Genomic DNA, 57671 nt, shown 5'->3' with positions numbered 1-57671 from the left:
GCGGCGCGTCCACAAACGGAACACACCCCGGCCATACAAAAGACTGGGGACCCGTACTGCTGCGGCTCGGCTTTCATCGTCTTGTTGTGGAAAATTCAGACACCTTCATTCCCATGAAAGGCGATGTGGTCGTCATCCAGCCTCATTCAGCTGAAAGCCCTTCTGGCCATATCGCCGCGTACGATGGAAAAATCTGGATCTCGGATTTCAAACAACGCGACTTTTGGTCAGGCGCAAACTATAGAAAGAAAAGGCCATCCCATGTTTTCTACCGTCCATAAGCAGCTTGTCACCGTAGCCTTGCTCATCAGCGCGAGCGGCAATCTGTCGGCGCAACCGCCACCGCGTATTCTTCGGGATCCGCTCATGGAATTACGGTATGAGCATGCAAAAATACGTTTCGAGCCGTTGTCCATGCAGGCAATCGCCGGGTGTTCCACTTTAGCGAACGACGAACATAGTAGCGGCGTACATTTTGTTTTCGCGAAAGCTGGCGATGCCTCTGGCTGGACCTATTACCTTCTCAATGGCTATGATGTTCGGAAAAAGCCCGGGCCTCCCGACTTGCTCGAGTATTTTACTGGCGGGCATGGATTGATCGTGCGAAGTCGAGGTCCCGAGTGCCTGGTTATCGATAACGACGCCAGAGAAACATTCAGGGATCCGGTATTCAATGAAGAATACCCCGAAGATGTGCACCAGCGCCTGGCAATCGACTTCGCAGACCGGCTGGCCACAGCCTTCGGTGGCAAGGAGCCGCTTCGGGTGCAGATCTTGAAGCAGCGCGTGGATCTCGACATGCTACCGGATGAACTGCGCCACGCGTTCAAAGACCTGCGCCTGCTGAAATAGAGGGGACGCTGCGATGTCATCCAACATGATCAAGCCACTTGTCTGCGCCGTCTTGCTCGGTATCGCGAGCGGACTGTCTTGCGCCCAACCGATGCCACGTCTTTTGCAAGATCCAGTCCTCGGCCTTCGGTATGAACCCGCCTCGATCCAGTTTGCGACCGTACCGCAGCAATTGCTGAACGATTGCCCGGTACTGACCGACGGAGGGCATCAACGACGCGCCTTCTTTATTTTCGCCAGCGCCAGCGACACGTCCGGCCGGCTTTATTACCTGCTCAACGGCTATGAAGTTCGGCACCGCCTCGGGGATGCCCGTTTTCCCCGATATGTCGTCGATGAATATGGGCCACTCATCATGATGCAAAACCGGGCGTGCGTCATGATCGAGCACGAAGGCGCCGACAGACTCCTGGGGCGAACTTTTACAAAAGAATATTCTCAGGACATTCAACGGCGACTGCTGACCGACTACGCGAAGCGGCTTGTTGCAGCCTATGGCAGCAAAAACAAACTGCGCGTGGAACTGTCGAATCAATACGTCGATCTGGACACGCTGCCGCAAGAGCTTCGCGCCGCGTTCAAAGACCTGCAGCTCATCAAATAAAAAAGCCGACTCACCCGAGTCGGCTTTTCATTCCTCGCACGTCCTAATCGCCCCTGGCAACGCCTTCCCGGCGCGGATCGGCGCCACCGAACCACATCGGCACGCCTTTTACCGATATGCGCTCGATGCCGTGCAGGCCCGACGTCTGCTCGCTCACGCGAACCGCATGCCCGCGCGCGCGCAGCACGTCGAGCGTGGCTTCGGGGAAGCGCCCTTTTTCCAGCTCGGTCGGCCCGTTGCGGCTGCCAAAGTTCGGCAGCGCGATCGCCTGCTGCACGTTCAGGCCCCAGTCAAGCGTGCCGACCAGCACCTTGGCCACATAATTGATGATGGCCGGGCCACCGGGCGAACCAATGGCGAGCACCAGCCTGCCACTGTCGCGCTCGAACACGATGGTCGGCGACATCGCGCTGCGCGGCCGTTTATTCGCTTCGACGCGGTTGGCCACCGGGCCATCGGCGTCGCGCGCGCTGAACGAAAAGTCGGTCAGCTGGTTATTCAGCATGAAGCCATCGACCATCTGGCGCGAACCGAATGCGTCTTCGATCGTCGTCGTGATGGCCAGGCCAGCGCCATTGCCGTCGACCACCGAGATGTGCGAGGTCGACGGCGTTTCGATGGCGTTGTCGGTGCCCCACGCAACGTCCATCCCCGGCGGCGTGCCGGCTTTCGCCTCGCCCATCGAGCGCGCGCCCACCAGCCTGGCGCGCGCGGTCAGGTAGCCCTTGTCGATCAGGCTCGGGATGCCGCGCCCCGGTAGTGGCACGAAGTCGGCGTCGGCCGCGTAGCGATTGCGGTCGGCGTAGGCTAGCCGCCCCACTTCCGAGAACACGTGCACGGCTTCGGCGCCCGGCACGCCGTCCTTCGGCGCGAGCGCTTTCATGTCGAAGGTCTCGAACATGCCCAGCATCTGCGCCACGGCAATCCCGCCCGACGACGGCGGCGGCATGCCGCATACGGTGTAAGCGCGATAGTCGCTGCAGACGGGCGTGCGCACCTTCGCCCGGTAGTCGGCGATGTCCCTGGCCGACAGCAGGCCGGGATTGGTTGGATGCGCGGCCACCTTGGCGGCGATGTCGCGCGCGAAGCGGCCCGTGTAGAACACGTCGGCGCCGCCGGCGGCGATCTCGCGCAGCGTAGCAGCCAGCGCCGGATTCTTCAGCACATGCCCCACCGGCCACGGCTTGCCCGACGCGTCATAGAAGTAGGCGGCGGCCACCGGGTCCTTGATCAGGAAGGTTTCGCCGGCCAGCATCTTGTTCATGCGCGGGCTGACCTTGAAGCCTTGTTCCGACAGGCGAATCGCCGGTGCGAACAGCGCTTTCCACGGCAGCTTGCCGTGCTGGCGGTGCGCCATCTCGAGCATGCGCAGCACGCCGGGCGCGCCGACCGAGCGGCCGCCGACCACGCCTTCGGTGCGTGAGAGCGGCGTGCCGTCGGGGCGTTCGAACAGGTGCTCGTCGGCCTTGCTCGGCGCGGTTTCGCGGCCGTCAAACGCCTGCGTTTGCTTGCCGTCGTAGTGGACCATGAAGGCGCCGCCGCCGATGCCGGACGATTGCGGCTCGACCAACGTCAGCACCAGTTGCGTGGCGATGGCCGCATCGATGGCGGCCCCGCCCTGGCGCAGGATCTGGTAGCCGGCCTCGACCGCCAACGGATTGGCGGCGGTGACCATGTACTTGCGGGCTTGCCAGCCGTTTTTCTCGGTGTAGCCGGTCGCCGCCTCGGGCGCGGCCTGCAGTGAATCCTGGGCCCACAGGGGCGTGGTCGTGGCGCCGGCCAATGCCAGGCCGAGTGCAAGCTTGCTGAGTGTGTTCAAACGGATCTCCATGAAAGCAAACGGGCGCATGGCCAATGCCATGCGCCCGACATCGAAGACATGCTACAGCATCTTCGAAATGCTTTCAGGACACGTTATTAAAAAGCCTATTTCGGCTGCATGCGGATCGCGCCATCGAGGCGGATCGTCTCGCCATTGAGCATCACGTTCTCGATGATCGCGCGCGCCAGGTGGGCAAATTCGGTTGGCAACCCCAGGCGTGGCGGGAACGGCACCATCTTGCCCAGCGAATCGCGCACTTCCTGCGGCATGTTCATCAGCATGGGCGTCTCGAAAATGCCCGGCGCGATGGTCATCACGCGAATGCCGTTGCGGGCCAGGTCGCGCGCCATTGGCAGGGTCAGGCCGGCCACCGCTGCCTTGGACGACGCGTAGGCCGCCTGCCCCATCTGGCCGTCGAAGGCGGCGACCGACGCCGTATTGATGATGATGCCGCGCTCGCCATGCTCGACCGCTTCGGTCTTGCCCATCGCCTCGGCGGCCAGGCGCGCCATATTGAAGGTGCCGACCAGGTTGATGTTCACGGCGCGCTGGAACACGTCCAGCGGGTGCGGGCCGTCCTTGCCGACAGTCTTCACGGCCGGCGCCACGCCGGCGCAATTGACCAGGCCGCGCAGCGCGCCCAGCGCGACTGCAGCATCGACGACGGCCTGGGCGTCGGCTTCCTGGGTGACGTCGCAGCGGACGAACTGGCCTTGCAATTCGGTGGCGAGCGCCTGGCCGGCCTCGACCTGGACGTCGGCGATGACGACGGTCGCGCCATGTTCGGCGAGCATGCGCGCGGTGGCCGCGCCAAGACCGGAGGCGCCACCGGTGACGATGAAGACGTTATCCTGGATGTGCATGGTTGTCCCTTGTGAAAATTCTTGTGCGCCTATTTTGCCCGTCTTTAACGTTTACGTAAACGTCAAGCAGGAAAAAGCGAATTGTCGGGACGACCGGCCTGGCTTACTTCAGAAACACTGCACCGTGGTGCCGCTGCGGTTGCACAGGCGACCGGCGCTGTTCACGCTCGCGCTGCCGACAGTGCCGGTGGTCGTGGCGCCGGTGGCATCAACGCAGGTCGCGCCGATGCACGGGCCCACCTGGCTGGTGGTGGGCACGACCGGCGTTGGCGCGCTCGTGGCAGGTGCGACGACGGTTGGCGCGTTCGGCGAGGCCAGGCGTGCGGCGCTGTCGATCTGCTGCTGGACCGAACGGCGGGCCGTCGGTTGCACGCCCTGCTCTTGCTGGGTCTTCGGCGACGGCGTCGGCTGCGGACGTACATTCTGCGGCGCCGGATGCGTGGCCGGATCGATATCCTTCAGACGCGATGGTTCCTGGCGGCCGGTGGCTTTTTCTTCCTGCGTCTTCGGCTGCATGTCGATCGGCGCTGCCGGCGTCGCGCTCTGCTGGCCGTCGAGGGATGGACGGTACGTCTCGCCGGTGGCCGGCTGCCCCTGGGTGGCACCCGTCGTCTGGGCACTGGCGCTGGCAGCGGCAAAAGCCAGCAGCATGGCGAGGATGGCGTTGTTCTTTTTCATGGAAGACCTCTCAGGGTTGTAGACGGATAACTTATTATCGTCTTGCCAACCCGCACACGGCGCACGGGAAACAATTGCTCACAATTGTACGGTGTAATGACGGTCGAGGTTTTTCTTGGGAAAGTGGCGATCAGCGCTGAAGACAATTTGCCGACAGCCCAAAAACGTCGTTCCCGCCTCCGCAGGAACGACGTGGTGGTACTTTTTAAGCTGTCTTATTCAGCCAGCGCCGCAAACGCGTTGTCACGCACCTGCTCGACCGGGCCGACGCCCGTGATGCGGCGGTACTTTGGCGCACCTGGCAGGCCCGACTCGGCCCACTTGCCGTAGTAACCCAGCAGCACCTTGGTCTGGTTGTGATACACCTCGAGGCGTTTCGACACGGTCTCGGCCTTGTCGTCGTCGCGCTGGATCAGCTGCTCGCCGGTGACGTCGTCGGTGTCGGCGACTTTTGGCGGGTTGAACTTGACGTGGTACACGCGGCCCGAGGCAGCGTGCGAGCGGCGGCCCGTCATGCGTTCGAGGATCAGTTCATCCGGGACGTCGATCTCGAGGACGTAATCGATGGTCACGCCGCTGTCCTTCATCGCTTCAGCCTGCGCGATGGTGCGCGGGAAGCCGTCGAACAGGTAGCCGTTCTGGCAATCTGCGTCCTTCAGGCGCTCCTTGACCAGGCCAATGATGATGTCGTCCGACACGAGTTGGCCGGCATCCATCACTTTTTTGGCGGCCAGGCCCAGTTCGGTGCCAGCCTTGATCGCGGCGCGCAGCATGTCGCCGGTCGAGATTTGCGGGATGCCGAACTTTTCTTTGATGAAATTGGCCTGGGTGCCCTTGCCCGCACCGGGTGCTCCTAACAGAATGAGACGCATGAGTTTCCTGAGTTTCTAGAAAATAGAGAAAAGTAAAATGACGAATACGGTGATCTTTTTGATATTGCGCTTACCTGGTAGAGACGGAAGTTACCACAAAAGTTGGCGTAAAAGCCAGCCGCAAGCCCTTGCAGCGAGGATATTTGATCCTGCGCAGAGAGCTCTTTGCGGCCCTTGTGGTTTACATCAAGACGTGTAATGCAAACGCACCCGCGCCAGATCCTCCGGGGTGTCGACGCCCGCTGGCGGTGCGCTGTCAGTGATGTGGACGGCGATGGGGTACCCGTGCCACAGCACGCGCAACTGCTCCAGCGCCTCGATCGATTCAAGCGGCGACACTGTCAATTTCGGATAAGCCTGCAAGAAAGCGTTGCTATATGCATACAGCCCGATGTGGCGCAGCGGCGCGTAGCCGCTGGGAAGCGACTCGAGCGTCTGGGCGAAGGCGTCGCGGTGCCATGGAATCGTGGCGCGCGAGAAATACAATGCGCGCCCGTGCCTGTCGAGCACGACCTTGACCACGTTCGGGTTGAACACCTCGGCGGCATCGAGGATCGGATGCGCGCAGGTGGCCATCGGCACGTCGGCGCCGATACGGGCGGCGCAGGCCGCCAACAGGCGCGGGTCGATCAGCGGTTCGTCGCCCTGCAGGTTGACGACGACGTCATCACCGGCCAGGCCCAGCACCTGCGCCACTTCGGCGATGCGATCGGTGCCGGACGGGTGATCGGCGCGCGTGAGCACGGCGCTCACGCCATGCTCGGCGCAGGCGGCGGCGATGTCGGCGTGGTCGGTGGCGACGATGATCCGGGCCGCGCCCGATTCACGGGCACGCTCGGCCACGCGCACCACCATCGGCTTGCCGCCCAGGTCGGCCAGCGGCTTGTTCGGCAGGCGGGTCGACGCCAGGCGCGCCGGGATGATGACGGTAAAGCTCATGCCGGGCGAATCAAGCAGGCTCGATCTTGCGGGCCTGGTCGGCCCACATGATCGGGATGCCGTCGCGGATCGGATACGCGAGGCGGTCGGCGCGGCAGGTCAGCTCCTGCGCCTTTTTGTCGAGTTCAAGCGGCCCTTTGCACAACGGGCAGACCAGGATATCAAGCAGGCGAGCGTCCACGACATTTCTCCACGATTTGTTCAGCCAGCGCAGGGTCGAGCTGCGCCGTCACCGGCACGACCCACAAACGCGGATCGTCCTTCAGATTATCAATTTGTCGACATTTTACTGCATCCTTCTCCGTGATCAGGATGATGTCGGTGTCGAGAAGCGCAAACGGGTCGTCCAGGAAGTCGTGATGGTCGGGCAAGGCCAGCTCGCCCGGCGCCAGGCCGGCCGCGCGCAGCATCGTGAAAAAGCGGCCCGGATTGCCGATGCCGGCGGCGGCGACAATGCGCTGGCCGCGCAGATCGGCCAATGGCACGCGCTCCCCGCCGCCGTGCAGCGGCTCGGCATACTGGCCCGACAGCAACATGCGGTAAGGATGACCACCGACCGACTGCGCCAGCGCCGGCGTAATCTCGGTGACATTGACCACCGTAAAATCGCGCCGGCGCGACGCCGGCTCGCGCAGCGGCCCGGCCGGCAGCAGCCAGCCATTGCCCACGCCCCGGCCGTCGAACAGCACAATCTCGATGTCGCGCGCCAACGCGTAATGCTGCAGGCCGTCGTCGGTGATGATCACGTCGACGTCCGGGTGCGCCGCCAGCAGCGCCCTGCCCGCCTCGGCGCGCTGGCGCCCGATGACGACCGCACACCCGGTATGCTGGGCAATCAAGAGCGGTTCGTCGCCCACGTCGCGCGGATCGGACTGCGGCGTGACCGCGCGCGGCGCGCCCGCCTGGCCGCCGTGGCCACGCGAAATGATGCCCGGCTGCATGCCGGCCGCGCGCAGTGCCTCGGCCAGCCAGATCGTCAGCGGCGTCTTGCCGGTGCCGCCAATAAAGATGTTACCGACCACGATGACCGGCACCGGCAGCCGTTCGGCGGCCTTGAAGCCGTACCGAAACAGCCAACGGCGCACGGCGGCCAGCGCGCCGAACAGCAGCGCCACCGGCAGCAGCAGGATCGCCAGCGGGCCGCGCCGCAGCCATGCGCGGGTCAGGGTCGATTCGAGGGAGGATGCCATGCGAGAGAATGCCGGCCCGCTCGTCGCAGGCCGGTGAGGTTACTTGGCGGCGCCGGTCTGGGCGGCGAAGGTCAGCTTGTCGTAGCCGGCCACGCGCGCCGCTTCCAGCACATTGATCACCATCTGGTGCATCGCGAACTGGTCGGCGTTGACGATCACGACCGGGCTGGCCACCACCTGGCCGTCCGGCGTGCGCGCCGCGTTCTTCATATCTTGCGCCAGGCCCGCCACGCTGGTGAAGGCCACCGGCGTGTTATTGACCGTGTAGTTGCCCTTGGCGTCAACCGTGACATTGAGCTCGAACGGCTTTTGCGCCTGCTTCTCGGCCTCGGCCGTCGGCAAGGTGATCTGCAGTTCGGTGAACTTGCTGTAGGTGGTCGAGACCATCAGGAAGATCAGGACCACGAGCAGCACGTCGATGAACGGGATCAGGTTGATCTCCGGATCCTCGCGCTTGCGGCCACGGCGAAAATCCATCATTTGCGGGCACCGTGGACGACGTCGACAAACTTCACGGCCTGCAGTTCCATGTCGACGATATAGGTGTCGACCAGGTTGCGGAAGTGGCGGTAGGCGACCAGTGCCGGCATGGCGATGGCCAGGCCGAAGCCGGTGTTGTACAGCGCCACCGAGATGCCGTGGGCCAGCTGGGCCGGATTATTCCCGCCGGTTGGCGACGACGCGCCGAAGATCTCGATCATGCCCACCACCGTGCCGAACAGGCCCATCAGCGGGGCGAGCGAGGCGATGGTGCCGAGCGTGGTCAGGAAGCGTTCGAGGTTCTGGGCCACGCCGCGGCCGGCTTCCTCGATCGACTCTTTCATCACGTCGCGCGGGGTGTCGACATTGCGCAGCGCCGCGGCCAGCACGGTGCCAAGCGGCGAATTCTGTTCCAGCTTGCTGATCACGTCCGGCGTGGCCTTGCCAGTGTGGTGCACGCGGATGACTTCATCGAGCAGATTGCGGGGGAGGATTTTCTCGCGGCGCAGCGTGATCAGGCGTTCGACGATGAGGGCGACGGCAACGATCGAGGCGAACAGCAGGAACCAGATAGGCCAACCTGCGGCTTGAAAGATGGCGAGCAAGAGATACTCCTGAGAGGAAAAAAGTCAATTCGGCAATGTAGCAAGTTGGCAGCGAAGCGGCAAGTAGAGTTCTGCACATCTTCTGTGGATAAAATTGTGCGCAAGGCGCTGGACGCGCCATAAGCATGTTGATTTCAAAGGGCTTTCTGCGCCTGCGCAAGAAAGTGGCAGTCTCATGACTTGGCTCAATCGGGCGATTCAGCAATGGTTCGTTTGGCAACGCCGCACTCACGGTATGTAGTTGCGAACACATTCTGTGGACAAAATTGTGCGCAAGGGTGATTGATAACGCATAAGCCGTTGATTTCAAACGACTTCAGCAGCAAGCCTGTTTTGGAGGCAGCACCTGGACGAGGTTGCCCGGCTGTTCTTCTGTGTACTTCCACACACTTATTGTGGACAAAAGTGTGAGCAAGACACCTTTTATGACATTAAGCCCTTGATTTAAATCAAAAATATATCAACGCTTAAAATTTGAGCACATGACTACTAATGCCAATAAAACGTGCCTTTTCGCGGGTGAATGCCACGTTTATTTGGCTTCCACGGCCGTTGTGCACAGAATATTCGCCCTATGCACACTTTGTGTGGATAAGAGTGTGAGGAAGCCTCAAGTTAGCGGCCTAAGTTTCTGATTCTAAAGGGAACTACCGGCGATGCGACAAATTCAGGCAGTGCGCTCGAACGCAACCTTGACGTCCCGAACGACAACAGTCACGATCAAAACGTCCGAGCGGCAACAAGAAAGCTGTGCACAGATTCTGTGGACAACTTTGTGATCAAGCCTGCCGCAATGCGCTTAAGTCATTGTTTCGTAACAATTCCACTGCGCCTGCCCAAGCGGCGCGCAGCATGATGGCAGGCGCCAGAGTTCCCCACAGATTGTGTGGATAAACTGCTCTCAAACGACATTACCAACCTCTCAAGCTCTTGATTTCAAACGAATTTCAATAGATTGCATTGAAAAGCAGCAATAATCGTCTTTTGTCTGCGGATTGCCATCATGGCGAAACCGGCGAGCGTGGGCGGCTATAATCGCTGCTCTCCGATTTTTCGCGACCGATCATGTTCCCGACCAGCGACGCCGATTCCGCCTACATGCCCCCTGCCGTTCTGAGCGTCACTGCCCTGAACCAGCAAGTGGCGCGCCTGCTCGAGCGGACTTTCCCGCTGACCTGGATCGGTGGCGAAATTTCCAATTTCACCCGCGCGGCGTCGGGCCACTGGTACTTCACGCTCAAGGACGACGCGGCCCAGGTGCGCGCCGTGATGTTCCGTGGTCGCGCGCAGGCGGCCGGCTTCATCCCGCGCGAAGGCGACAAGGTCGAGGTGCGCGCCCTGGTCACGCTGTATGGCGCGCGCGGCGACTACCAGATCAATGTCGAGGCGATCCGGCGCGCCGGCGTCGGCCAGTTGTACGAGGCGTTCTTGCGGCTCAAGGAAAAGCTGGCTGCGCAAGGCATGTTCGACGCCGACCGCAAGCGGCCGCTGCCGCTGTTCCCACGCAGCATCGGCATCGTCACCAGCCCCGGCGCCGCGGCGCTGCGCGACGTGCTGACCGCCCTGCGCCGGCGCGCGCCCCATGTGCACGTGGTGCTGTATCCGACACCGGTCCAGGGCCAGTTCGCCGCCGACAAGATCGCCGAAGCGATCATGACGGCCTCGCGCCGGGCCGAAGTCGACGTGCTGCTGGTGTGCCGTGGCGGCGGCTCGATCGAAGACCTGTGGAGTTTTAATGAAGAATGCGTGGCGCGCGCGATCGACGCCTGCGCGATTCCCGTGGTCTCGGGCGTGGGCCACGAAACCGACGTCACCATTGCCGACTTCGCCGCCGACGTGCGTGCCGCGACGCCCACCGCCGCCGCCGAACTGGCCGCCACGCCCCGCGCCGACTGGCTCGCCTCGCTGCACGGCGACGCGCTCGACCTGCAACGCGCGCTGGATCGCCGCCTGGCCGACGCGAGCCAGGGTCTCGATAACCTGAGCCGCCGCCTGCTGAGCCCATCGGCCCAGATCGGCCACCAGCGCCTCAAGCTGCTGGCGCTGGCCACGGCCATGACGCACGCTGTCAAGCTGCCGCTCAACCGCCAGGGCCTGGTGCTGGCGCAACTCCAGCAACGGTGGAGCCGGCACCGGCCCGACATGCGCGCACTGCGGGCGCATCTGGCATCGGATGGCCGACACCTGCACACCAGCCTGCGGAACAACCTCAAGGGGCGGCGCGACGCCCTGAACGGCCTGGCGGCGCAGCTGGAACTGCTCAACCCGCAGCGCACGCTCGAGCGCGGCTACGCCATCGTGCGCGATGGTAAAGGGCAGATCGTGCGCGACCCGGCCCAGATCCATGCGCGCGAGACATTGCTTATCCGCTTGGCCAATGGCAGCGCCGAGGTCGGCGTGGCGCAGGTACAGAGCGTGCTCGGGTAACGAACCCTGGCTGCTTGGAAAGAAGATGCGACGATGCAACATCGCCGCATCCAGTTTAGAATAGCGCCGCTATCAGAACCGCAACCTTTCCAACCCAACAAGGATTCATCATGGAACACACCCTGCCAGCACTGCCGTATGCCAAGGACGCCCTGCAACCGCACATCTCGGCCGAGACCCTGGAATACCACCACGGCAAGCACCACCAGACCTATGTGACCAACTTGAACAATATGATCAAGGGCACCGAGTTCGAAGAGATGCCACTGGAAGAGATCGTCAAGAAGTCGTCGGGCGGCGTGTTCAACAATTCGGCCCAGGTCTGGAACCACACCTTCTTCTGGCACTGCATGACCCCGAACGGCGGCGGCGCGCCAACCGGCAAGGCACTGGACGCGATTAACGCCAAATGGGGTTCTGTCGACAAGTTCAAGGAAGAGTTCAATAAATCGGCACTGGGCAACTTCGGTTCGGGCTGGACCTGGCTGGTGCAAAAGGCCGACGGCAGCGTCGACATCGTCAACACGTCGAACGCCGCCACGCCACTGACCACCACCGACACGCCGCTGCTGACGGCCGACGTCTGGGAACACGCTTACTACATCGACTACCGCAACGCGCGCGCGAAGTTCCTGGAAGCGTTCTGGAATGTCGCCAACTGGGACTTCGTGAACAAGAACATGGCCTGAATGGCCTGAATGTTTCGTCATAATTAAGTTCGGAACAACTTAATAAAGATCGGAACAAACAGGTAGCGCTCAAGACTGTGCACGAATAAAGATCGGAACAACGATCTGCCTAACGTGTACTTTTTCGGCCCGCTGTGTTACGCGGGCCGTTTTTGTTACGATTTCGACTTCTTGTACCGAGTCCGTGGAAATAAGGTCTCATTCCGCCGAAAAGCTGTTAAAGCCGACGGACGGAAGTAACGCACCGATACTTTCCCAATGGGCTCAACAGACGGTTGTCGACAACTAATAAATTCTGAGACAAGATAATTGAGTTGGAGACACTGTTTGAGGCAGTCCTATCGACCGGACCGAGACTGGCAACCTTTTTTTTGGCTGCGAGGCTACCCAGCTCTAGAGATTGCCGAACTCGGCGAGCCTGAGGGCCTATCAGTCTCGACGTACCGTCGAAAAGCAGGCTGCACGCTCGACAGGATTTTAAGGCACGTCGCTTTCTACTGCATCGAACAGGCTGCCCCCGCTGACATCGATCGTCGTCAGACAAGGCCGATAAACGGTAGGCCAAGACATTCCTCCAGAAGCCACGGCACTCGACGGTGCACGCGAGCGCGTTTTCGCCTATAACTGGTAAGACGAATCCCCATCTACTGCCGAGGATTTTGGAGTGGCGATGAAAGTGGTAAGCGTAAGTCGGCGCTTTCCAACGACCTCTTCAGCTTGGAAGCAAGCGATTTAGCCGGCCAACAGTTGCATCGTAGAGCGCATCGTCAACGGTCCCCCGATCAACCCGACCGGTGCCTATATCAATGCCTCTTGGAGGGCTCTTCGGACCAAGCAAACTCAGATCATAGCTAACTACTGGCGTCAGACCTCCAGCTGCCGCTGGTATCAAACGCTCAATTTTCGTTAGCTTCGCAAAATTCGCTAGTGCCCGCTCGTTAGTGGCCGGGTATGGAAGCATGAGCAATTGCCCATCCCAATCGAACATTTGATCTGCAAACCTCAGGAAATACAGGTCCCAGGCAGTCGACTTTATGTTTGCACGTGCGGTGTCCCAGGGCGTGTTTGGCTGTGTACCCAGTAACCGTCCCGCAAGGTCATTGAAATAATGGAGCGCGAGCAAGGCTTCGCGACCCATAAACATGCCAAGTTCATCTTTTAGAAAATCTTTGTACTCTGCCCACTGGTCCATACTGGAAATGTTCTTCCTGTCAAACCTGCGCAGCAAAACCATTTTGGCAAGAGCGACCTCAATGGCGCGAATCATGTTCTCTAGCGACTTTATCGGGAATGTCTCGGCAAAACGCTCAACTCTATTGCGGGCTGCTTCCCCTATTGATGTAGCTGATTCGAGAACTAAGTAGTGCGCTATAGCTTCAGGGTTCTCGACAATTTCGCCGGTCCTTAGCCACTGCTCTTCGTCCATGGACTGTAATTTGAGTAGTGCCTCCGTGCGTCTCGTAGCATTCTCGAAAAAGGCGTCGGACGCACCGCTTTTGGCAAAATGCTCTTGGTAGTAAAATTGCAGCGAGAAATCCCATTTATTCTCGGTGAGGAACCTAAAAAACTCTAGAAACCCTTCTGAGACATTGCCCCTGTTCGCGAGCTTAACTAGATCGTCCGCCAAATTCGAATCCAGCAGTGCGGATGCACCAATCTGAAACTTGCGTTTACCGGAGGAAAGGAATTCGTTGTCGATGACGGATGGTTGCTTTCCCGAGTACAGATCGATGAGCGTTACATCAGGTTTTTGTCCGAAATCACGGGTTTCGCCCAAACATTGGGATTTGTAGGGGGAATTGGTTATTTCCCATAAAAATCTACTCATTTCTGCTCCGTATTCTAATGTCGATTTTTTTGAGTGAGAATATAAGGCGGCGACGCCTCAGGCCACCCAGCCCTTTAATGGGCTCGAGGAAATTCGCGCTCCACGGATAAGGGCCTATACCGACTCATAGGACTGAAGCAGCTCTGCAATTTCGGCAGCAATCTCATCGATAGTGTGTGTCGCCGTGCTGCGTGCCACTTTGTCGGCCAGCGATGGGCTGAAATTCACCACTTGCTGCTTCGTAATGTTGTGCCAAATCGGCAACAGGACCTGCTCTCCAGACACCGTCCTTGTCACGATGCCGTCGAGCTCGTAATTTGTCCATCCCTTCTTTATGAAGGCCGGAGAGAGCACTACAAGACCGACGCGGCTGTTGGCTAAGCCCTTGTCGATTTTTTGCCGTAGGCTGTCGCCTATGCGCAGGGTCATTTCGTCAAACCAAACATTCAGCCCATGCCCAATCAGAGCATTGGCCAGCGGGCGCACGAAATCATCCTTGTCTTCCGACGCATGAGAGATAAAGACGTCATGCGTCTCCCCACCGGACTCTGCTGGGCTCGGGACCTCGTCACGTACCAAGCCGGGAACCTCCGTTAGCGGCCGGTCCTGAATCTCTGGCAACACGCCAGGCACGACACGCACCGAAGCTTTCGTACTACCACGCAGTCCTTGCATGTCAACAGCGACATACCAACGACCGGAATTGGGAATCTGCAGACGCAGCGGCGAACGTTTAGCAAGGCCACCGATGTACCTATGTTGGCGGCCCGCCTGATAGCTGGAAAAATCTGAGCTCGACATTAACCTCACGTTGGCGCCGTTAGTGAGCGTGACTTCGACAACTTCACCGCGCTTGCGACTACCTAGATCAAATTTCAGAAAGTTCATGCTTCCTCGGTATGTACAATATTTAGACAGAAAGATTGATTTAGCGACCGGTTCCTGGGCGGACCAAAGTGAAGTTGACCAAACGTCGCCGTCTCGCAAACGTAGCTTCGGGCAGCCCCACCCTATCCCGGACCTACCGCACGAGACACTAATTGCCGTTCACGCGGCGATGCACCTCATCCGTAGCCTTGTCGCAACAGCCCTGAGCGGTGCATTTCAGCGATGAGGGATCGCGCCCCTCGACAGTGATTTGCGGACCTGCCGTGCTCAGGGCGACACACTCTATTAACGCGCAACGTGGCGTTAGCCAGGGGGTGGGAATGGATCGTTGCCGTGGCTGTCCTTGCTTTGGATTTTGCCATCGCGCCCATGGATCACTAGCTCGACGCCCTGGTTTGATGCGATTTCTCGCGCTCGGTCTACGGCTGCTTGCTTTGTAGGCAGAATCGCCGTTGCGCGATCCGAATTTTCTCGACGAACTGCCCAGCCCCCCGTCGAGTTGGGAACGACATGTTGATTGCTCTTCTTTGCCATGAAAACTCCTTTAAGATCGAGGGACGGAAGCGCCCACATGAGTAGAGGCGACCGTTTCCATAAAGTCGGACAAAAAAATTTTGTCCGACTTTGGCCTGGGGTCAGCCCACATAGACGGGAGGAGGTGAACACATTGACTCAACAACCTGAACAGATAGACCTGGGGCCGCACGGCGATATCGTGACGCGGCTGGAACGAGCAATATGCGCTCTCACCGAACCGGACATCCTCCGTCTCTGCAAAAAAGCGCGTTTTCTGGTTGCCGGCATGTCAGACAATAATGTGATGGCGCTCTTCAACGAAGCGGTCGCTCGGACGCTTGAGGGAACACGGCAATGGCCTCTAGACTTGCCCTTCGAGGTCTACATCTTCGGTGCGATGAGGAGCATCGCACATGGACAACGGCATTCGACGCAAGCGCTTAATGAGTTTACCGAGTGCGATCTGTTGTCGACTGACGACGAGGGATCAGAAGGGTATTTTGCAAGTTTCCAAGGCGAAAGGGGGACGGACGAAACTCTTATTGAAAAGGCGGAACTCGCCGCCTTGGAGGCTAACCTGGACGAATTAAAGGGCCATTTTGCAGGCGATGACATTGTTGAATTGGTGCTTGCCGCTTTAGAGGACGGCATCCCAAGGCGTGTTCTTGTCGAGGAGTTCGGAATGTCTATTACCGAATATGAGTCCGCGAGAAAAAAATTGCGCCGCGGCGCAGATGTCATTTTTCGCGGAAGGAGGACCAAATGAAGCACGCCGTACCTAAGAACTCCCTCGCAAAAATCGGTCGGATAGCTAAAGCGTTCGAAGCCGACCTCGACGCGCTCACAGACGAGCAGATCATGGCGGAAGCGAGGGAGGATGGAATAGACACAGCCAAACTAGCGCGCGATTTTCGCTCAAGTGCGATGACATTGGTTGCGAGCGCAAAGCGACAGAGGCTGACTCAAGCTCGGCAGCGGTTAGCGGATTCCCAAAACAACCGCCGTGATCGTTCTGCCCTACGACCGTCTTTAGAGGTAATTAAGAAGCGCATTCAGGACATCTTAGCGATTAATCCAGGCTTAGCTGTCGCATTCCGCGATGGGAGATCTATCTCAGATAGTGATTGGCTCTCGCTCTGGGATGATTTTATTGAAACGGGAGCGATCAAGGACGACGATGAATTCAATTGAGCTTTCGGCGCTTAGTCCAGCCGAGTCGCTCCTATGGAGCTATGGGATCGCTGATCCTGCGGACATTGATCTTGACGCAATTGCTCTAGACATGGGAGCGACTGTTCATCGCCGCCCTCTATGCGGATGCGAGGCCCGGCTGGTTGTCAATGGTGCCAAGGCTGCGATTACCATCAACTCAAAGAGCATACTGGCTCGGCAGAGGTTCTCATTGGCGCATGAGCTTGGCCACTTAAGACTCGATCGAGGGCGTAGTGGATTCCTATGCACAAGCCGCGACATTGGCCCCCAAAGCGACGCTTCTCGAGACGGCGAGGCGATCGCCAATAGCTTCGCAAGTCAGCTCCTGTTACCGAGCTACCTTTTCATTCCTGCAGCAGACGGTAAACCGTTAACGGTCGATACCGCTCAGAAGCTAGGCGCGACCTTCAACGCCAGCATTACGGCGACATGCATCAAAATGGTCCGCACGTCCCCCGTTCCCGCCTGGGTAGTATGTCATGTGCGCAAGGGCTTGGCTTGGTTCTTCAAAAGTCCGAGTGCTCCCGAAAATTTGTTCCTCAATAGGGAGCTTCACTATGCTACGGATGCCTTTGAGCTCGTCTATGGCGAGGGCGAGGGAAAGAGTCGCATCAAGATTGATGTCGGCCAACATTGGTTCTCAGATCGTGAAGCGTCTCGATACCAAGTCCGTTCCCAGTCGTTTCGAGTCCAATATGGAACTGTTATCAGCGTTCTGAGCTTGGTGAAATAGCCACGCATGAGAAATTCGCTTCTTTGTGAATCGTCGAGCTTTAGAGCGCCTAACCAAACCCCTTTCTTGCTCTTAGAGCAACAAGCTCGTACACTGAGCCATTCCAACTGTCCGCTTTTGAGGCCAGAAGCGCACGTAATTCGCACGAACGTAACAAACATTTAGGCGATCGTTTGATATCTACCATATATGAGGTCCCGCAATTTTGTCCATGGCATTTCACAGATGTTCTTAAGGTAGATGACGAACACTGCCGACCTTGCGTACTAGTGGAGATTGCAGTAGCCAAATTAAGAAGTCACACTTAGCCCATAAAGGCGTCAACGTGACGTCCATTTTACGTTAGATAGCGAAGCCATGATAGACATTTCCGGCGCACGACTCCAGCCATTCCAAGCATTTCACTCTTTCCACGAGCGAATTAACATCCATATCAAGGTCGCGCACTCTGCGGCACTGCTCTTAGTGCGACATGCCGGCGAACCGATCCTGCAAAACCAGTTGGGAGAACTCATTACTGCCAGCCACCCCTCGTGGAATGCCCCGCCAGTCAGAAACTTGACAATCGACGTCCAGCGTGCGCAAGACTCCGCGATTTCGGCGTTTGCTCTGATGGCGATCTTTTCCGCGTTCGACGACTTCCTCATCGGAACAGAGGCAGAAGTTAGCAGGGGGCTAGGTAGCAATAGACCAAAAGACGAAGAGCTAGACGATGCTGATGGCACAGAAGAAGATGAAGAAAAGGTGGACCGAGTTTTTCGATTTTATGCTTCGATGAACTGGAGTTCTGCTGGGATCTCCAATCTCCAGCCGCTTCTTCGCTATTTCCGTCTGTGCAGAAACTGCATTGCACATCGAAACTCCCGAGCCTCCAAAGCGCTAGCAACGTTGTCGACTCATTCAGAATTATCGACAGCCTTGGCATCGCTCCAGGAGGGGCCGGATCGCGGCCTGATGACATTTGAGGTCAACGAGAACATTCACATCCCACCAACTTTAGCGATTATGAGCTCCCATATTCTCCGCCTCATTGCTACCGACATGAATGAGAGACTGGTCGCCATGCTTGGACTGGATGGAATTCTTAAATCAGTAGCCCATCAAGCCATTCGATTGAATGATGAGCTAGGTGGAAAACCCCGCAGTCGACCTGAGGCCATCGTGAACGCATTTCTGACAAAATGCAGAATCCGCCTTGGGTCGCGCGATGATTCGATTGCGGAGATGAAGCGTCTCGGAATTTGGGTGCCATATCGGAACGCAATCACTCGCGGAACAGCAGCGCCTAATAGGTCGGCTCAACGGACTTAAAATGGAAGCCGTTGACTTCCAACGTGAGAACCTTTTCCCATGAAGCTTTCATCCCCACAGACCTATCACCTTGAGCTAGCTGATGTAGGCCCGTATCGCCTCTTTATGGATGGAGTCACGTGCAAGTTCATAAAGCCCTACAGCTCAAGCCAGTGGCCCAAACTTTACACAGTGGCAGCTAACGGCAAACTCATCTATGTGGGTGTTGCCTCACAGGCAATGTCGTCCCGCCTTTCACTTGGATTGCGAGCAAAAGGCGAAGGCGGGTATCACGGTTATAAGTGGAAGCATCTAAGGCATAGGCTGACTCTATGTATTTGGACTGCGGAACACAAAGGGCAGCTCGCAACTCTTAGGGACCTAGAGACGGTCGAAGCGGAGGTGGCATTTCTCTGCAGGCAGCAATCTGGCCAGTGGCCGGAATTCCAGCATGAGATTCACTTCTATCCGTCACTTTCACGTCATAGAGAAGCAGCAATGGAAATATATTCCCACATCATCAATGAAGCTCATAATATTTCATCTCAGACGCCGCCTGCCAGCGTGACAGAACAATGACTTGAGTCGCTTGGATGGAGAGCGGATGGGCCGGGTAGCTCTATGGCCGGTTAGAAGCAGACGGGCGAAGGTGCTTGCCGGTACAGACTGTCGTAAACTGCAGCGGCGATTCAGCTTTATCAAATTAATCACCTCGGAATCCACAATCTAGAACCTCATAACGACAACTAACGAAGTGCGCACTATGTTGCCAATTTCAAAAACCGGCTCCGTTAGAATCCCCGCATTTTTGCCGCTAGCAAGATCGTAGCCTGGCTGCCAAAAACTACACCCTTTACAAAAACATCTACCCCATGTTTGCTATTAATAAGAAGACAGCTTCTGCAGACGGAGTGCTTAAGAACCATAGCCAGATTAGGAATTAAAATTAAATTTATTTAAAATGAGCAATAGCACAACTTATAAGCAAGAAGTAAAAGAAAAGAGTCGAATTGAAATTTGGTCAAATGCTGTTAAGAAATTGACCATTGAGCGGGAGCATCAACGTATTTTGAATCCTAACTATATTCGTAGGTTATGGGATTATGCCTTTGATGAGATTCTACCCGATAAGTTGGATCGGGATCCAGATGAAAGGTTCATCGAGAGCTGGACGGATTTTTCCAATAACTCTTACGAAAAAAAGCAACCGCAGCAGTTAAAGGTTGCATATTTTTGCGGACCTGAGCCAGAAAATGATCTCACAATCATGACTGACCTTGGAATTCTGGTTGAGAATGTGTGGGCGATCGAATCAGATAAGGAGATTTATCACTCTGCCTTGACGAAAGCAAAGAAGACGTATCCTACGTTGAAGATTTTTAACGGCTCAATTTCTGACCTCTTGAAAATTACCTCTTTTAAATTCGACATAATTTACCTAGATTTTACAGCTCCTCTCTTCAGCAAACAATCAAAGCCTCTCCTAACAATTAATTCTGTTTTCGAAAACAATTCGTTGAGTGATTTGGGGATTTTGGTTATAAATAGCTGCGTTCCAGACGCAACCGAAGAAAATATCGAATTCCTTGCATCTTACTTTAGAAGCCAACCTTTTTTGGAGTCAGACGTTCTCTTAGGTCCTGAAAAATCTGGCTTCTTCGCTGAAGGCGCCGATACTTATGGATTTATTGATCAAGAATCCTACGATTGTGCGGTTGCCGAGGGCGACTTTGAGTACGTAAAGGATCAGCCGATATACGAAAATGCCATTCGATCAAATTTTGGCGCTGCATATAGTGCGTTCTCAAGCCATTATCCGGTTATGATTGCCGGCTATATGCAGCCGATGTGGAGGATCGCCAATAATCCTTCATTAAAAAGAATGCTTCTTAAAATCGATGACCCTAAGATCAGGGCTTGCATTGAAAAAATGATGACGCTTCGCGATTATGAATCGGAAGAAAGTGACATGACCGAGGAGCTTGAAGACAAGTTCCAAGTATCCGGGGGAGAGGTGTTCGAGAATCACCAAGAATTCCCGATATGGAACTTCATGCTGCGCTTGAAAGAATCGAAAAATGCCGTTAGTAAATATTGGTACGAGCAGTTCTCAAGGAAGAATGGAGCGGCGTCTTTGCTTGAAAGTGTTCAGCTATATGACTTGTTAAGGAATGCACAATATTCGTACAAGGAAACGCTATCAGAGATGTTGTCCGACTCTATCGATCAAGTGATTTCCGCATTACCTGATCCGCACGGAGGAATATTTTGTGACGTGCCGATGGAGCATCTATGGATTGAACTTGCTATAAATCATATGGGGAACTCCTACCATGCAAATACAAATCAACATTGGCGTGCAAAGTACCAAGCAAAAAGTAGAGAAATGTATTTAGATATGTTCGTTTTCGATAATTGCCGATCCCTCTACAATTGGCTGCCGATGATCAACTTATATGGTCAGGATATGGCATCAATCGAGAGGCAGATTATTGTTAGAAGTTGTATGGATGCGATAACGAAGCAAAATCACTATTCAGCCTTTTTCAGCTATTACGGTGCAAATTTGATTGGTGTAAATAGCAAACGTTGGTCAGATTTTGGAGAACTAATTGCTCGTAAGGATCTAAACTTGAAGCCAGTCAGTTTGCTGGACGATGACCCAGGGTCATCTTTAGCTCCGTCATCCCTAGCTTAGGACGATTGGTAGCAACTGGACAGACGGGCGGTCATTGGAATCCCTGCTGTATGAACTGATCAAAGGCATGGAAGCCTTGCTCACGACGTCGACATCGAACGTTGGTTCTCAAATGATGAATCTGTTTCGGAACCGAAGCGGATTCAACACAGAACGCGGGCATGGCTCGGCTCCCGATGATTCTTCGTATAGCTGAATCTACAAAGAGCAAGCTACGAAGGTCCGTAATGGGGTCGGTAGCGGTCGTTCGCGAGGCTCGCATTAGGATGGTAAGTCCGTTATTAGCCGGACTGATGCCACGGCAAAATCACTGCTGTCTGACGACCTATGGACCCTTATCACAGCTCAGCTTCCTATACATGCCCCCTTCTCCAAAAGGCAGACGTCCACGCATCAATGACCGAGCGCCATCGGGGACATTGAAAATGCGAGCCCGCGCCTGCGGCCGTCGAGATTCAAACCGTAATGAGGAAAGCGGCCAGATAGGCGCAGGGCCGGACTGCTCGCCTTGGCTCCTGGTTTTTCTTGCATACCTTGTCAGCCACTGCATGTCTCTGGCAGAATTAGCGTCAGACGAGGTATCGTCTAGGCGCCCGGCCTAAGTTTTGAGCGGCTTGAACGGGACACATCTTCTTATCCAAACATAACGTCGCATGGTGCCTTTCGCGACGGACGCTAAACGCTCAACGTCCGCCGAGGAGAAATACACCATGACCACGTTCGCCCGCTGGAGCGGAATCGTCCACACAACGCTCGTCTGTGTTACCCCTTACTGGGCACTAGGCGCTCCATGCCTGGGTATCCCTTGGTGATGACACCATTATTGATGCCGCGCTCCCTCCGAGGCTGGTGAAGCACTACAGCGCACCGGCGCAATTCGAGGACATGATCTTCATTGGGCGCGCATCGACATTTGCGGAGCGTTACCACGTGCGGTATAGGCCACTAATCATCGGCACAGAATTCTTTGCGAAAACGAATCCGCCGGATCCAATAGAGCTGTTGAACTCTTGGCGCTCAGCGAAGCGCTGACCCGACCGGTCCCCGCGGCAAGCGAGGACGGGCAGGTACGATTGCCGCCCGGTCCTCGATTTACAAGCGTCGCCCTTTACGGAAGCAGTGTTGACGAAAGCGCAGACAGCTCAATATTCCATGTAGTCGGCCAGTTTGCTAATGGCGAAGAGCGGAGACGGAACCTTAACCCAGATATCCCCTCGAGCCTGAACAACACCCAGCCTTAACCGCTCAGCGAATTGAGCCAAGTGCCTGGGGTCGTCCTGTTCTTGAGCCTGAAGAATCACGAATTCGGTCCCCCTCGGGGTCTGATGTTGACCATATTCGGGCTCGAACTCAACTGTCGCAGTGCGGGATTTATCCGGCAAGAGCATCGAACGATAGCAGCTCGTGCCGCGTTTCTTTTGGCCAGGCGGGCCGTAGGACCAGTACGTAGGTGCCTGAGTCCCTCCGATCGAGAAGAGCCGCTTAACGGATGTCGCCACCTCAAGGGGGACGCCCGACGGCAGTAGCGGCCCATCCTTTCTGACATTGACCATCGTAGGAGCTTGTTCCCGCACGCGGATCAGTCTCAACTGACCCCACACCTGACGTGGTGCGTTATCCGCGTCAAGCGATTGCATGCCAAACTTTGCCCCCTTATCCCCGAGCTTCTTCCACATTGAGACGAGTCGCGTTGAGTCAATGAAAACCACAGCGTTAGGATCGATTTTCGCGGTATCGTCGAGCACTTCAGCCATGAAACGTTGAAAAAAGGTGGAAGCTTGCTGGCCCTTGGGAACTTCGAGCCGCGTGCGCCGCGCCACGTAGCGAAGGCCTTCCTCGAACGTGAGCCAAGGCGTATTCACTTCTTCGGCTTCCATGTGCGCTAGCCGGATCTCCGGCCGCCCAACGGCCACGTCATACCGCACCGCCGCAAGGACTGTTCCTTGGCGCCCACCCATCTCTACGCTGACCGATCCCATCGCCACCAAGTACTTCGGTGGATTACCGGCAGTTGGGAAGCAAGCTTCAACCGCAGCAGGTAGACCTAAGATGCAGCCGCTGTGCCCGTACACCAAGTCCAGGATTGCTGCCTGCAGGCGCATGAGATAGTTATCGAGCTTATGAGCCCGAGCCGGCAACAGGTACTGAACAGTGGCACCTACCTCCGCGGCGAGCGCCCGTCGGCACGCCGCCTTGTTCACGCTGTCGTCGGGGTAATTTTTTCCCTCGAACGGATACCAGTCGTCGGCCTGAACGAGCACCATCGTATTCTCGTCCAATCGGTTGTCGCGAGCGAACCGGCGCCAGATATCCATGCGTTCTCGCATTCGCTCGGCGTTCGACGTAGGCGTAGGCGAAAGCTGCCGGCGAGGTCCATGCACACCGGCCGGCACTTCTCCAACCATGAGCTTGACGGAGTCGCCCAACATCAGTTGTACGACTGCTTCAACCCACGGCTTCTCTAGTGGCGACTGCACCAGCACGCAGAGCGTCTGTCGTTTCTCTTTAGCAGCAATCCCACTTTCGCGGACCATCTCAGCCACCACACCTGCCAGATTGGGATAACGCTGGTCTAACGCCGGTCGGTCTTTTCCAAACCAGTCCGAAAGCGAACGCTTGGTGAGCTCGATTACGCGACGATCGAGCAAGGTGCCCTCGTCTTGATGATCAGGCAAGTCTCTACCCGAGCTTTCCAACAACCGCTTGAGAATTAGCGACGCGCGCAAGACACCAATACGCGCCGGCCCCTTTGGGGCGCCCTTGACCTCTTCGTGCCCAGTAAAAGGAACAAACCCGACGGGTGCCAGGACGTCAAGCACGCTTCGGTATGCGGCAAGTTGGTCGGCCACAGGTACTCCGGCGTGGAGCCGAGAAGATTTGTCGACGGCCAACCCATCACTATGCATGACCAGGGCGCGCGTTCCGTTGTGATGTGGATAAACCACGATGCGCTCGTCGCGGTATTCGGGCAGCAGGCCGATCGCGCGCTCGAGCTCCTCATACGCAGGGTCGGCAACCCAACCGTTCTCTCGATCAAAGTCGAGGTCGAAACGGAAGGCGGTATGCGGGCGATCTTCTGAAAAAACGTAGCCGCCGATCCGCTTGGCCTTCATTGGGTTTTTCTCGAGCGAACCCGCCCAGCGCCGCCGTGTGAAGCCAATATGGATCGCTGGTTCTTTCGCACCAGGAAGAGTCTGGAGAGACAGTTGGCAAACAAGGCTGAACTCGCCGCCCGCCGCCGCTACCGGGAAGGTCATGAGCTCGGCGCTGTTCGCAGGTGCGCCAACAACCCGAACGACGGAGCCTAGACCCGGAAAGATTTCCTTGCCAGCGAGGAGCGTGGCAAGTTCGCCTGGTGCCACTGCGTATGGAAGTTGCTCATTTGCGAGCGCCCCCCAGGGAAAGAGCTGGACCGTGGATCGTTCGCAGCTGAAAAGGCGCATCATCCGCGTCAGCTCACGCAGCCGCTCGATACTGGTGATGGGCACACCGAACTTTTGTACAAAGTGAGTCAACGGTCCATCGATCCAGCGCGCCGCAGTATCAGTCAAACGTTCAACGTCGACAGCCTCGCCACTGAGGTAGCCAAAGGGACGGCTGGACGCCGACTTAAATCCAAGCTGTTTGGTCCCGAGGTCGCGCGCAAGCGAAATCCAGCCATCATGCACCAGTTGCAACTGGGTCCAGAATGTGACGAAGGGGAGATGAACAAACGTGCCCTTGCCGCTCTCTTTCACATACTGGCTCGCCCGTTCCGCTATCTGGCGCAACACCTGCGTCGTCTCATCTGTCCACCCGACGCTGAACAACGTCTTGGTGTAGGTGAATGTTGTTCCTCCGAACTGCAGGGCCATCGGGGTGTGGTCAAACGTAACTGGCATTTAGTTATCCTCGTTGACGGGACTATCGGCAGCCCACAGCGGGCTGATGTCGACTAGATCGACTTCATCTTCCTGTTTTGTCGAGTCGAACGACGAGTGAAGTCCGACCACATTTCGGAATGGCTCCAGGAACGGGCCATACAGTTCCCGGAAAAGCAGTGCCTCCTGTGCGTCAGCGCTCTCGCATCCCTGTTCCAGAATCGAGCGCAGCTGGACCAACATGCTGGTGCTCTCGTCGTCAGTGCCTCCCGTGCTTGAGTTTTCCGCCCACGCGCGGTCAACAAATACGCACTGCACCGGACAACCATTGCGCATTGCACGCCCGATCGTCTGCAGGAGTGGAACCGCCACATTGGCGGTGAACGGGGTAAACAGGTCCTTCCGCAATGAGCGCGCGTATAAAGGGTGGCGCAAGAGGTGCCCGACATCACGGTACAACCCTCCTCGCGCACGGCGCAACTCATCCCCACAATCGGCGAGCCTGGTAACGCCATTCAGGTCACGGGAATCAAACTGCATCGTGGCACGCGCACCCATGCTGACGAGGAAACCGAGGTCGTCCGGCGACGGGTGCGGTCTGGTCAGGAAGTAAAGCGTACCCAGTGTAGCGTCCCGTTGACGCGATCCGCTCGAAAACACGATGTTCGTTCCACGCCCCAGGGCACCCATGGGAAAGATGAGTAAATCCCAGTTCGGGTCGTCACCTAAAGCTTCGACCATGCTTGCAGTGACGAACCCCCGAGTGGCCGCGTCATCCGGGATTTCCTTCACCACGGCCACAGTGCGATCGCGCCACAATGCGAACTTCTGATCAATAAAACGCTTGAGCGCCACACATTGCTCGTAGCTGTTGACGACAAATGCTGCCTTGCGGCGAATTCCGTCCCGCACGTCAAAGTGGGCGCAATCAACAGCAACTCGTGCATCTCCTAAGCCACCTTCCAACAGAGCTGATGTCATTTTCCGAAGATTGGAAAGGCGAATGGCTTCCGAGCGTACCCCGCTATAACGCAGGGGGGCATGATCAGAAGCATCGGGATCAGCGATGGGGCGAAAAGCATATTGCGAGGCTGAAGTGCCCTCGTACGGCTCGCGCCGCCGCAGCAGATAAGAGGGCGCGACGTCGATATGAAAAGCTGGGCTCGCCGGCATAAAACTGGTAGCGCTCGTGAGGAGAACAGCCGGCGCGTGCGAAGTCAGGTCATGGAAAGTGTTCCATTCATGCAGCCGGTACATAAATGCACGGGGAGCGCCCGAGAAGACCACGTATTGCAGTTGCACGCCGGGCTCATCGGTACGAACGGAATCAGCACTGTCTCCTAGGAAGAAGCGTACACCCGACAAGCTTCCAAGTAAGTTGTCGGGGCAGGCGGCAAGCAGGTCGTCCGAACAACGCTCGTCCGATCGGATGGCCTCGATGACACCCTCACGTGACAGTTCATTTAACCTGTAGGAAAGGCGCCTGTAGCAAAGCACAGTGAATGTGACTGCGATCAGCAGGCGCACCAGTAGTGTCAGGCGGCCAGGCTCGACGGCGCGCAGGTACGGTGAAAGCACGCTCTCGATCGCATCTTCCTGTTCACTTCTGTCGTTTTGCGATCCCGCGTTGATCCACATCGCCAGGTGGCTCTGCAGCAAGTCTGCATCACGAGCCAAGTCTTGCAGCGGGCAGCGAAGGGCTTCGGCGAGGCGACGCCACTGGTCGGTATTGCGCTCCTGCGCACGAGCCTGGTTGCGCCGCGCCTGGAATGCTGCGATGGCCGCGTCCTCCCAAATAAAGCTCAAGGCTTCCTTGGTGCGTATGAGATCGTCCTTGTACGCTGCCCCCGGGTTAAGGCCACTTTGTCGCTTCGGTGTCAGCCAATCCCCGATCAGGCGTAACGGGGTGAGCAGAAGGCCAGATAACGCTTGCCGAAGCGAGTCGTCCAGACGATGGATAGCAGAAACGAGCGTGACGTTGAGTTTTTCGAATTCGGCGCACTCGATTGCAAACTGCGCGAACGACTGATCGCGCAGTCGCGCATTTGCACCGGCCGCGATCATACGCAGCGAGGCATTTTGCAGGCTTTCATGGAACGAATATCGGTATCCCGAGAGCTTGAGCTGCGAGACGCCCATCATATCCAAGGCCTGTTGAGCGCTGTCGGCCTCATCAAAGATCACCACGTCAAATTCGCGTGCGATACGTTCGAAGTAGCGCTCGTCCATGTCCGTAGTGTGGGCCGGAACGACCGTATCAGCGGACCGGATGTGGCCAAGCCAGACGTCAGCTGCCGGAAGCATTCGAGCGGCACGGTTGCGCGAACACACAGACCAGGCTGGGCACAAGCGTGGGGTCGGTTTTCCCGTCGGCTTGTCCTCCGGCGCCTGCAGGACGGCATAACAAAACTGGTCGTCGATTTTGAAAACGTCGGGCGGCGCGCTCGTTAGGCGTGGCAGTGCACACACTCCCTCGAACAAAGGCGCCGAAATGGTGCTTCGGCCAAAGCCACGCAGTGGATCACCTGTTGCGAGGGATTCCCCCAACTTGAAAGCATGCCGCTGTTTTGTGTCCCCGCTCTGGCCGACGAGCAGCCCGACATTGATTTCGTACCGCTGCAGGTCTTCAAGGTATTGGCGACACACTTCGATGGACGGGAAAAAGACGGCTGTTTTCACCTGTCTGGTTCCGAGGTAACGAAGAAGGCAAACCAGCAACGTGGTCTTGCCCGCACCCGGCAGGCCGATGAGGTGTTTAATCCCATCCAGAGTGATCGAGCCCTCAAAGCTGAGTTGCCCGTCCGCACCGGGTGAAGTCAGCGCTATCGCCCGCATGCGTGCACCCCAGTTCCCGCTGCGAGCAACGGCCAGTTGACGATCGATGTCATCCATCTGGTCTGCTTCACGCAGCAAGTCGGCCCAAGGGACCCTGAGCGATGTCGCAGCCGCCTGATTGCGCGGCCGGTGCTTTAATGGTTCGGGAAGGTTACGAGGCAGTCTTTGGATCTCGTAGCGCCTGTCCTCCCCTGCGTGGGAGATGCGCAGATAAGTGGGTATGCCAAGCTTGGCCAATTCAAATCCGTGCGGTGCTGGCGGCTCGGCTCGATTCAGCTCGTCGAGGGCAACACGTAGCGCGTCACTCAAGAGGTCGAAGACTGGCTTGAAATCTAGTGTCTTCTCGTTGATCTCAAAGCGGTGGCCTCGTCCGCCAGTTGCTTGCAGCTTGTCGTTATAACGGACTGCAGCCGCCCGAATGGATGCGAGCGTCCCCAAGCCATCGCAGCATTGACGCAGGTTTTGAAGAGCAATCTGCCGGCCTGCAAAGAGTGGTGTACGCGAGATAGATCGGTAGCCCATCAGTACAACTGGGGCGTGGGCCAGAGAGGACTCGCCCAACTCGTAATGCAGGAAAGCGCAGAGAAGATCGAGCCGCTGCAGGCCCAACTCCTGGAGGCGTTGTGGATTCAAAACGGCACCTCCAGCGATTTCATCAGCTCACGCACGGACATGAAGCGTACTGCTGGCCCGCTGTAGCGCTGCCGAAGAATGTCCAGGTAGCCGTAAAAGCGGGTAAGGACGTGGTCGTTAATCGCGATGATTCGAGTCGAATACAGGCCCAAGCCGCCCAGCGACGATTTGTTCAGCTTGTCAACCAGCACGTAAGGATTCGAATAGCTCTTCACGTCCACACCAACCGTATCTCCGTCGAAACTGATATCGCATGCATCGCGACCAGGGTATGCACGAGGGAGAAGACCCAGTTTGAGCGCGTGCCGGTAGACCGCCGATTCATCGAGGCCGGGGGCGATCCAGTACAATAAGATATGCGCGCGGGCGATTACGGTTTCGGAAGTCACCTCTCTGGCGACGCTTTCCACCGGGGCATCGAATTCGGGGCATTGATGTATCGTGCACGCGTAAAAGCGTGGTGCTCCGCGGGACCGCCTCATCGGTACTCCGCAGGCTGAGCACAGATGCAGCTCACCATTAACGAGGTGGCGTGGCCCCACTGGCTCATAGCAACCGGAAAGGAAGCTGGCGGCCAATTGAAGATTGTTCTCCCGTTCGAAAAGGCGCATCTCAGTTGCGGTAGTTACCGGATGTTCCGCGATCCACAGTCTTAGTTTGGAATACGCTTCCTCCTGGCGCCCTACAAACTGCTCACTGACACTTCGTAAGGCATCAAAGGCGAGCTGCTCCCTCAAGTCGAGCTCCGACGATGATTGCTGAGCGAGCTCAGCGCAATCGAGTGTCGGAATACGGCGGTCGGGATCAATCAACACCATGCCTTGATATGGGAAGAACCTATGGGAGAAGAGATCGAGGCCAAAGGTGGCACTGGAAAGCGGTTGCTGGCACCGCACCAGCAATTCATGCACGGAGCCGAGCAAATTGTCTCGCCCCTTTTCCAAGAATATGCCGGCGAAGAGGAGCATGGCCTGTGCAAGGAGCGGACTCATCGAAGGGTCCTGGACGACGACTTCGCCTCGTCGGGCGCGACCAAACTGTTCGACAATTCCCGCAGCAAGAAGACGTACGGCAACTGTCACCTGTTCCAGACGCCTGATGTCGTCTGACTCTGAATCGGATGCGGCAACGCTTGTGCTTGTTTCTGCAGCGATTTCATTAAGGTTCGCCGCTAAATATTCGGTCGACCACTCTTGAAGCCGTTTCGCCACTGCATCGCGATTCCAGCCGCGCATTACGAGAAAACGCGCTGCCAAGAGGCGGACCAGATGTTCCCAAGTAAACTGCTTGCCTTGGGCTGGCGGAAGGATCTGCCTCGCTCTGTAGCTGATGATTAACGCGCGTGTGGTACTGGAAAGATGAGCAGTACCTTCGACTGGATAGGCTGCGCTTAGCTCCGATGCTTTGCGTGCGAGGTCATCCATGGATCCTCGCCAATCGCGTTCAAGCAGCAGCGTGTTTTGTAGAAGCATAATCTAGTAAGATATTGCACACACCGGAGTAGGATATCTTACTCTTCGCAAAATACAATGACTATTTTTAATGCAGGCGCGACGACTTCCGGTTACTTGTGCTACTGCTGGAGTCACGCGAACGATGGGAATGCGCCGTTGAGCGAACCCTTGAACGGCTTCATCGTCTTCAGCCAGCGCATCCGTCGTGAGCGACATGCCAACACACACCAAGCGTTCGTTCGCTTGCCAGCTGTCTCATCTGTTCTATTGGACGTACGTCGAAAGGACTTGCTAGGCGCTCTAAGTCTTGCCAGCATCACATGAAGGCTCCGACTCGGTCGAACTGCTGGCCTTAATCTGGTCCCTCACCAGTGACATTCCGATGTTTGGATGCCGCCTAGCAAACTCCTCATTTTCCCTTTTGAGTCGGTTCAAAAGGTTGGAAGCGTCGAGGGAGTGCCGAGCATATTCAGCCAAGTCCAACTGACCCAACTTTTGTAGACCGGCTAAGAATCGGGGAATCGACCGAGCCCGATGGCCGAGCTGCCCCTGAGTGTAACGTTCAAACGCGAACTCGCGCTTCAGGTGTTGCTGCACTGACTGAAATTCCTCGCTCAGGTGATCTGCTCTCGCAATTTCGTAAATAGCTTCGATAGTGCCCATTTCATCTGTTGACCAAGCTTGTACGCTTAACTCGTCACTCAAGATACGGCTGAAATTGTCGATTACTCCCCGATCCAATCCAGCGATGGGTACGTACAAGCCAATGTTTGGCGCAAATTCCGGGTGGCCCTTGATTACCGCCGCCGCACGATTAAAATCATTGCTGCTGATAGCGAACATCTGCATTATCCGCGCCTTTGCTTTGACAACGTCGTCGCTCCTCGCCCAAGTTTCGTACAAAGGAAGGTTTAAAGCGATATACTGAAGATCCGCTCGAGAAAGTTTAGTAGTATGACTGCCGTGGCGATATTCGTGAGATAGCGCGTCTGAAAGAAGCTCTATTGCCTCGATCTTGCTAACGAGAGCCTTGAAACGGCGGCGCAACGACAGGACATTAATTACAGGCGTAGCAATGAGATGTTTTACACTCTCTGTGTCTGTCGGATACCGGAAAGTTTGTCCAGTGGGGTCAATCTGCGCGATGTCTTGAACAAATTCCTCGATTTCCGCTACATGTTGAATATACCGCCGATCGGTGGCCACAGCGAGCGAAGCGAAGACTGTCCATAGGTTACCCAGGTCATGTGTCGACGAGACAGACGCGCCTTGCTTGCCAGGTAATTTAGGAGTCAATCCGCGCATCCCTGCGATCTGATCGATCTGCGCCTTTAAAAATAGTTCAACATGATGCCGCGCGCAAAAACAGATCGGGTAAATTAGCGTGTCAAGGTTAGCTCTCTCATCCATCGCCTCAAGTGCGGAGGTAAGGATATCGACTGCCTCAGCAAATCCGATACTGTACGTTTGCTTGTCGACAAATCCGTTTTCACCAACGCATGCGTTGAACATTCCGTCATCGTCGCCCGGGTTGAATGTTTTATTGAAAATACGTTCTTGAGTAGTCATACTTAAGCGCCTCGTGTCGCAAAATGAAAATCGTCTGTCTTGCTTGGGCAGCCTGTCAAGCGCCCGTGGCATAGCCGCGTTTAGTTGCTGAACTATGAGGCCTGCCCCATCACTGACCTCGGCCTGCAGGTGTAGGGCAGATTTTATTGTTCATCCGGGTTCTGTTCGGCCATTTTAATGGCTAAGAGTGGTATAGAGAAGTTATCTTCGCCCGGCATTTCTCTCTTCGTTAGAGTCACCGGATCGGGAATTGGTAACTTTCGTCTTCGCTTAGAGGCCAGTACTCCAGTTTCAAACGGATGAGCTAAAAAGTGTTCCTGTAACGTTTTTTTCAAAGCTGTGTTGTTGGAGGCTTTGCCCAATGCCTCTAGGGCCGCCTGGTCCACTACATCAAGACTGTACTTTCGAACCATTTGACTTGCCTTGGTCACCATGGCGCCAGCTTCGGCCGATAACTGCCCAGTTGTCCAGAACTCAAACTGGAACGTACAACTGCTCCAGAAAGAGTTTTTCATTGCGACCTTTCTTATTAACGGAATACGGTCGTTAAGCCAGCGGGCAACCATCTCGTCAGGCACCGATCCGCCAGGCTTATACCCTTTGCACTCAATGAATCGGACCGTCTTGTTGTTGTCCACCACGAGGACGTCAACCTCAGCAGCGCGCCCGGTTTCATCACGGAAGATTTCGTTCATCCGTATATCGGTGTAGGTACTCGTGCTGCGAACCATCTCAGCAGCAAGGTACTCAAACAGAGCGCCGCGCAAGTTGACAGCAGCGCCCTCAATCCGGCTGAGGCGACTAAATACCGCATCCAGCTTCTCAAGGTTCTCCGTCCTTGGGTAAAGGTCTCCGAGAAGCTCCGTAAGCTGACTCAGTGCCTTGGCAACCTCCTCACCGAACAGGGACTCTGGCGTAGCCGGAATAACTCCTTCGCTTCGAGCTAGCGCCAGGGCGTCCTTTTCGTATCCATCAGCGATGAAGACTTGCAGGCATCGCCCAACGTTCCGTAAGCTACGGAGCGTCTTACATTTACTAATGAATGGGCGGAGGTGTTCTGCTTTCAGATTCCCGCCTAAGAGGACATCGCAAACAAGGAAACCTGGCTTGAGTCCAGATTCAGACCACTGGACCATTGGCGCAAGGTACGACGGGCCTGTCAAATCCCAACAAAACGTGCCAACACGCGGCTGACTACCGTCGGCTTCCTCGTCCCTGATCGCGATTTTTTCGAAGCTGGCTAGTCCCAGTTTTCTGGCCCAATCCCGGACTGCTCGAAGGAGTATCTCCTCCGTGCGAAGACGTGCCCGCATTCGAGCTAGTTCATAGCTCTCCGGCGCGACTTGGTTGGATAGTTCAACACACTCACCAACGCCTGGGACGTCCAAGGATTGGATGAGCTTCGCGGCATGCAAGCGGTCAAAAATTGCTGTCGGGGAGAGGTGTCCCTTCTGTTTCAAAGGAGACCCACAGGCTATTGCGAAGTGAACCTTCGGCATGATTCCACCACGGGCCAGCAATGCAGCCAAGCCCCCACCGTAAGAAACACTATTTTCCCTCAGCACCCGTACAAGTGACTCCCAAAACGTCGGCGAGCCGTAGTGCTCTTGAAGATAAACGAATCGGGCGTTGCGCTGCAGGGGTAAATGGGCGAGTTTTTTGATGGTCGTGCTGCGGGAAAGACGTTGTCGCGCTGCCGCGGCAGTCAGCCCATGGTCTGCGATCAAGCACTCGACCAGGTCGCCACTCGCGCACGGCCCGACGGCCCGTAATGTCTCAAAAACCAAGTCTGCCATGGGGTTAGCTCCGCAATGTCACACTGCGCTATTTATAACACTTAAATATGTGGGGGGGTCGTCAATTTTTTGCGGTCGTCGCGAACCGCTTTGTTCTACGGGGTTTTGCGAGCCGATCACTGTGAACTAAATTTCCCGTATGTCACAGTGCTGTCGTCGGGCACAGGTTCCGTTCCTCTTAATCGACGTTAGCAAAGCTTGCATGACAGGTTGCCTGCAATCTGTGTAGACACATTGCCGCCTGGTTCTCGATCCTCTCCGGCTTTGTTTCTGTGAGTCGCTACCACCTTCGGATGCGTCTCAAACACGCTGTCCACTATGGCCAGGCCCATTGGAACAAATGGCAGACGGTGCGTATTAAAAAGCCGTTGAGACGACCAAGTTCATGACGTGCGACTGCTCGGCGTGCGACTCCGAGACGCCGCCAGCCAGTCACTAGCAATCGTCGCTAAGGCACCGACGGTGCTCTCCGATATGCCGGTCGCGCTTACGCTGGTGTTAGTCGCTCCGTCCGCTTGAGCAGTCAGGCTATCCCGGCCTGACTTACACTAACCGGCCTCCATGAAAGCCGGGGCGGTTCACGAGCGGACTATGCACTCAACGTTTCCCATGTACCGATACCGAAATTTGCTTATACTCATCAAGACACGGAAGATGGGACACTTAAGGCAACTTGCTTCGGGCCTTTCTTGAGCGAAGTGTGGCGGATCCGTCTCTACTGACTTCTCACGACGAAAAGCTAACTGATGAAGCACACTTTTGGCGGCCCATGGACCCAGATTAAGCTGGACGTTCTCGGACGGTATTTGGCTTCGTTCAACCAGGCACTACAGTATAGGCCGCTGCCCAGCCAGCCGTTCAAGCGCATCTATATCGATGCGTTTGCTGGCACTGGCGAATGTGAGATCAAGACGGACGAGCAAACCGTCGAGACGATCGAGGGTTCTGCAAAGATCGCGCTGCAAACGACCCCTGCCTTCGATCAGGTACATCTGATTGACCTGAACCAGGCGCATGTTCATGAGCTGACCAAGCTGGCGACCGGATATGGAAATCGGGTCCGCGTTCACCATGACGATGCGAACCTTGCCATCAACAAAATACTTCGCACGCTCAACTGGGACCAGTGCCGCGGAGTCCTATTCCTTGACCCCTATGGCATGACGGTTCCGTGGGCCACGTTGCAGAAAATAGCCGCGACCGAGGCACTCGACGTTTGGTACCTGTTCCCGCTGAGCGGCGTCTACCGCCAAGCCGCGAAGGACTTCGAAAAGGTCGACCAGTCCAAGTCCAACTCATTGGATGAGGTGCTGGGTACCCCTGCCTGGCGCGAACACTTCTATAAGGCTGATGGCCAAGCGGGCTTGCTCGGCGAGGGCGAAAGCAAAATCAGGGTAGCTACTCCTGGAGACATTGCCGGCTTCGTACACCGCCGGCTGGCTGCGGTGTTCAAGGGATGGGTGAGCGATCCGTTGTACCTCCGTTCGCCCAACGGTGCCCCTTTGTTCGCGCTATTTTGCTGCATCTCCAACCCAGCCCCCAAAGCCGTCGGGCTTGCCAAGAAGATCGCTTCACACATCCTCGGAAAGTTCGGAACTGCGTCGAAGCGCGAGTCGCGAAAGTCGAGTATGCCAGACCAGAATCTTCCACTGTTCTGACGGTATCAGAGGGAAAACAGCGGCCTCTGCGGCGGCGGAACGATGCGGTCGGTCGGCTTGATCTGCCGTGCGGAGCGCCGATGCTCACCGCCCGGCCCCAATACAGCCGCGGCACCGTGAGCGACAAGCTGTGCGAGCGCATCCTGGTAGATTTCCGACGTCGCCGGTGACTCATTGCAGGTCGAAACATAGAGCGACTCGTAAGTGAGTCCATCATCGTGCGCATAGATGATTTTTGGGATCTGCTCCATGAGTGCGCTAACACTCTTCTCGCGAGCGGGCATGTCGAACTCGAACCCGAGCATGCTCTGGCCCAGGTGATCGTGATCGAACTTGGGGTCATATCCGAGCATGTTGAACATATCGAGGCCTGCACCGGCATAGTGGATGAAATGATTATGGTTCTGCCAGTGGACGTTCGTCATCACGTCACGTGCCTTGTGGTGCTGTGACAGATGGATCAGCCAGTAGTCACCATGGCCATGCTTGTTGCGGATGAAGAATGGCGTGAAATGCTTGGCACCGCAGTTGCGGACCAGCGACTGATAGAGCGTAGACTGGATGAATAGCCGCCAGTCGCGGTCGGACTGCTTGATGTCGCGGATAGACTTACCAGACAAAAGCGCCGGCATGCCGAGCTTGTTGAGACCGTTGGCCAGAATGGTTTCATTTGCGAAGTTCAGCAGCGAGTCGACCCCGAACGTGAGGATTACCTCCGCGCCGGGCAGTGTGTGCAAGATTTCTCGGATGATCGTCGTCGGCACCGCGTTGTAGCCGAACTGATCCAACACAAAGATCGACCGGCCGTTACGTGGGCTTTTCTTCCTGATGAACTCGATAATTGGCTTGGCCTGAGCGAGAAAATTTGCATGCTTGACGAAGATGTCATCTTCGAGACGTCCGCTGTGGCCCTCTTCGTCAAGCACCTTCAGCAGGTGCAGGTACGCTTCCTTTCTCGCTTCGATAAAGAAGTACGACAGATCAAAGCGCACGGGATGCGTGCGGCCGTGGTTGACGCGAGCTTCGGCTTCCCTTGCGGCGTCCAGCAGGATGAGTGGTGAGCCACGCACGGGTTTATGAGTATCCTCGTGGTAGTACCGTCCACCGCCCGCGAAACCGTCGACCAGCGTCAGCTTGAATTCATCCCGGCGCCCACCCATCAGCACCTTGAAGTATTCGGACAGATAAGCTTGCAAAATGCGATGCTTCGCGACGCTGTGTTGTGCGATCGCCTCGAGTCCATGCTTCCAGGTGTACTGACTGAGCATAAGTTACCTATATCGCTGCCGGCATTTCGTCGTATGTACGTCCATTGATGAGGCGGCCGTTCGACTTCTTGGCTCGCCGCTTTCCGTCGGCACCCCATCCTCCCCACTGCTTGAAGAAGAATGCCGCAGCCTGCTCCTCGCACTGCACCTGAATCGACTCGACCCACTCCTGTTTCATCGGACGCGCTTTCGGTCCGGACTCGCCACCGACGATCACCCAATGAATATCGGTCAAGTTCATCTCGCCCAAGTCTTCCAGCAGCGGCTCGATCGACAGGAACCGCACAGTTGCGTTCACAGTGCGCAACTGGTCAATCCGTGGGATGCCGTATTTCCTGTCTTCGACCGAAACGCCAAGCCAGGCATTTACCGGCGCTGTCCGGGTCTCGAAGTAGTGAGCCAGCTTGTCTGCGCGCTTGGTCAGGATTTGGAAGGTATGCCAATGCGCCCTTGTGATCACTTCGAAAACGCTGTCGATATAATCGAACGGCACATCTTCGTGAAACAGGTCGGACATCGAATTGACGAAGTAAACGGTCGGCTTCTTTCGACGTAGAGGATCTTCAAGCCGGTTTGGTAGCAGCGTCAGCGTGAAGCCATTTTCGTACCCAGGCGTAGACATTGCCATCAAGCGCTCCGCCATTTTCTCGGCATAGCAGTTTTTGCACCCTGGTGAAATCTTCGTACAACCGACTGTCGGGTTCCAAGTCATTTCGGTCCACTCGATGTTTGTTCCCGTTGTCATGCGTCCTCCGATTTCCGACAGTATTTCACTCCAATATTGCCAATAGAGTCCAGCACTCAACGTACTGTCAACGTACATTCCACTCGCACAACATAACTTTGGGCAACAATTAGGTCGTAATCATATCTCACTGAAAAGTAAGCAACCATTGGTCTACCGGCAAAGTTGGCGAAGCGAGACAGATTCTTCAAGGAGACTATGTCCTTCTCTGGACATTTGACAGCTGGGACATCAAGGACTTGGTTCCTGCTGCGCGTGCTGCTGTGCGATCAGCTCGGCTTAGTCCTCACGAAGCTGCGGAAGAGTTCCACAAGTTAGCGCTCCAGGGTGGTGCAATGCCGTCTAGTGCTGAGAGTATTCGGAAGTCAATACTCGCTATTCGGTAGTCAGCCCGACACAGTCACGTTCGCACTCCCCACAACCCTTTATGCTGTTATCCAAGTTGTTCCAGGAAAGCGTTGAATCGCTCCAGCTCGCCGTTCCTGTCTAAGTTCTCTAGTCTCGACAGCGGCTCAAGATTTTCTTTTGTCAGAAGCACCCGTCCATAAGCAACGGATTCACTTGCCTTATCAAGAGTTAAGTCTACTGAGGTCGCCCACTTCTTCCAGCGGATCAACTGAGCGTTAGTCAACTCATCGATAGATAGTTTCTTGAACGCTTTCAACTCATCAAGAATCTGGACCATGAGCAGCTCACGAAGATCGTTCTCCGGGTAGAGCGCTTCGATACCGCGAATGTTGGCTTCATAATCGGTGACATACAGCGGTCGTTCGAGTTTGCGGCCGGCCCTCACCTCCATATCCTCGGCCTCCTGGACGGTAGCCTCGCGCTCTCTGGTGTACCTGCCAGACTTTTGCTTCACTAGCTCACTGATCTGTCTAGTAATTGCCAACGGCAGTTTGCCTGGATTGGTTAGGGCGTTCGCATTCCTGTTGACCCAGTCTGCGCCCTTGTCGGACACGCGCAACGCTGCAATTTTTGCTTCTAGTTCCTCGATTTGAAAACTGAAACTCCACAGAAGGTCACGATTCTCATACGCTGCCATATCGATATCGAACTGTTTGGCCATATGGTCGAAGTCCAAACCAAAGTACTTCTTGCCACAGTCCTTCCCGATATTCGTCTCCCGACCACCCTTCGTTGCCACGATATAGCCTCGTGCATGCAGCGTGTGGCAGTTGGAAAGGCCGCACTTAACCATATCTCCGAATACATAACGACCGATCACTGAATCCAACTTGTGCTGATCCGGATCCAGGTCAGGGGTAAAGCCGGGCCGAACAAGCACGTCTTCCCAAGATTCCACTTTGAAGGGACCTTTGGCTGTATTAATCGTGATCATCTGATCTCGCAAAAAGATATTGAACTGTAATCATACCTTTCTGACAGGAGTCTGAGCTACCGTCCAAGTCGTTTATCCTGTACGAACTGCTCATGCAGGTCACCTCTCCCAAGACTCTGCACACCTCCTAGCTTTTCAATCTAGCGGTTGATCGCCTTGAGCGCTCGCTCGTTGTGTTCGGTAGCCCTGACCTTTATTCCAGTGATCTTGGCAGTGTTGTTTTTGAAGTCAGTTTCGGCTCGCTCAGCAGTTTGGATTTGTAGCGCAGCAGGTCACCCTCAGGAACATCAAAGCGCGACAGCCAACGCGCTGCGGCCAAGCCTGTCAGACGAGGCTCACCATCCATCGAACCTCCATGCAGAGCGCCAATTTCGGCGATGCGCACGTCTTTCAAGGTCATAGCCGGCAACACGTAGATCGACGGCTTTGGATCCAGCTCGACCGGTGCGATTTCAGGTTCGGGCCGGCCTGGATGACTATCCCATTCCCGTAGTCATATTTGGCGAACCAGTCCCTCGGCAGCTCGGAATTCAACCGCGTCATCTCGCCCAGTTTCTCGACCATATGGTTGTTTATCGCTGTCAGCCAGCCAATATTGACGATGTGGTCGTTGATGCCCCTCTCATACCTGCCTGCTAGGATTCCCGCGCTTCCGGCGTCGAGTCCTACCATCTTCGACACCATGAAAGCTTCGGTTGGCTCATTGGCTTCAGGGCGCGGAAGGGAAAGATTGAAGGCAAACCCGGCATGCCCATGCTCAGCCTTAAGGAGTCCGGATGGCGACATGAACCACCCGCCGCGCATCCTGCTGCTCTATGGCTCGCTACGCGAACGCTCTTTCAGCCGCTTCCTTACCTATGAGGCCGCACGCATCCTTGATCAATTCGGTGCCGATGTAAAAATCTTCGATCCAATGGAGTTGCCGATGGTCGGGAGCGTGCCGGAGACGCACCCGAAGGTGGTCGAGCTGGAGAGCTGTGCTTGTGGTCCGAGGGCCATGTATGGTGTAGCCCGGAACGCCACGGCGCGGTCACTGCAGTGATGAAGAACCAGATCGACTGGATCCCCCTCGAGCAAGGCGCCGTGCGCCCGAGCCAGGGCCGTACCCTGGCCGTGATGCAGGTGTGCGGCGGCTCACAGTCCTTTAACGTCGTCAACACGTTGCGCCTGCTGGGCCGCTGGATGCGCATGATCACGATCCCGAACCAGTCCTCGGTGCCGATGGCCTACAAGGAGTTTGACGACGAGGGACGCATGAAGCCCTCGGCCTACTACGACCGCGTGGTCGAAGTGATGGAGGAACTGTTCAAGTTCACCTTGCTGACGCGCGGGCGCACCGACTACCTGACCGACCGCTACAGCGAACGCAACGAGCGTGCGGTCAAGGCGGTTAATCGGCAGATCGAGAAAATCTGACCGACCGGAAATTGGGGGCGGTCGATCGTCACCATCCAGACAAGGCGACCAGCCCCCCGTTCCAGTCGCGCCAGCTGTGCCTTACCTGATCAGTTTTTGAATACCTGGATCAATCGGCAACCGTTTGAACATACTGATATTCGTGCCGCCAGTATTGCCAACCGGGACGATCAACTACCGCGGCAGAGGAAACATGTGCCCCCCTTGCGCCCTACCAATTGTAAAGCCTGTAGGGTCTGGAACATCTAGTCAAGCTTGATGTCTACTGAAGTGTTCCTTCCCTGCTGGATGCACAGATGGCCCGCCAAACGAGAATGACAGAAAAGAAACTGATCAACATGATCAGTGCTGGGTATGGGCAGGGACATGGCGAAAACTATCGTCCATGGTTAAAGAACACTCGATCAGCAATCAGCAAGATTGGTACACAATCTTCCGGCCGAGTGCTCTATGGTCTGAACCGTTCATGTGACTTCAAGTCGCGCCAAGAAAAGAAAATCGCTCGAGCTCTTCTTTGGCTTGGGGCCGTGGACATCCGGGAACAGTTTCCACTTTGGCCTTGGCCGCACACTCATCCACTCGTCGGGGCGCCCGGGACCGAACAGCTTGTGCTTCCTGACGCTCCAGGACTCTTGGAGATAGCCGAAAAGGCTGACATTCCTCATGGGGTTTTCGTCGGCACAAACCTTCCTTATGTCGCAACTACGGACTTCATGGTGACCGTACAGCGCAAACACGTACCCAACTTAATTGCCGTCGCTTGCAAAAATCGCGAAATTGTACTGGGCGACGACCGGCTATCACGGCCGCTAGAACGTCTCGAACTGGAGCGGCTGTACAGCAAGTACATAAGAATTCGGCATATCGTTGTCGATAGCGAAGTATTCGGTAACGAGCTGCTCGCAAACTTGGACTGGCTGATGCCTGATGAACACGTAGTAGCCGATCTCCTAAACGATCCGCATTTAGGCGAATTTCATGATCGGTTAAATGAAAAAGCATTTTGCATCTCTATCGATGAAGCTATCGAGGAAGCCCGACACCATGTAGGGTGGACGAGAAAGCTTGGTTGTTCCGCCTTTCGCTACTTGACGTGGATGCAAGAGCTCGACATAGACCTGACACAGCCATTATTGATGACACAGCCCGCCCGAGGGGGTGGCATACGCATCCGAGCGCTATTGCAACATGAATTACTTGGAGAGGTTGATCATGCAGATCCGTGAAACCTCAACTGCCGGCAAGATAAACGGCAGCGGACAAGAAGTGCGCGTCGCCCTGAGCATGGGTGAGGAGCTAGGAATTGGAGAGGTGTATGCGTCGACAGGCTCGGATAGCATGATCGAACGCCCAACATTTCGAATTATTCACAAAAATCATGCCCAGAACATGGTATGGGTCATTCGGCTACCTGTAGCTGGAGATGGCGAACGACACATCAGGGCACCAACTTCGCTTGCATGCAGCGATCTCGCAAAGCTCCTGATCGATAAAAAAATTGTCAAGATCCAACTAACCCCACCTGCAGTTTTCCTGTTGAGTGACGCTGAGATCCGCGCCAGATATTCAAATAAAGACGGATCTTGCACAATCATTGATCGAAGGAACAACAGATACGCGATACTTGAACGTTTAATAAATTCATACTCAACGGGAGAGATCTTGGAACGCGGTTTGGTTACCTTATGGGTCAAACAACAGGCGGAATTGACCAAACGATCCAGAGCGAAACTCTACGATGACCTGCACAGCTACTGGGCTGGAAATTTCTCAAAAAACGCACTCATTCCTGATTATTGGCGCTCCGGGGCGGGCGGTAAGGAGCGTAAGCAAAAAACGAAACTGGGCAGGCCGAACGCAAAGGCGAGAGCTGACATCAATGCAAACAAGGGCTACTTCCTGTCTGACGATGACAAGGAGAAGCTCAGCTTCGGCTGGCGATACTTTCTAAGCCAAGGACGAACCAGATCGCAGGCATATCTGGAAACCATGGGAGTTTTTTACAGCGAGCGGTGGGAAGGTCAGAACGGGATACAAACGCCCATCCTCTTGCCTAGCGATCTTCGGCCGACCCCTGCGCAATTCGAACGATGGGGACCGGCGGGAGATCCACGTCTAACCGCCTCAAGAATACAACTAGGCGAAATAGATTGGTCGAAAAAATATCGCGGAATCTCGGGCAGTGCTGAAGACGGAATGCCTGCAGTGGGAATGCAAGCGGTTTGTGATACGACTACTAATGACGCATACTTAAAATCCGTAACATCGCGCCTTAAAACCGTGGGCCCAGTTAACCGACTTTTGATTACTGAAAGCAGAAGTAATCTAATTATCGGCCTTCATTGCGGCTTTGACGCTCCATCGGCGCAAACTTTTCTCTTAGCTGTAGCACACGGGGCGTCGAGCAAAGTTGATTTTTGTGCACGGTTCGGCATAACGATCAGTGAGGATGAGTGGCCCGCCTGCGCCACCCGTACCTATCTGGGCGACAATGGCGAATATCGGAATGAACTGAGCCGGCAAGCGCTTGACCAGTTCGGTGCTAGTGTCGATAACATTCCTAGCGGTCAGCCGCAATTTAATGGCGTGGCTGAGTCTAAACACCATCTTCTGCATGCCCGACTCGATCACCAACTGGACGGTACAACCTATGGCCAGCCACGTCGGCGCGGGAAACCTCATCCGGCAATTAATGCCTGCGTCAATTATTTTGAATACATGCGTGAACTGATCCGCGAAATCTTATATCACAACAACGAGGAAAAGGTTTCTCATCTTTTAGACGCCGAAATGCGGCGTGCACAGGTAGTGCCGACCCGGATTTCAATCTACCGCTGGCTTATTGACCGAGGTTATATATCCGATTTTGTTCCCGACATTGCGATACTTCGTGCCCACCTTTACCCTTCCGTACCAGCGACGCTGACTGAATCCGGAGTGTACCTGCTTCGAGAAGATCAGGGCGCGAGGACTGAACGAATTCCGAACGCAAGATATATGGCAGATTGCCTGGTTGAATTAGGACTCCTGGAGCAAGCTCGGCGCAAAGGCAACCGCAGAATTACAGTTCGATGCAACCCGATAGATCCAAGGTCAGTATGGTTTCAGACTGAGCGGGGCCTCGCAGAACTAAGAAATATCCATTCTGATCCGATCCTGTACAACCAGGCTACTGTCGCGGATCTGGTTGCCATGAAGGATGAGGACAAGATCATAGAACTAGATACTCGCGGACAGGACGAACAGAAGCGCATGGTTATCGTCACGAATCGACAAGCAATGCTCAGTCAGGCGCAGGCCGAGAAGCAAGGCGAGTTGAAGTCATTAGCTAAGCCAATGAGCAAAGCTGACCATTATAGTGAGATAGGTAAAAACAGGCAGGACGAAACAGCATGGTTAGCGACGCATCTTTCCCAATCCCCTTCTCAAGAAACACCGTCAGGGAGCATGCCGGGGATCGAACATAAAAAAGCACGAAGCAGCTCCAAATTGCACGTCAACGCGACGGATCCGGTACAGCATGTGGAATTCGTTGACGAACCAGATGACGAAATCGTGAATCCAGCGCTGGAAGCACTAAGACGATTTATGCGGGGACAGAATGACCAACAATGAAAACAGTGTAGTAGCTGCGAGCCCATTGGATTCGATATACGGCGAAAACCCACTTTTAACTCCTCTAGGGCCAAGGATCGCATTCCAACATCTCCCTCATCGGCTGACAAACCGGCCACTCAACGGCCATAAGCTCGCCAGCTTAGACGCTTCATCCAGGGAAGAGCTGCTTGTTCTATACGAGCAAAATTTCGTACCCACCACCAGCGGCATTGATATCGTAGCTGCACTCCAAAACCTTCATCGGGAACATTATTGGCACCGTCATCCTGCCAACCCAAAAGTCCGTAGGGATCGAGCTCAAATTGCACAGTTCACCAAATCGAAGGATTTCAACCCGGCCTCGATCCCTTGGCTAAGCACCTCTGCACGAGGCATGATTATCAAAGGAATAACTGGGACTGGAAAGACGGCAATTACCAACCGCTACACCGATTTGCTCAGCCAGCAAGTATACGAACATATGAACGGGGCGATACCAGGATTTGAATACGTGAGGCAAGTATCATGGATTAAAGTAGATATGAGCAACGACGGCAGCAGAGACGGCTTCTTAACGTCTATTCTGATGGAAGTGGACAAGCAACTTGATACAAATTACGCGAAACAATACTCCGGAAGATTTTCGATCGATAAGTTAGCAATTGTCGTTGGAGTTATATTAAGCACCCATCTCTGCGGTATGCTGATTATAGAGGAAATTCAAGAAAAAAATTTTAATAACTCCAAATGGCGAAGCCAGCTAACTACCTTTTTCTTACGGATTCTCAACTTTGGAATCCCAATAGTGTTAATTGGAAATCCTCTGGGATTCACAGAGCTTGAGAAATCGTCCCAGAATGTGCGGAGACTATCGAGTGGAGGGGTGTTTGAAATGCTTCCTTCTTTGGACGGCACAGACGACGATTTCTACAATATTGTCGACCATACTCTCTCGTTCAACGTCATGGAGCAGCAAAATGAGCGAGCGTATCAACATTTCCGTAGCGTCGCTTTCTCCTACAGCGGTGGCATAACGGACTTCGTCGTACGTCTTAACATAGAAAGTCAGCTCATTGCGCTGCGGTCTGGAAAGAGCGAGGTGCTTCCCAAACACATTAACGCTGCTTTTTCGGGTCCTCGAATGGTTGCAAACCATCCGTTAATCAACGGACTGGTCAATAGAGATCCCAACATGCTTCGCACCTGCAATGATGTGCCCGTCGAGCGTTTTCTAGCGATATGGTTAAAGGAGAAGCAACGCCATGACACGCCTGGAACAAAATCCGGGAAAATCCCAGATGAGTGCATAGAGGAAACAAACACGACCTCGGGCGCCGGTGAGATCGCGGGGGAAAACTTTGCAAAGATTGAACACCCCGCTCCCCCACCAAGCGAGCATCCGCTAGCTAAGCGATTAAAAGCTGAGCAGACCCGGACAGCTAACAGGCGAAAAAAAGCTGTTGAGCAGAAAGAGAAGTTGGGATCAGACGACATCCGAGGAGAAGGAGTCGGCGCCAGTTTAGTAGCAGGCCTGAAAGATTTGCTCAATCAAAGAAACTGACTCAACTCGTCTTGCTCGTGGAAGGCGGTCTGGGGCGCACATAAACGATCCCCGCGCGCTTCAACCAGTATCTTGCGACGTCATAAGGCAGATCTAGATCCCTTGCCGCCTGCGCAAGTGACTTTTCACCTGCCGCCACAAGCATAAGTAGTGCATCGACTCGCGGATCGGCGCGCGGAACGGAGAAAGACACCATTGCAGGCTGATATGAAACCTCGACCATTTCCGTGTAGCAATTCAAAAAACTTGGCCAATCTTCGAACAACAAAGCTTTTACCAAGAAGTGCTTTGCCGGATGCAAATGCGATCGTGGATTGCGAAGCAGTTTCGCCAGAAATCCACCGCTGCCCCCGTTCACAGACTCGATAAAACCAAATTCCGGAATGTCTACCAGTGCCGCTGCTTGCCTTAAAAATTCCTGTCGCACGGCTCTAAATCGGACGTTTCCAGTCCGCGTAAGCCACCCTGCTGCTTTTGCTCCGCGCAGATAACTCTGCCTTAACGAATGTGGTTCAAGTTCCAACTTAGAGGAGGACAGAATTCCAACTGCGAATTTGGCCAAACGTGTAAGCAAGAGTGCTTGATGGTTTAGCCGAGATGGAAGAGATTTCCATTCATCGTCGCCTACAGTATGTGGCAGCACCCATTGCAGCTTGTTGAGCGTCCGTGACTTTCCTGTCGACCGCATAAGCAGTTCACCATGTTCTGGACAAATCCATACGGCAGGATGCTGATGAAGCAGATGCCAGTAGGCCGTTCCGTACATATCGATTTCTTCTTCGATGCATTTAACACATGCCTTAAGCGGATGCGCGGCACCGATGCGACTTGACGGCAGACCGAGACGAAATTTTAAACGATTGATTCCTGCCCCGGCCAAAGCTTCGATGCCGGCGCTAATCCTTTTGGCAGGCTGATAAGGAGCGTAGAACTTTAGCAAAGTTCGGTCTTGAGATAAATAGGCCACATTCCCGAGTAGTCCTCTGGTCCGTGCTTCAAACGTGGACAAATTCGGTGGGAAATCGTGCAACATAGCGGCATCACGCACTCCGAATAGTTGATGGCTGGTAGTCGATGCCAAACGGTTTCCGCTCATGTAATGGAATCTGGCGCAGAGGCTATACAACGTTTCATCTGGAAGAAACACCGGCAGAAACGATAACGCTTCGTCTTTTGAGCCTTCGGATTCGTTCATTTTGCGCCAACTTCAGCTTTTGCAATTTAAGTCATAATATGTGGACTCACCGATTTGCATTTGCGATCACTCAAACTGGCTAAACAGAATATCGCTCGGATTTACTGTTCTAATTGTGGGGAAGATTTTTATCAAACATCGACTGAAGCACAATTGCCCTTGTGCCAAGCTTGACCGCTCACGGAGTCATAATGTTCATTCGCCCGCCTTATTCTAAACGGAAAGTTCTACCTTTCTTCCCGAGCGCTCCGGACGAAGCAATGGTCTTCTCGCGCTGTATCGCGTACCACGTATTGGCCCGCAATCGTTCCATCCGGGCAAGCAAGATGATCTTGTTTGATAACGAGTACGTACGCTCCGTTGACCCGTTTGGCGCAAACCTTGGAAAGCTTATGCAGGTGCTGCCACAAGATAGTATTTCGGTTGATTATCTTTTCGAGCACGCTACTCTGTTCGGGTTCTATAGCGGCCCCTTGTCGGTTGAGCGGAAACGGCTCTGGCGAGATAACCAGCTTTCAGGTGATGCTCGTTTCATAAATAAGTTCGTAACGGGAAGTTCCGGCCATAAGATCCGTCTTATTAAAGAGCACCTGAATTTCTGTAAGATGTGTAGACGCGATGATGAAATGGCGTATGGGATAGGACATTGGAGGACAGTACATCAGCTTCCTGGCGTAACCCACTGCCCAGTACACTTGATTCCACTGTCCGGTCTGTGCGCTAAATGTAGGTTGCCGACTGCTTCCGAGGACTCATGGCAGCCGCCCAGCGAAACATGCCCTCATTGCGGAAGCTATGGTTTTTTTGAGGAAGATATGCCTCAACTGTCTGTACACTTGCGGTTTGTTGAGTTGTGCGACTTAGCTACACATGGAATCCCGGTCGGACTCGCAAGTGCGGACCGTAAGCAGTTGTATTCTCAGTTTTATCAACGGGCAGGCCGGTCAATAGATCAGCGAACAGAAAAACTCATTGAAGTGCTTTTAAAGCGTTGGGCGGTTGAGAGTCTTGAACAACTTCAATCCCTTCTGCAAGTGATGATAACCCGCAAATTCTTGACGCAAGCGCTTATTTCTCAAGACACCATCCAGAGTCCTGGCGGACATTTAGCGGTTATGGCTGCGCTAGAAGCTGAAGGGTATACAGGCCGGAAGCGAAGCCGGACCAAACTCGAGCGTGAGGCCAAACTTACTCATGTTTTGTCGGACGAATGTCAGGCAATACTGGACGAGCTAGCGTGTGATGCATCCGCACTGCTAAAAGCTATCGAGCGAGTTTGTGATGTCCAAGGCCTGCCAACAAAGATTGGTACGATGCTAATCGACGGAACTCAAGTAGAGGCAACGCGGCAATTTAGAGTAGATCAGTATAGGGGCGCTAGGCTACTCGTTGCGTTGGACGAAATCGACTTCAAGGCAGAAGGCATAGTCTCCCCGTCAAATCTCAAGGCGTCTGATTTCAATTTCTCCTTCCTTAGAAGTGCTATGAACTGGCACAAATTGAGAAACTCTCACCGAGCTTCTATCCGGGATGTCTTGCTGCAGGAACGATTTACGATCGACGAATCACAGGAGGCAATACTTCGATCTGTTATCTGGAGCGGCAAGAATGACAATGCTTGGCTTGACAAGCTTTATCATTCCGACGATCCGTTCAGCGTGAAAGTTAGAATGATGAGCCGGAAAAGCATCATCGATGCGATAAAGAACGGTTGCAGGATCCCGAGTTCGGTTCGACGCAGCGCCCCGATAGCGTTTGAACTTTGCCGGCTATTCGATGCTTGCTGGCTTAATTCGACGATGCCGCCAACGAAATACAAAGGCCTATCGTTCGCAGACAGACGAGCGCGTTGCCGAAGAATGATCATCATAGCTATTGATGCTGGGATCACAAATCGAGTAAACATGCCCAAGCGCGCAAAAAGATGGTGTCTTGAAAATGACCGCGAATGGCTTGATCAAACCATACCATGCAAATGGTCTAATGGGAGACCGCCTAAGAATTCGTGACTCTGGGGTTCTGATGATGTGCAAACAGGCGGCTTCGGCACACTAAGGCTGCAGCGCTGTCAGAGGACGGGCTCGGAGCCCCCCCGACATCGGGTCAGATCGTCGTAAAAATCTTTACGCTGCTGTCACAGCCTTTAAGTCTCCTGTCATGGGAGGCTGAGGTTGCAGCAATCCTCAACGCGACCGGGCTAAACACCGCTAGCCTATACGTCGCGCTCATGCGAGGCTCGATGGCGTTGGTTGTTCGTACTCACATTTATGGACGCACGGCAACGGCACGTTAGCAGCACCTAGCGTCGATTGAGAACACTATCTGACATGCTCGAGCTGACTAGATGTTCTGAACTTTATTATTTTCTCTGGCGCTTCGCATAGGCATAAATGCGCATTTGTTCTGATCTGTATGATCGGCGAATGAGGACTGTAGAGACGTCTGGCCTTAGGGAGTCTGTTCCGAACTTAATTATGACGAAACACTGAATGTCTCGCGCTGCCCTGGCGTGACATGGACGTAACAACGGCCCGCGCAAGCGGGCCGTTGTCGTTTCAGGAGGTTGTCGTCAAACTGTAATGACTTGTCTCGTTTCTCGCAGGATGTGCCATTCGCGCACGCACCCCGCTACAATGGCCGACCCGAGGAGGAACTGTATGCACCGTGTAATGTTGGTGGAAGACGATGCTCGCCTGGCCGAGCTCGTTACCGAATACCTGTCCAGTTATGAGTTCGCGATCGACCTGGTCACGCGCGGCGACGTCGCGCTCGAACGTTTCAAGGAATTGACGCCGGACGTCGTGATCCTCGACCTGATGCTGCCGGGCCTCGATGGCATGGTGGTGTGCCGCCAGATCCGCGAGCACTCCGACGTCCCGATCCTGATCCTCACCGCGCGCGAAGACTCGTACGATGAAGTCTCGGGCCTGGAGCAAGGCGCCGACGACTTCGTCAACAAGCCGGTCCAGCCGCGCGTGCTGCTGGCGCGCCTGCGCGCCCTGATGCGGCGCGCCCAGGCCAAGTCGGGCGTCGATTCGCGCATCCTGCAATTTGGCGCGCTGCGCATCGTCACCAGCGACCGCAGCGTGATCTGGCGCGGCCAGCCCTGCATCCTGTCGAATACCGAATACAAATTGCTGCTGGTACTGGCCGAGGCGGCCGGGCGCGTGCTCTCGCGCGACGCCCTGCTCAAGAAGATGCGCGGCATCGAGTTCGATGGACTCGACCGCAGTATCGACAATTGCATCTCGAAACTGCGCCGCAAGTTCGACGATGCCGATTCGGAAAAGATCAAGACGGTATGGGGCGAAGGTTATTTGTTCTCGCCGTCGGCCTGGAATTGAACAAGGCGCCGCAATCAAAAAAACCTGCCGCGGCAGGTTTTTTTGATTGCGATCTTTACGCCTGTCGATCAAGCATCGCTTATTCGAACAGCGGCACGATCGCCAGCGGCGCGTTGTACGTCACTACCTGGGCCGCGTCGCTCGGCCCGAAGCGGTAGGTGACGACCGGAAAATCATCATCGATATCGCCCGCAAAGGCCGGCGCGCGCGTGACAGGCAAGGCGGTCTCGGCGCCACCCGTGCGCACCCGGGCGCCGGCCTCGGGAGCGGTCTTGGCGAACACCAGCCGCACGCCCACGCACGCCTGGCTGCGCGCCGAGGCATCACCGTAGCGGGCAAAGCCCAGCGCCTGCTCGCAGGCCGCACGCAGTTCGGCGACGTCGTACGAGCCGTCGGCGCGCAGCGCCAGCGAGATGCGCGGGCGCACCGTGAAGCCGCCCAGCGCGCGGTTGGGCGCCAGCACGGCATTCTCGTCGTAGGCGGCCTTGAGCAGCGGCAGTGTCGTGCGACCCAACGGATCGAGCACCAGGCTGGTCTGCAGCGTGCGGCCTTTGATGAGCAGGCTCGCACCGCCGTCCAGCATCCCCCTGGCGCCCGGCCGCACCTGCAGCGCATTCTGCAGCAGGCTCTTGGGGCCGCCATATTTATCGAACACCACCATCGCGCGGTAGGCATCCCGATAGCTCACCCATTCCGCAGCGTTCGCCTGCGCGACGGCAACGCCGGCCGTCAGCAGCAGGGTCACGCAGGCGGTAATGTGGGCGCGTTGCATCATCAGAAGCGGATAGCGAAGGCGGTCGAAACCGTCACGTTGGTGGGCCGCTCGACGAGCGGGCTATGGCGCACGCTGCCGGTCAGGCGCGTCGCTTGGACATTGGTGGTGAGCATCCACGATGGACTCAGGGCCCAGTTCCAGCGCGCGCCGACGCGCACATCTTTCAGGCCGCCGCCCGGGCGGTACACGGGATTGCCGCTGCTCCAGGCCTCGTTGTCAGTCACACCGAAATAGCTGCGGTTGTAGTCGCGGTTGACCAGCGTGACGCCGGCATTGAACGAGACCGTGTGCTGTGGGGCGATGGCCACGGCCAGGCGCTGTACGCCCAGTTCCATGCGCGCGCCGTCGCGCTCCCTGCCTGAGCCGATCAGCACGTTGCTGGTGAAACGCCAGGCGGGGTTCAGGTAATAGTTCAGGAAGGCGCCGCCTTCGACCCGGGTGCCGATGTCCGGCATGCCGGCCAGTGGATTCTCGCGCTGCACGCGTGCGGCCAATGGCAGCAGTGTCGATACGCCGACGCCATCGACGATGCCGCCGTTGCCGGACTCGTCGCGGTTGGCGTGAAGCGATACCAGTGGGCCGAACTCGAGCTTGGGATCGGTCGACAGATGCATCCCGGCGCTCATGCCGGAGATGAATACACCATTGCTCCACTGAACCTGGAGCACCGGCAAGACCGATGTCTTGCTGCTGTCCGCGCCCTCGTATCGCGCCCGCGACACGGCGCCCAGCCCCGCATACATATCGCGGCTGCCGTCGGGCATCGGGTTAGTGGCCGGCATCTGCCCGCTCGCTGCACTACTTGCAGCGGCGAGGGCCAGGGCGAAAAACTGTTTCATCGTGAGGGCGTTCCGGGAGTTCGGTTGCTGATATTTTACGTCGAGCAAGCTTCGCTCTCCCATCGGATAGTGACAATTCAGCGTTTTCGCTCTGACCGGTATAAAAAAACCCACTGACACCTGCGCACCAGTGGGCAAACGGAAACCTGATGATGAGGTAGATAGTACCCGGCGCAGCCTCTGCGATTCACCCCTCAGATGTCCACCAATTGTCGTCAATTTGTAAGACGTGGAACGTGCGCCGGCCTCCAGGCTTACCGTTCCAGCATTGCCAATGTACAATCGCCGGCTCAGGAGAAACCATGCTTTTGGCCGCACTTCGTCACCGACAGTCACCCGGGATGTGCCCGTGAACCGGCTATTTTTCCGGTTCTTCATGCTCGTCATGCTGTCGATTACCGCGGCGACGTTCGTCATCTATTTTGCCTTCGCGCGCCTGTTCGGCGACCCGCTGGAAGACATCGGGCGGCGCCAGGCCGCAGCCCAGATCTTTTTGCTTGAACACTATGTGGACGAAGCGCCCGGCGACGAATGGCTCACGCGCCTGAACAATGTGCGCGAAGTCTCGCCGGTGCGCTACGACCTGCTGCCGCTGGCCGACGTGCGCGAACGCCTGGACGCCGGCCAGCGCGCTGACCTCGAGCGGGGCGCGATCGTGCTCGACGTCAGCGAGCGCGCCCTGTACCGGCGCGTGGATTTGTCGGGCGAGCGCTATATCGGCAGCAATGACGACGTGTTGCATGCACAGAACCTGCCGATCGACATCGGCAAGGAGCTCAAGATGGAGCTGCTGCGCTTCGTGATCGTCGCCATTGCCCTGCTGGTGCCGATCGCGCTGTGGTCGCGTTCGCACTGGCGCGCCCTGCAGTCGCTGTCGCGCATGGCCGACGAGTTCGGTGCCGGCAAGCTGTCGGCACGCGCGCAACTCAAGCGCTCCGAGATCGTCTATCCGCTGGCCGAACGCATCAACCACATGGCCGGCCGCATCGAAGAACTGATGGCGGCGCAGCGCAGCCTGCTGCATTCGGTGTCGCACGAATTGCGCACACCCATTGCACGCCTCGAATTTGGCCTCGAACTGCTCGACGCGCGCGCGAACGACCCGGACCTGAGCCGGCGCATCGCCGCCATGGAGGGCGACCTGCGCGAGCTGAACGACCTGGTCAAGGAGTTGCTCGATATGAGTAAACTCGACAGCGCGGGCACGCTGCAGCGCGCCACGGTCGATTTGTCCGCCTTGCTGCGCGACTGCTGCGCGACGCTGCCGCCATCGTCCCAGGACATCACCTGCCGGTTTGGCGACGGGCTCGGCACGATCGAGGTCGACGCCCGCCTGCTCGCGCGCGTGATCAGCAACTTGCTGCGCAATGCCCAGAAATATGCGGCCGGCCGGGTCGTGCTGGCGGCCGAGCGGGGACCGGGCGGCATCGAGATCGCCGTCGACGATGACGGGCCCGGCATTCCCGAGGCCGAGCGCGACAAGGTGTTCGAGCCGTTCTACCGGCTCGACCGCAGCCGCGACCGCGCCACCGGCGGGTTCGGGCTGGGCCTGTCGATTGCGCGCAAGGCCGTCGTGCTGCACGGCGGCACGCTGCGCGTGGAGACATCAACCCTCGGCGGCGCGCGCTTCGTGGTGCGGCTGCCGTCGTCGCCGGAGACCATGAAATGAACGAACGCTTCCTGATCGCCACCCTGTGCGGGCTGGCCCTGCTCTCGACCGTCGGCGCCTCCCTGCCCTACCCGATGCTCGCGCCGCTGTTTGCCGATGGCAGCATCCATGGGCTCAACAGCTTCCTCGGCCTGCCGCCCAAGCTGCTGCTGGGCATTGCGCTGATGATCAATCCGCTGGGCCTCCTGATTGGCAGCGCGGTGCTGGGCCCGTTGTCCGACAGTTTCGGCCGGCGCCGCACGCTGCTGCTGACCACGGTTGGCGCGGCGCTCGGGCACCTGCTCACGGCCGTGGCGATGGTGATGGAATCGTATCTGCTGTTCCTGGTGGCGCGCTTTTTCACCGGCCTGCTCGAAGGCAATGGCGCCATCATGCGTGCCCTGGTGATCGAACGCATCGTGGGGCCCATGCGCAATCATGCGCTGTCCTGGCTCAATGGGTCGTTCAACCTGGGCTGGCTTGTCGGTCCGCTGCTGGGCGGCTTCACGATGACGCTGGGCGCCGAGGTGCCGTTCGGTATCGCCGCGCTCGCCCTGCTGCTGGGCACACTGTGCGTGTTCCTGACGATTCCCGCCACGCCGCCGGCGACGCACGGCCTGCGCTGGTGGACGGTAGCGCGGGAGCGCCACGCGCTCACGCTGCTGCGCCACGCGCCGCTGCGCACGCTGTTCATCATCCACCTGGGCTATTGCTGCGGGGTGGCGTCGCTGTACGAGTACTTTCCACTGTGGCTGGTCGACGTGGGCGGCTACGACGCGCGGCAGATTTCCATCGTGAACATGGGCATGTGCGCGTTGATGACGACCGCGGCGCTGTTTGCCGGCCATGCCAGCACGGTAGAAGGACGGCGGCGCGCGGCCTGGTACGCCGCCGTTGGTGCCACCGCGATCCTGTGCGTTGGCTTTGGCAACCTGTGGATCGGCATCGCCGGCATCATCCTGTTCGGCGCGCCGCACGCGTTCTACAACACGGCGCTGCAAACCTGGGCGGCCGACGAATTCGCAGCCCACGGCCAGGGTTCGGTGATGGCGCTGCTATCGACCATCTTCTGCCTGGCCAATATTTTGATGGCGCTTCTCGGGGCCGTGCTGACGCTGATCGACACGCGGCTGGTGCTGATCGTTGGCGGCGTGCTGGCGGTGTGGGCCTCGGTGGCGCTGCGGCGCTGGAGCGTACGGAGCGCGCATCCGGTACTGGTGTAATCGCTGACACAGCGCCAGGCTGCGCAGACAATGCGTCGTCACGGCCCAGGAGAAAAGAGCGGCATGAAAGACAGAGCGGCGCCCCTGGGACGCCGCTGCGGTACTGCCGAGCTTACCTGCTGGCCGTCATTGCTGCTATTACTTCCCCACATTATGCGGCGCAGGCCGCACATTCGCCACGCCGAACCAGAGGTGCTCCCACCAATGGTCGCGCGAGCGCACCGTGACCAGGCACGCCTTGTCGAACCCGGACTTGAAGACCATGTCCGGACATTGATTCGTCGCCAGCGCATGGCGCTGGTTTTCGGCATTGACCAGCGCAATACTGAGCCAGATGGTCGCCAGGGCGAACAACGCCGCCAGCGACCACGCGACGTGGTTCACGTTGCTGGTCTCAAACAGCTCTTCCTCTTTGGGCCGTGACCCTTCGTAGATCTTGAGGATGTCGCGTTCGACGTCGTCGCTCATTTGGTCTGGGCTGCTTTCGTTACCAGTGCATCGAGAACCTGGCCGGTGGCCGTCATCAGCTGGCCCATGTCCTGGATCTTGTTCGACTGCGCCACCGTTGCCGGCGACACGACGTATTTACCATCGATGACCACGGTTGGCGTGCTGCTGGCCTTGTACGCTTCGGCAACTGCCGGCAGACGCTTGAGCTTGGTCTGCACGCCGAACGAGTTCCACGCTTCGAGGAACTTCGCTTTATCCAGGCCGTTGGCGGCTGCCCATGCGATGATGTCGTCATCCTTCATCAGGCGCTTGCGCTCGACGTGCACGGCGCGGAACACGCGGTCGTGGTATTGCTCGAGCTTGCCCATGGCGTCGAGCGTCAGGAACAGGCGTGCCTCAGGATCGCTCGGGCCCTGGAACGGCAGCGGGATGCGACGCATCACGATGTTGTCACCCTGCTTTTTGATCCACGCATTGAGCGTTGGTTCAAATGCATTGCAGGCGCCGCAGTGGTAGGCGAAGAATTCGACGACTTCGACCTTCTTGCCGATGGCCTGGGTCGGCTGCGGGGCGGCCAGCACGGTGTATTCGGAACCGACGCGTGGATCAGTCGGTGAAGCATTGGCAAAACCGGCAACCAGGGCGGCAGCAACGAGGGCAAAACGCAGAGTACGCATAACATCCTTCCACATATATGATTGAGCGAACGACCGCGAGATTACCACTTTTTGCATGTCCCCTGTCTGCAGGGCGCGATTTATTGCATTTGCTTACCGCTGAAACACGGCTGCCAATACACGATACAAACCCCGCCCGCTTGATGGTCGATCAGAAATCGAAGCGCAGCGACACCTTCAGCTGGCGGCCATCGCTCGGATAAATGCCGGCGCGGCAGCTGAACGCATAGCTGTAATGCTGGCGGTCGAGCAGGTTCAGGCCCGAGACCGCCACTTCCCAGTCACCCAGGCGCCGGGCATAGCGGGCATCGACCGTGGTGTATGACGGCACGCGCGCATCGCAGCTGTTGGCGAAGTCGTCACCGAAACGCTGGCTCGCGACCCACTGCGCGCCGACGTCGGCGCTGTGCCCATTGCCCGGCGTCCAGGCCAGGCGCGTCGTCACGACGTGCTTCGGCACCAGCACCATGTCACGGCCGGTGTTCGGGCCATCGCGGAACTCGGATTGCACGTACTGCCAGGCGCCGGTGAGGCGCAGGCTGTTCCCCAACAATGCATTGCCTTCGAACTCGACGCCCTGGCGGCGGGTCGGGTCGAGGTTGGTGTTGGCGCCGAAGCCGCCGGCGAGCGTCGGGTCGAAGAAGAGTTCGTTCGTCAGGCGATGGCGGAACACGCGCGCAGTGGCCTTGCGCGCGTCGTTGCCGGCGGAGACGCCCAGCTCGAGGTCGCGCGAGGTTTGCGGCGCCAGCACGCCCGGGCTCGAGCGGTACGAGTTTTCGTCGATGTTGGCGATGCGATAGCTGCGACCGGCCTTGGCAAACACGGTGACCGCGGGCGCCACGTCGAAGCTGCCTTCGACGCTGAAGGCATTGATCGACTGCTCGGTGTCTTCAGGGGTAACGAACGCGAGCGGATCGGCGTATTCCTTGTCGAAGCGTTCATGACGCGCGCCAACAGCCAGGCGCGCATTGTGCGGCGCGTTCCAGGTCAGTTCGTCACGCACGTAGATGGCCTTGGACTCTTGCTCGGCGTCGCCGGCCGAGAAGCTCGACGTCACCTGGCGATCCCAGCGGGTCAGGTCGATGCCGGTGACGAATTCATTGCGCTGGTCGCCGAGCATCGATGTGTGGCGCAGGCGCGGCGAAAACTGGGTCTGCTCGGCCTGGTAGCGCGAGGCCGATGGGAAGCCCGAGAACACATAGGTCGAGCCCACATCGCGCTCGCGATGCGACAGCTCGGCCGCCAGTTCGACGGCGCCGATGCGGTGCTCGACGAAGGCGCTGATGCGGTCGGTGTCGAGCGAGCCGAAATCGTCCAGCGTATTGCTCTGGGTCGGATTGGCCTGGAATTGCGCTTCGGTCAGCGAACCCGGCAGGCGCGAATCGGATCGCGAACTCTCGAAGCGCAGGCCGGCGCGGCCGTTCGGCGCGTAGGCGTACTGCACACCGCCGCTGAAGCTCGTCTGCTCGTACTTGTTGTTCTCGCGGTAGTTGTCGGTGCTGCGGTCGGCCACGGCGGCGTCGAACGACCACGGGCCGGCGCCGTGCGCGACGGAGGCGCGCAGGTCGCGCGCGTCGAAGCGCCCCGCTTCGGCAAACAGCGTGCCGCGCGTGCCGCTGCCGGATGGGCGGCGGGTGAAGATCTGGATCACGCCGCCGGTGGCGCCGTCACCGTACAGCACGCTGCTGCCGCCGCGCGTGATTTCGATGCGCTCGACCGTGTCGACCGGGATGCTCGACAGCACCGTGTTGGTCAGCTCGTTTTCATTCAGGCGCACGCCGTCGACCATCACCACCACGTTTTGCGCGCTGTTGGTGCCGAAGCCGCGCATGTCGAGGGTGAAGTCGGGCGAGCCGTCCAGGCTCTGGCGGCCAAAGACGCCGCCGATCCTGCGGATCGCGGCATTCACGTCGGCCACGCCCGCGTTGCGGATCTGTTCGGCGGTGATCACGGTGGCGCCGATCGGCGTGGCGGTGGCCGGAAAGCGTGCGGCGGTGACGACGACGGGGGCCAGCGTTTCTTGTGCCACAGACTGCGCAACGGCGTTGGCGGCGATGGTGGACATGGCGAAGGCGCACGCCAGGGCGAGGGGCGCGCGGCGCGCGGGAGCTGCAAAAATCATGATGAATGTGTTCTCGGTAAAGGGCGCCTGGCTGCGTCCCCGCAGTCTGGCGTCGAAGGAAGCGCATGGCGCTTCAACCTGTTTTTGGCCGGTATCCGGGCTGGCAAGCGGGACGCCCTCACCGTCCTGCGCAGCATGCGCAGTGGTGTTCGAGTTCGTCTGCCGCGGCGCAGGCTATGCGGGCGCGGCGCTTGTTGACCGTTGCGGGGGCAGCACACTTCCAGCACGGCGCGCGGCGCAGTCCTGTCGTGTTTCCCGTTTAACTTCGCGCACTGAAATGCGCGCGAGAGCACCAAAACGGGGCGATTATACCGCGGCGTTTGGGTACGTTGTGGGTGGGGTTGGGTGTATTTGGACGCGTCGGCAGCGAAGCTGTCTCGCCGGCCGCGCCAACCCTACCACGTAGATACCGTCTCCCCTGTCAAGCCCTAAGGCGCAAATTTTGGGTCATAGGGCTTGCCAGAATGGATCACGCCGA

Annotated in this window: 48 protein-coding genes, 1 pseudogene and 1 riboswitch (1 of these 50 running past the window's edge); of the genes and pseudogenes, 20 read left to right on the top strand and 29 right to left on the bottom strand. The window is 56.8% G+C overall.

Translation table 11 applies throughout. The features are described 5' to 3' along the window. The 3 genes in view from AB2N08_RS17760 to AB2N08_RS17750 are tightly spaced (at most 13 nt apart) and all read left to right on the top strand, a layout consistent with a single transcriptional unit that may run on beyond the window. On the top strand, positions 1–281 hold the 3' portion of the coding sequence (locus AB2N08_RS17760; RefSeq protein WP_367612220.1) for a hypothetical protein. 103 nt of this gene lie to the left of the window's left edge; 281 of the gene's 384 nt are visible here — the last part of the coding sequence; the start codon falls outside the window, past its left edge; it ends in the stop codon at positions 279–281. After that, the gene (locus AB2N08_RS17755; RefSeq protein WP_367612219.1) at positions 262–852 is read left to right on the top strand and encodes a hypothetical protein; all 591 of its coding nucleotides are present in this window, start codon (positions 262–264) and stop codon (positions 850–852) included. The genes AB2N08_RS17760 and AB2N08_RS17755 overlap by 20 nt, the downstream gene beginning before the upstream one ends. Before the next feature lie 13 nt (positions 853–865). After that, on the top strand, positions 866–1456 hold the full coding sequence (locus AB2N08_RS17750) for a hypothetical protein (RefSeq protein ID WP_367612218.1): 591 nt from the start codon (positions 866–868) through the stop codon (positions 1454–1456). Positions 1457–1499: 43 nt separating this feature from the next. Here the strand turns inward: AB2N08_RS17750 and ggt are convergent, their stop codons facing one another. From ggt to AB2N08_RS17705, 9 genes are all read right to left on the bottom strand, one after another. Further along, positions 1500–3287, bottom strand: coding sequence for a gamma-glutamyltransferase (gene ggt, locus AB2N08_RS17745; protein WP_367612282.1), 1788 nt, complete (start codon positions 3285–3287; stop codon positions 1500–1502). 95 nt (positions 3288–3382) lie between these two features. Next, entirely contained in the window at positions 3383–4141 is a 759-nt protein-coding gene (locus AB2N08_RS17740; protein ID WP_367612217.1) for a 3-hydroxyacyl-CoA dehydrogenase, read from the bottom strand. A gap of 108 nt (positions 4142–4249) precedes the next feature. Continuing rightward, on the bottom strand, positions 4250–4819 hold the full coding sequence (locus tag AB2N08_RS17735) for a hypothetical protein (RefSeq protein ID WP_367612216.1): 570 nt from the start codon (positions 4817–4819) through the stop codon (positions 4250–4252). A 215-nt stretch (positions 4820–5034) separates the two neighbouring features. Next, positions 5035–5691 (bottom strand): adenylate kinase, encoded by a 657-nt coding sequence (gene adk / locus AB2N08_RS17730; protein WP_367612215.1) that lies wholly within the window; start codon positions 5689–5691, stop codon positions 5035–5037. Between the two features lie 186 nt (positions 5692–5877). Further along, positions 5878–6630 (bottom strand): 3-deoxy-manno-octulosonate cytidylyltransferase, encoded by a 753-nt coding sequence (gene kdsB, locus AB2N08_RS17725; RefSeq protein WP_367612214.1) that lies wholly within the window; start codon positions 6628–6630, stop codon positions 5878–5880. Positions 6631–6640: 10 nt separating this feature from the next. After that, positions 6641–6811, bottom strand: coding sequence for a Trm112 family protein (locus AB2N08_RS17720; protein WP_005669111.1), 171 nt, complete (start codon positions 6809–6811; stop codon positions 6641–6643). Next, positions 6792–7820 carry a tetraacyldisaccharide 4'-kinase gene (lpxK, locus tag AB2N08_RS17715; RefSeq protein ID WP_367612213.1) on the bottom strand — a complete coding sequence of 343 codons (1029 nt, stop codon included), beginning with the start codon at positions 7818–7820 and terminating at the stop codon, positions 6792–6794. Before lpxK ends, AB2N08_RS17720 begins: the two co-directional genes overlap by 20 nt. A gap of 39 nt (positions 7821–7859) precedes the next feature. Then, entirely contained in the window at positions 7860–8297 is a 438-nt protein-coding gene (locus AB2N08_RS17710; protein ID WP_367612281.1) for an ExbD/TolR family protein, read from the bottom strand. Beyond that, positions 8297–8905: a MotA/TolQ/ExbB proton channel family protein gene (locus AB2N08_RS17705; protein WP_367612212.1), complete on the bottom strand. Its 609-nt coding sequence runs from the start codon at positions 8903–8905 to the stop codon at positions 8297–8299. The genes AB2N08_RS17710 and AB2N08_RS17705 overlap by 1 nt, the downstream gene beginning before the upstream one ends. Positions 8906–9970: 1065 nt before the next feature. Here AB2N08_RS17705 and xseA point away from each other — a divergent pair. Beyond that, complete coding sequence (gene xseA / locus AB2N08_RS17700) at positions 9971–11332, top strand: exodeoxyribonuclease VII large subunit (RefSeq protein WP_367612211.1); 1362 nt, start codon at positions 9971–9973, stop codon at positions 11330–11332. Positions 11333–11442: 110 nt separating this feature from the next. After that, on the top strand, positions 11443–12021 hold the full coding sequence (locus AB2N08_RS17695) for a superoxide dismutase (RefSeq protein ID WP_367612210.1): 579 nt from the start codon (positions 11443–11445) through the stop codon (positions 12019–12021). 712 nt (positions 12022–12733) lie between these two features. Here the strand turns inward: AB2N08_RS17695 and AB2N08_RS17690 are convergent. From AB2N08_RS17690 to AB2N08_RS17680, 3 genes are all read right to left on the bottom strand, one after another. Next, positions 12734–13849 carry a hypothetical protein gene (locus AB2N08_RS17690; RefSeq protein WP_367612209.1) on the bottom strand — a complete coding sequence of 372 codons (1116 nt, stop codon included), beginning with the start codon at positions 13847–13849 and terminating at the stop codon, positions 12734–12736. Between the two features lie 114 nt (positions 13850–13963). Continuing rightward, positions 13964–14737 (bottom strand): DUF1883 domain-containing protein, encoded by a 774-nt coding sequence (locus AB2N08_RS17685; RefSeq protein WP_367612208.1) that lies wholly within the window; start codon positions 14735–14737, stop codon positions 13964–13966. Between the two features lie 303 nt (positions 14738–15040). Beyond that, entirely contained in the window at positions 15041–15271 is a 231-nt protein-coding gene (locus tag AB2N08_RS17680) for a DUF2188 domain-containing protein (RefSeq protein ID WP_367612207.1), read from the bottom strand. A 124-nt stretch (positions 15272–15395) separates the two neighbouring features. Between AB2N08_RS17680 and AB2N08_RS17675 the strand changes: the two genes are divergently transcribed. The 6 genes from AB2N08_RS17675 (at position 15396) to AB2N08_RS17650 (ending at position 21186) form a co-directional block, all read left to right on the top strand. Next, a complete protein-coding gene (locus AB2N08_RS17675) occupies positions 15396–16019 on the top strand; it encodes a hypothetical protein (RefSeq protein WP_367612206.1) in 624 nt (207 codons plus the stop codon). Further along, positions 16016–16444 carry a hypothetical protein gene (locus AB2N08_RS17670; RefSeq protein ID WP_367612205.1) on the top strand — a complete coding sequence of 143 codons (429 nt, stop codon included), beginning with the start codon at positions 16016–16018 and terminating at the stop codon, positions 16442–16444. The genes AB2N08_RS17675 and AB2N08_RS17670 overlap by 4 nt, the downstream gene beginning before the upstream one ends. Next, a complete protein-coding gene (locus AB2N08_RS17665; protein WP_367612204.1) occupies positions 16353–17198 on the top strand; it encodes an ImmA/IrrE family metallo-endopeptidase in 846 nt (281 codons plus the stop codon). The genes AB2N08_RS17670 and AB2N08_RS17665 overlap by 92 nt, the downstream gene beginning before the upstream one ends. Positions 17199–17555: 357 nt before the next feature. Further along, on the top strand, positions 17556–18509 hold the full coding sequence (locus tag AB2N08_RS17660; protein WP_367612203.1) for a hypothetical protein: 954 nt from the start codon (positions 17556–17558) through the stop codon (positions 18507–18509). A 39-nt stretch (positions 18510–18548) separates the two neighbouring features. Further along, entirely contained in the window at positions 18549–19067 is a 519-nt protein-coding gene (locus AB2N08_RS17655) for a hypothetical protein (RefSeq protein ID WP_367612202.1), read from the top strand. A 382-nt stretch (positions 19068–19449) separates the two neighbouring features. After that, positions 19450–21186, top strand: a complete 1737-nt coding sequence (locus tag AB2N08_RS17650; RefSeq protein WP_367612201.1) for a hypothetical protein — start codon at positions 19450–19452, stop codon at positions 21184–21186. Positions 21187–22328: 1142 nt separating this feature from the next. On the opposite strand, the gene AB2N08_RS17645 is transcribed toward AB2N08_RS17650, so the two are convergent. The 5 genes from AB2N08_RS17645 to AB2N08_RS17625 form a co-directional block, all read right to left on the bottom strand. Then, the gene (locus tag AB2N08_RS17645; RefSeq protein ID WP_367612200.1) at positions 22329–25067 is read right to left on the bottom strand and encodes an RNaseH domain-containing protein; all 2739 of its coding nucleotides are present in this window, start codon (positions 25065–25067) and stop codon (positions 22329–22331) included. Next, on the bottom strand, positions 25068–28514 hold the full coding sequence (locus AB2N08_RS17640) for a hypothetical protein (protein ID WP_367612199.1): 3447 nt from the start codon (positions 28512–28514) through the stop codon (positions 25068–25070). Further along, positions 28511–29938, bottom strand: coding sequence for a restriction endonuclease-related protein (locus AB2N08_RS17635; protein WP_367612198.1), 1428 nt, complete (start codon positions 29936–29938; stop codon positions 28511–28513). Before AB2N08_RS17635 ends, AB2N08_RS17640 begins: the two co-directional genes overlap by 4 nt. 330 nt (positions 29939–30268) lie before the next feature. After that, on the bottom strand, positions 30269–31537 hold the full coding sequence (locus tag AB2N08_RS17630; RefSeq protein WP_367612197.1) for a hypothetical protein: 1269 nt from the start codon (positions 31535–31537) through the stop codon (positions 30269–30271). A 143-nt stretch (positions 31538–31680) separates the two neighbouring features. Next, a complete protein-coding gene (locus AB2N08_RS17625) occupies positions 31681–33333 on the bottom strand; it encodes a hypothetical protein (protein WP_367612196.1) in 1653 nt (550 codons plus the stop codon). A 746-nt stretch (positions 33334–34079) separates the two neighbouring features. Here AB2N08_RS17625 and tcmP point away from each other — a divergent pair. Beyond that, on the top strand, positions 34080–34991 hold the full coding sequence (gene tcmP, locus AB2N08_RS17620; RefSeq protein ID WP_367612195.1) for a three-Cys-motif partner protein TcmP: 912 nt from the start codon (positions 34080–34082) through the stop codon (positions 34989–34991). Positions 34992–34996: 5 nt separating this feature from the next. Here tcmP and AB2N08_RS17615 read toward each other — a convergent pair whose 3' ends face one another. The 5 genes from AB2N08_RS17615 to AB2N08_RS17595 form a co-directional block, all read right to left on the bottom strand. Then, a complete protein-coding gene (locus AB2N08_RS17615) occupies positions 34997–36259 on the bottom strand; it encodes a three-Cys-motif partner protein TcmP (protein ID WP_367612194.1) in 1263 nt (420 codons plus the stop codon). A 7-nt stretch (positions 36260–36266) separates the two neighbouring features. Continuing rightward, on the bottom strand, positions 36267–37004 hold the full coding sequence (locus tag AB2N08_RS17610) for a DUF5131 family protein (RefSeq protein WP_367612193.1): 738 nt from the start codon (positions 37002–37004) through the stop codon (positions 36267–36269). Between the two features lie 433 nt (positions 37005–37437). Beyond that, complete coding sequence (locus AB2N08_RS17605; RefSeq protein WP_367612192.1) at positions 37438–38346, bottom strand: hypothetical protein; 909 nt, start codon at positions 38344–38346, stop codon at positions 37438–37440. A 193-nt stretch (positions 38347–38539) separates the two neighbouring features. After that, positions 38540–38746, bottom strand: coding sequence for a hypothetical protein (locus AB2N08_RS17600; protein ID WP_367612191.1), 207 nt, complete (start codon positions 38744–38746; stop codon positions 38540–38542). After that, positions 38743–39132, bottom strand: a complete 390-nt coding sequence (locus AB2N08_RS17595) for a type VI immunity family protein (RefSeq protein ID WP_367612190.1) — start codon at positions 39130–39132, stop codon at positions 38743–38745. Before AB2N08_RS17595 ends, AB2N08_RS17600 begins: the two co-directional genes overlap by 4 nt. Between AB2N08_RS17595 and arsH the strand changes: the two are divergent. After that, a pseudogene (gene arsH / locus AB2N08_RS17590) lies at positions 39029–39762 on the top strand (arsenical resistance protein ArsH). The gene AB2N08_RS17595 and the pseudogene arsH overlap by 104 nt on opposite strands. An 81-nt stretch (positions 39763–39843) precedes the next feature. On the opposite strand, the gene AB2N08_RS17585 reads toward arsH, so the two are convergent. Next, entirely contained in the window at positions 39844–39936 is a 93-nt protein-coding gene (locus AB2N08_RS17585) for a DUF3703 domain-containing protein (RefSeq protein WP_367612189.1), read from the bottom strand. 122 nt (positions 39937–40058) lie between these two features. On the opposite strand from AB2N08_RS17585, the gene AB2N08_RS17580 reads away from it, so the two are divergent. From AB2N08_RS17580 to AB2N08_RS17570, 3 genes are read left to right on the top strand one after another with little or no spacing between them, the layout of a single operon-like run. Beyond that, on the top strand, positions 40059–40988 hold the full coding sequence (locus AB2N08_RS17580; protein ID WP_367612188.1) for a hypothetical protein: 930 nt from the start codon (positions 40059–40061) through the stop codon (positions 40986–40988). After that, entirely contained in the window at positions 40975–43377 is a 2403-nt protein-coding gene (locus AB2N08_RS17575; protein ID WP_367612187.1) for a hypothetical protein, read from the top strand. The genes AB2N08_RS17580 and AB2N08_RS17575 overlap by 14 nt, the downstream gene beginning before the upstream one ends. Further along, positions 43364–44920: an ATP-binding protein gene (locus tag AB2N08_RS17570; protein ID WP_367612186.1), complete on the top strand. Its 1557-nt coding sequence runs from the start codon at positions 43364–43366 to the stop codon at positions 44918–44920. Before AB2N08_RS17575 ends, AB2N08_RS17570 begins: the two co-directional genes overlap by 14 nt. A gap of 1 nt (position 44921) precedes the next feature. Here AB2N08_RS17570 and AB2N08_RS17565 read toward each other — a convergent pair whose 3' ends face one another. After that, a complete protein-coding gene (locus AB2N08_RS17565) occupies positions 44922–46115 on the bottom strand; it encodes a TnsD family Tn7-like transposition protein (protein WP_367612185.1) in 1194 nt (397 codons plus the stop codon). A gap of 191 nt (positions 46116–46306) precedes the next feature. On the opposite strand from AB2N08_RS17565, the gene AB2N08_RS17560 reads away from it, so the two are divergent. Continuing rightward, a complete protein-coding gene (locus tag AB2N08_RS17560; RefSeq protein WP_367612184.1) occupies positions 46307–48124 on the top strand; it encodes a TniQ family protein in 1818 nt (605 codons plus the stop codon). 648 nt (positions 48125–48772) lie between these two features. After that, on the top strand, positions 48773–49459 hold the full coding sequence (locus tag AB2N08_RS17555; protein WP_367612183.1) for a response regulator: 687 nt from the start codon (positions 48773–48775) through the stop codon (positions 49457–49459). Positions 49460–49538: 79 nt separating this feature from the next. Here the strand turns inward: AB2N08_RS17555 and AB2N08_RS17550 are convergent, their stop codons facing one another. Beyond that, positions 49539–50234, bottom strand: coding sequence for a hypothetical protein (locus AB2N08_RS17550; RefSeq protein WP_367612182.1), 696 nt, complete (start codon positions 50232–50234; stop codon positions 49539–49541). Further along, positions 50234–51073 (bottom strand): MipA/OmpV family protein, encoded by an 840-nt coding sequence (locus tag AB2N08_RS17545; RefSeq protein WP_367612181.1) that lies wholly within the window; start codon positions 51071–51073, stop codon positions 50234–50236. Before AB2N08_RS17545 ends, AB2N08_RS17550 begins: the two co-directional genes overlap by 1 nt. 349 nt (positions 51074–51422) lie before the next feature. Between AB2N08_RS17545 and AB2N08_RS17540 the strand changes: the two genes are divergently transcribed. Further along, the gene (locus AB2N08_RS17540) at positions 51423–52742 is read left to right on the top strand and encodes an ATP-binding protein (protein ID WP_367612180.1); all 1320 of its coding nucleotides are present in this window, start codon (positions 51423–51425) and stop codon (positions 52740–52742) included. Continuing rightward, a complete protein-coding gene (locus AB2N08_RS17535) occupies positions 52739–53944 on the top strand; it encodes an MFS transporter (RefSeq protein ID WP_367612179.1) in 1206 nt (401 codons plus the stop codon). The genes AB2N08_RS17540 and AB2N08_RS17535 overlap by 4 nt, the downstream gene beginning before the upstream one ends. Before the next feature lie 138 nt (positions 53945–54082). Here the strand turns inward: AB2N08_RS17535 and AB2N08_RS17530 are convergent, their stop codons facing one another. From AB2N08_RS17530 to AB2N08_RS17520, 3 genes are all read right to left on the bottom strand, one after another. After that, positions 54083–54412 carry a hypothetical protein gene (locus AB2N08_RS17530; RefSeq protein ID WP_367612178.1) on the bottom strand — a complete coding sequence of 110 codons (330 nt, stop codon included), beginning with the start codon at positions 54410–54412 and terminating at the stop codon, positions 54083–54085. Further along, the gene (locus AB2N08_RS17525) at positions 54409–55071 is read right to left on the bottom strand and encodes a thiol:disulfide interchange protein DsbA/DsbL (protein ID WP_367612177.1); all 663 of its coding nucleotides are present in this window, start codon (positions 55069–55071) and stop codon (positions 54409–54411) included. Before AB2N08_RS17525 ends, AB2N08_RS17530 begins: the two co-directional genes overlap by 4 nt. A gap of 151 nt (positions 55072–55222) precedes the next feature. Then, positions 55223–57193, bottom strand: a complete 1971-nt coding sequence (locus tag AB2N08_RS17520) for a TonB-dependent receptor (RefSeq protein ID WP_367612176.1) — start codon at positions 57191–57193, stop codon at positions 55223–55225. A gap of 69 nt (positions 57194–57262) precedes the next feature. Beyond that, positions 57263–57505: riboswitch (cobalamin riboswitch) on the bottom strand. Positions 57506–57671 lie beyond the last annotated feature (166 nt).

It is taken from the genome of Massilia aurea (assembly GCF_040790145.1).
In the GTDB taxonomy this organism is placed as follows: Bacteria; Pseudomonadota; Gammaproteobacteria; order Burkholderiales; family Burkholderiaceae_D; genus Telluria; species Telluria aurea_C.
Note: the sequence above shows the minus strand (reverse complement) of the source record. Positions and strands in the feature narration are given on the sequence as shown.

Bases quoted from the DNA above. Each gene is read 5' to 3' on its own strand.
- AB2N08_RS17755 (WP_367612219.1), top strand. From the start codon at position 262: ATGTTTTCTACCGTCCATAAGCAGCTTGTCACCGTAGCCTTGCTCATC.
- AB2N08_RS17750 (WP_367612218.1), top strand. From the start codon at position 866: ATGTCATCCAACATGATCAAGCCACTTGTCTGCGCCGTCTTGCTCGGT.
- ggt (WP_367612282.1), bottom strand. From the start codon at position 3,287: ATGGAGATCCGTTTGAACACACTCAGCAAGCTTGCACTCGGCCTGGCA.
- AB2N08_RS17740 (WP_367612217.1), bottom strand. From the start codon at position 4,141: ATGCACATCCAGGATAACGTCTTCATCGTCACCGGTGGCGCCTCCGGT.
- AB2N08_RS17735 (WP_367612216.1), bottom strand. From the start codon at position 4,819: ATGAAAAAGAACAACGCCATCCTCGCCATGCTGCTGGCTTTTGCCGCT.
- adk (WP_367612215.1), bottom strand. From the start codon at position 5,691: ATGCGTCTCATTCTGTTAGGAGCACCCGGTGCGGGCAAGGGCACCCAG.
- kdsB (WP_367612214.1), bottom strand. From the start codon at position 6,630: ATGAGCTTTACCGTCATCATCCCGGCGCGCCTGGCGTCGACCCGCCTG.
- lpxK (WP_367612213.1), bottom strand. From the start codon at position 7,820: ATGGCATCCTCCCTCGAATCGACCCTGACCCGCGCATGGCTGCGGCGC.
- AB2N08_RS17710 (WP_367612281.1), bottom strand. From the start codon at position 8,297: ATGGATTTTCGCCGTGGCCGCAAGCGCGAGGATCCGGAGATCAACCTG.
- xseA (WP_367612211.1), top strand. From the start codon at position 9,971: ATGTTCCCGACCAGCGACGCCGATTCCGCCTACATGCCCCCTGCCGTT.
- AB2N08_RS17695 (WP_367612210.1), top strand. From the start codon at position 11,443: ATGGAACACACCCTGCCAGCACTGCCGTATGCCAAGGACGCCCTGCAA.
- AB2N08_RS17690 (WP_367612209.1), bottom strand. From the start codon at position 13,849: ATGAGTAGATTTTTATGGGAAATAACCAATTCCCCCTACAAATCCCAA.
- AB2N08_RS17685 (WP_367612208.1), bottom strand. From the start codon at position 14,737: ATGAACTTTCTGAAATTTGATCTAGGTAGTCGCAAGCGCGGTGAAGTT.
- AB2N08_RS17680 (WP_367612207.1), bottom strand. From the start codon at position 15,271: ATGGCAAAGAAGAGCAATCAACATGTCGTTCCCAACTCGACGGGGGGC.
- AB2N08_RS17670 (WP_367612205.1), top strand. From the start codon at position 16,016: ATGAAGCACGCCGTACCTAAGAACTCCCTCGCAAAAATCGGTCGGATA.
- AB2N08_RS17665 (WP_367612204.1), top strand. From the start codon at position 16,353: ATGGGAGATCTATCTCAGATAGTGATTGGCTCTCGCTCTGGGATGATT.
- AB2N08_RS17660 (WP_367612203.1), top strand. From the start codon at position 17,556: ATGATAGACATTTCCGGCGCACGACTCCAGCCATTCCAAGCATTTCAC.
- AB2N08_RS17655 (WP_367612202.1), top strand. From the start codon at position 18,549: ATGAAGCTTTCATCCCCACAGACCTATCACCTTGAGCTAGCTGATGTA.
- AB2N08_RS17650 (WP_367612201.1), top strand. From the start codon at position 19,450: ATGAGCAATAGCACAACTTATAAGCAAGAAGTAAAAGAAAAGAGTCGA.
- AB2N08_RS17645 (WP_367612200.1), bottom strand. From the start codon at position 25,067: ATGCCAGTTACGTTTGACCACACCCCGATGGCCCTGCAGTTCGGAGGA.
- AB2N08_RS17635 (WP_367612198.1), bottom strand. From the start codon at position 29,938: ATGGATGACCTCGCACGCAAAGCATCGGAGCTAAGCGCAGCCTATCCA.
- AB2N08_RS17630 (WP_367612197.1), bottom strand. From the start codon at position 31,537: ATGACTACTCAAGAACGTATTTTCAATAAAACATTCAACCCGGGCGAC.
- AB2N08_RS17625 (WP_367612196.1), bottom strand. From the start codon at position 33,333: ATGGCAGACTTGGTTTTTGAGACATTACGGGCCGTCGGGCCGTGCGCG.
- tcmP (WP_367612195.1), top strand. From the start codon at position 34,080: ATGAAGCACACTTTTGGCGGCCCATGGACCCAGATTAAGCTGGACGTT.
- AB2N08_RS17615 (WP_367612194.1), bottom strand. From the start codon at position 36,259: ATGCTCAGTCAGTACACCTGGAAGCATGGACTCGAGGCGATCGCACAA.
- AB2N08_RS17610 (WP_367612193.1), bottom strand. From the start codon at position 37,004: ATGACAACGGGAACAAACATCGAGTGGACCGAAATGACTTGGAACCCG.
- AB2N08_RS17605 (WP_367612192.1), bottom strand. From the start codon at position 38,346: ATGATCACGATTAATACAGCCAAAGGTCCCTTCAAAGTGGAATCTTGG.
- AB2N08_RS17600 (WP_367612191.1), bottom strand. From the start codon at position 38,746: ATGACCTTGAAAGACGTGCGCATCGCCGAAATTGGCGCTCTGCATGGA.
- AB2N08_RS17595 (WP_367612190.1), bottom strand. From the start codon at position 39,132: ATGTCGCCATCCGGACTCCTTAAGGCTGAGCATGGGCATGCCGGGTTT.
- AB2N08_RS17580 (WP_367612188.1), top strand. From the start codon at position 40,059: ATGGCCCGCCAAACGAGAATGACAGAAAAGAAACTGATCAACATGATC.
- AB2N08_RS17575 (WP_367612187.1), top strand. From the start codon at position 40,975: ATGCAGATCCGTGAAACCTCAACTGCCGGCAAGATAAACGGCAGCGGA.
- AB2N08_RS17570 (WP_367612186.1), top strand. From the start codon at position 43,364: ATGACCAACAATGAAAACAGTGTAGTAGCTGCGAGCCCATTGGATTCG.
- AB2N08_RS17565 (WP_367612185.1), bottom strand. From the start codon at position 46,115: ATGAACGAATCCGAAGGCTCAAAAGACGAAGCGTTATCGTTTCTGCCG.
- AB2N08_RS17560 (WP_367612184.1), top strand. From the start codon at position 46,307: ATGTTCATTCGCCCGCCTTATTCTAAACGGAAAGTTCTACCTTTCTTC.
- AB2N08_RS17555 (WP_367612183.1), top strand. From the start codon at position 48,773: ATGCACCGTGTAATGTTGGTGGAAGACGATGCTCGCCTGGCCGAGCTC.
- AB2N08_RS17550 (WP_367612182.1), bottom strand. From the start codon at position 50,234: ATGATGCAACGCGCCCACATTACCGCCTGCGTGACCCTGCTGCTGACG.
- AB2N08_RS17545 (WP_367612181.1), bottom strand. From the start codon at position 51,073: ATGAAACAGTTTTTCGCCCTGGCCCTCGCCGCTGCAAGTAGTGCAGCG.
- AB2N08_RS17535 (WP_367612179.1), top strand. From the start codon at position 52,739: ATGAACGAACGCTTCCTGATCGCCACCCTGTGCGGGCTGGCCCTGCTC.
- AB2N08_RS17530 (WP_367612178.1), bottom strand. From the start codon at position 54,412: ATGAGCGACGACGTCGAACGCGACATCCTCAAGATCTACGAAGGGTCA.
- AB2N08_RS17525 (WP_367612177.1), bottom strand. From the start codon at position 55,071: ATGCGTACTCTGCGTTTTGCCCTCGTTGCTGCCGCCCTGGTTGCCGGT.
- AB2N08_RS17520 (WP_367612176.1), bottom strand. From the start codon at position 57,193: ATGATTTTTGCAGCTCCCGCGCGCCGCGCGCCCCTCGCCCTGGCGTGC.